General features: G+C 70.4%; 56 protein-coding genes, 2 tRNA genes and 4 pseudogenes (1 of these 62 running past the window's edge). 19 read left to right on the forward strand and 43 right to left on the reverse strand.

Annotation, left to right across the window (positions count from 1 at the left end; genetic code table 11):
• Together ACRDSK_RS02600 and ACRDSK_RS02605 are read left to right on the forward strand one after the other, a co-directional pair.
• Positions 1 to 547 (forward strand): GMC family oxidoreductase (locus tag ACRDSK_RS02600; protein WP_431438236.1); only part of this gene is annotated, 547 nt, incomplete at its 5' end.
• Positions 544 to 2,052 carry a patatin-like phospholipase family protein gene (locus ACRDSK_RS02605; protein ID WP_431438237.1) on the forward strand — a complete coding sequence of 503 codons (1,509 nt, stop codon included), beginning with the start codon at positions 544 to 546 and terminating at the stop codon, positions 2,050 to 2,052. The genes ACRDSK_RS02600 and ACRDSK_RS02605, both read left to right, overlap by 4 nt.
• Here the strand turns inward: ACRDSK_RS02605 and ACRDSK_RS02610 are convergent.
• The 5 genes and pseudogenes from ACRDSK_RS02610 to ACRDSK_RS02630 all read right to left on the reverse strand — a co-directional run bounded on the left by ACRDSK_RS02610 (position 2,020) and on the right by ACRDSK_RS02630 (position 6,786).
• Complete coding sequence (locus ACRDSK_RS02610; RefSeq protein WP_431438238.1) at positions 2,020 to 4,830, reverse strand: helix-turn-helix transcriptional regulator; 2,811 nt, start codon at positions 4,828 to 4,830, stop codon at positions 2,020 to 2,022. The two genes, ACRDSK_RS02605 and ACRDSK_RS02610, sit on opposite strands and share 33 nt — an antisense overlap.
• Before the next feature lie 46 nt (positions 4,831 to 4,876).
• Complete coding sequence (locus tag ACRDSK_RS02615; RefSeq protein ID WP_431438239.1) at positions 4,877 to 5,512, reverse strand: RNA polymerase sigma factor; 636 nt, start codon at positions 5,510 to 5,512, stop codon at positions 4,877 to 4,879.
• Positions 5,513 to 5,643: 131 nt separating this feature from the next.
• A pseudogene (locus ACRDSK_RS02620) lies at positions 5,644 to 6,279 on the reverse strand (sodium:proton exchanger); the annotation flags it as partial.
• 123 nt (positions 6,280 to 6,402) lie between these two features.
• Positions 6,403 to 6,476, reverse strand: a tRNA-Ile gene (locus tag ACRDSK_RS02625).
• A 70-nt stretch (positions 6,477 to 6,546) separates the two neighbouring features.
• Complete coding sequence (locus ACRDSK_RS02630) at positions 6,547 to 6,786, reverse strand: hypothetical protein (RefSeq protein WP_431438240.1); 240 nt, start codon at positions 6,784 to 6,786, stop codon at positions 6,547 to 6,549.
• A gap of 146 nt (positions 6,787 to 6,932) precedes the next feature.
• Between ACRDSK_RS02630 and ACRDSK_RS02635 the strand changes: the two genes are divergently transcribed.
• On the forward strand, positions 6,933 to 7,415 hold the full coding sequence (locus ACRDSK_RS02635; RefSeq protein ID WP_431438241.1) for a hypothetical protein: 483 nt from the start codon (positions 6,933 to 6,935) through the stop codon (positions 7,413 to 7,415).
• Between the two features lie 202 nt (positions 7,416 to 7,617).
• On the opposite strand, the gene ACRDSK_RS02640 is transcribed toward ACRDSK_RS02635, so the two are convergent.
• Positions 7,618 to 7,690, reverse strand: a tRNA-Asn gene (locus ACRDSK_RS02640).
• A gap of 135 nt (positions 7,691 to 7,825) precedes the next feature.
• On the opposite strand from ACRDSK_RS02640, the gene ACRDSK_RS02645 reads away from it, so the two are divergent.
• Complete coding sequence (locus tag ACRDSK_RS02645) at positions 7,826 to 8,071, forward strand: hypothetical protein (RefSeq protein WP_431438242.1); 246 nt, start codon at positions 7,826 to 7,828, stop codon at positions 8,069 to 8,071.
• Positions 8,072 to 8,096: 25 nt separating this feature from the next.
• Entirely contained in the window at positions 8,097 to 9,101 is a 1,005-nt protein-coding gene (add, locus tag ACRDSK_RS02650) for an adenosine deaminase (RefSeq protein ID WP_431438243.1), read from the forward strand.
• On the opposite strand, the gene ACRDSK_RS02655 is transcribed toward add, so the two are convergent.
• Positions 9,046 to 9,951, reverse strand: coding sequence for a superoxide dismutase (locus ACRDSK_RS02655; RefSeq protein ID WP_431438244.1), 906 nt, complete (start codon positions 9,949 to 9,951; stop codon positions 9,046 to 9,048). The two genes, add and ACRDSK_RS02655, sit on opposite strands and share 56 nt — an antisense overlap.
• A 142-nt stretch (positions 9,952 to 10,093) precedes the next feature.
• On the opposite strand from ACRDSK_RS02655, the gene ACRDSK_RS02660 reads away from it, so the two are divergent.
• A complete protein-coding gene (locus ACRDSK_RS02660) occupies positions 10,094 to 12,256 on the forward strand; it encodes an MMPL family transporter (RefSeq protein WP_431438245.1) in 2,163 nt (720 codons plus the stop codon).
• Here ACRDSK_RS02660 and ACRDSK_RS02665 read toward each other — a convergent pair.
• The 3 genes from ACRDSK_RS02665 to dnaG are packed head-to-tail and all read right to left on the reverse strand — an operon-like array spanning position 12,253 to position 15,476.
• Positions 12,253 to 13,020 carry a trans-aconitate 2-methyltransferase gene (locus ACRDSK_RS02665; RefSeq protein WP_431438246.1) on the reverse strand — a complete coding sequence of 256 codons (768 nt, stop codon included), beginning with the start codon at positions 13,018 to 13,020 and terminating at the stop codon, positions 12,253 to 12,255. The genes ACRDSK_RS02660 and ACRDSK_RS02665 overlap by 4 nt on opposite strands.
• A 33-nt stretch (positions 13,021 to 13,053) precedes the next feature.
• Positions 13,054 to 13,578, reverse strand: coding sequence for a hypothetical protein (locus ACRDSK_RS02670; protein ID WP_431438247.1), 525 nt, complete (start codon positions 13,576 to 13,578; stop codon positions 13,054 to 13,056).
• Entirely contained in the window at positions 13,575 to 15,476 is a 1,902-nt protein-coding gene (gene dnaG / locus ACRDSK_RS02675; protein ID WP_431438248.1) for a DNA primase, read from the reverse strand. The genes ACRDSK_RS02670 and dnaG overlap by 4 nt, the downstream gene beginning before the upstream one ends.
• A 72-nt stretch (positions 15,477 to 15,548) precedes the next feature.
• Here dnaG and sigJ point away from each other — a divergent pair, with 72 nt between their 5' ends.
• Positions 15,549 to 16,475 (forward strand): RNA polymerase sigma factor SigJ, encoded by a 927-nt coding sequence (gene sigJ / locus ACRDSK_RS02680; protein ID WP_431438249.1) that lies wholly within the window; start codon positions 15,549 to 15,551, stop codon positions 16,473 to 16,475.
• Here sigJ and ACRDSK_RS02685 read toward each other — a convergent pair.
• From ACRDSK_RS02685 to ACRDSK_RS02710, 6 genes are read right to left on the reverse strand one after another with little or no spacing between them, the layout of a single operon-like run.
• A complete protein-coding gene (locus ACRDSK_RS02685) occupies positions 16,456 to 17,055 on the reverse strand; it encodes a carboxymuconolactone decarboxylase family protein (protein WP_431438250.1) in 600 nt (199 codons plus the stop codon). The two genes, sigJ and ACRDSK_RS02685, sit on opposite strands and share 20 nt — an antisense overlap.
• 56 nt (positions 17,056 to 17,111) lie before the next feature.
• Positions 17,112 to 18,356: a cytochrome P450 gene (locus ACRDSK_RS02690; protein WP_431438251.1), complete on the reverse strand. Its 1,245-nt coding sequence runs from the start codon at positions 18,354 to 18,356 to the stop codon at positions 17,112 to 17,114.
• Positions 18,353 to 19,459 (reverse strand): serpin family protein, encoded by a 1,107-nt coding sequence (locus tag ACRDSK_RS02695; RefSeq protein WP_431438252.1) that lies wholly within the window; start codon positions 19,457 to 19,459, stop codon positions 18,353 to 18,355. Before ACRDSK_RS02695 ends, ACRDSK_RS02690 begins: the two co-directional genes overlap by 4 nt.
• Before the next feature lie 11 nt (positions 19,460 to 19,470).
• Positions 19,471 to 19,725 (reverse strand): hypothetical protein, encoded by a 255-nt coding sequence (locus ACRDSK_RS02700; RefSeq protein ID WP_431438253.1) that lies wholly within the window; start codon positions 19,723 to 19,725, stop codon positions 19,471 to 19,473.
• A gap of 18 nt (positions 19,726 to 19,743) precedes the next feature.
• Positions 19,744 to 21,024 carry a deoxyguanosinetriphosphate triphosphohydrolase gene (locus ACRDSK_RS02705; RefSeq protein ID WP_431438254.1) on the reverse strand — a complete coding sequence of 427 codons (1,281 nt, stop codon included), beginning with the start codon at positions 21,022 to 21,024 and terminating at the stop codon, positions 19,744 to 19,746.
• 10 nt (positions 21,025 to 21,034) lie between these two features.
• Entirely contained in the window at positions 21,035 to 21,700 is a 666-nt protein-coding gene (locus tag ACRDSK_RS02710; RefSeq protein WP_431438255.1) for a YdcF family protein, read from the reverse strand.
• A gap of 151 nt (positions 21,701 to 21,851) precedes the next feature.
• On the opposite strand from ACRDSK_RS02710, the gene ACRDSK_RS02715 reads away from it, so the two are divergent.
• Positions 21,852 to 22,799 (forward strand): hypothetical protein, encoded by a 948-nt coding sequence (locus ACRDSK_RS02715; protein ID WP_431438256.1) that lies wholly within the window; start codon positions 21,852 to 21,854, stop codon positions 22,797 to 22,799.
• A gap of 494 nt (positions 22,800 to 23,293) precedes the next feature.
• Here the strand turns inward: ACRDSK_RS02715 and ACRDSK_RS02720 are convergent, their stop codons facing one another.
• A complete protein-coding gene (locus ACRDSK_RS02720) occupies positions 23,294 to 24,673 on the reverse strand; it encodes a glycine--tRNA ligase (protein ID WP_431438257.1) in 1,380 nt (459 codons plus the stop codon).
• Between the two features lie 160 nt (positions 24,674 to 24,833).
• On the opposite strand from ACRDSK_RS02720, the gene ACRDSK_RS02725 reads away from it, so the two are divergent.
• The 3 genes from ACRDSK_RS02725 to ACRDSK_RS02735 are packed head-to-tail and all read left to right on the forward strand — an operon-like array spanning position 24,834 to position 25,947.
• The gene (locus tag ACRDSK_RS02725) at positions 24,834 to 25,097 is read left to right on the forward strand and encodes a DUF6703 family protein (protein WP_431438258.1); all 264 of its coding nucleotides are present in this window, start codon (positions 24,834 to 24,836) and stop codon (positions 25,095 to 25,097) included.
• Positions 25,098 to 25,144: 47 nt separating this feature from the next.
• Positions 25,145 to 25,531, forward strand: a complete 387-nt coding sequence (locus ACRDSK_RS02730) for an ArsR/SmtB family transcription factor (protein ID WP_431438297.1) — start codon at positions 25,145 to 25,147, stop codon at positions 25,529 to 25,531.
• Positions 25,528 to 25,947 (forward strand): Fur family transcriptional regulator, encoded by a 420-nt coding sequence (locus ACRDSK_RS02735; protein ID WP_431438259.1) that lies wholly within the window; start codon positions 25,528 to 25,530, stop codon positions 25,945 to 25,947. The genes ACRDSK_RS02730 and ACRDSK_RS02735 overlap by 4 nt, the downstream gene beginning before the upstream one ends.
• Positions 25,948 to 26,011: 64 nt before the next feature.
• On the opposite strand, the gene ACRDSK_RS02740 is transcribed toward ACRDSK_RS02735, so the two are convergent.
• Genes ACRDSK_RS02740 through ACRDSK_RS02755 form a run of 4 tightly spaced genes read right to left on the reverse strand, consistent with a single transcriptional unit; the run spans position 26,012 to position 30,583 of the window.
• Positions 26,012 to 27,418, reverse strand: a complete 1,407-nt coding sequence (locus ACRDSK_RS02740) for a GH1 family beta-glucosidase (RefSeq protein WP_431438260.1) — start codon at positions 27,416 to 27,418, stop codon at positions 26,012 to 26,014.
• A complete protein-coding gene (locus tag ACRDSK_RS02745) occupies positions 27,415 to 28,281 on the reverse strand; it encodes a carbohydrate ABC transporter permease (RefSeq protein WP_431438261.1) in 867 nt (288 codons plus the stop codon). The genes ACRDSK_RS02740 and ACRDSK_RS02745 overlap by 4 nt, the downstream gene beginning before the upstream one ends.
• The gene (locus tag ACRDSK_RS02750) at positions 28,278 to 29,288 is read right to left on the reverse strand and encodes a carbohydrate ABC transporter permease (RefSeq protein ID WP_431438262.1); all 1,011 of its coding nucleotides are present in this window, start codon (positions 29,286 to 29,288) and stop codon (positions 28,278 to 28,280) included. Before ACRDSK_RS02750 ends, ACRDSK_RS02745 begins: the two co-directional genes overlap by 4 nt.
• Positions 29,288 to 30,583 (reverse strand): ABC transporter substrate-binding protein, encoded by a 1,296-nt coding sequence (locus ACRDSK_RS02755; protein ID WP_431438263.1) that lies wholly within the window; start codon positions 30,581 to 30,583, stop codon positions 29,288 to 29,290. The genes ACRDSK_RS02750 and ACRDSK_RS02755 overlap by 1 nt, the downstream gene beginning before the upstream one ends.
• 156 nt (positions 30,584 to 30,739) lie before the next feature.
• Between ACRDSK_RS02755 and ACRDSK_RS02760 the strand changes: the two genes are divergently transcribed.
• On the forward strand, positions 30,740 to 31,771 hold the full coding sequence (locus ACRDSK_RS02760; protein WP_431438264.1) for a LacI family DNA-binding transcriptional regulator: 1,032 nt from the start codon (positions 30,740 to 30,742) through the stop codon (positions 31,769 to 31,771).
• Here ACRDSK_RS02760 and ACRDSK_RS02765 read toward each other — a convergent pair.
• The 6 genes from ACRDSK_RS02765 to recO form a co-directional block, all read right to left on the reverse strand.
• Positions 31,768 to 32,259: a polyketide cyclase gene (locus ACRDSK_RS02765; RefSeq protein WP_431438265.1), complete on the reverse strand. Its 492-nt coding sequence runs from the start codon at positions 32,257 to 32,259 to the stop codon at positions 31,768 to 31,770. The two genes, ACRDSK_RS02760 and ACRDSK_RS02765, sit on opposite strands and share 4 nt — an antisense overlap.
• Positions 32,260 to 32,351: 92 nt before the next feature.
• The gene (locus ACRDSK_RS02770; protein ID WP_431438266.1) at positions 32,352 to 33,068 is read right to left on the reverse strand and encodes a TIGR03943 family putative permease subunit; all 717 of its coding nucleotides are present in this window, start codon (positions 33,066 to 33,068) and stop codon (positions 32,352 to 32,354) included.
• A complete protein-coding gene (locus tag ACRDSK_RS02775) occupies positions 33,065 to 34,045 on the reverse strand; it encodes a permease (RefSeq protein WP_431438267.1) in 981 nt (326 codons plus the stop codon). The genes ACRDSK_RS02770 and ACRDSK_RS02775 overlap by 4 nt, the downstream gene beginning before the upstream one ends.
• A complete protein-coding gene (locus tag ACRDSK_RS02780) occupies positions 34,042 to 34,473 on the reverse strand; it encodes a YbjN domain-containing protein (protein WP_431438268.1) in 432 nt (143 codons plus the stop codon). Before ACRDSK_RS02780 ends, ACRDSK_RS02775 begins: the two co-directional genes overlap by 4 nt.
• A complete protein-coding gene (locus ACRDSK_RS02785) occupies positions 34,470 to 35,285 on the reverse strand; it encodes an isoprenyl transferase (RefSeq protein ID WP_431438269.1) in 816 nt (271 codons plus the stop codon). The genes ACRDSK_RS02780 and ACRDSK_RS02785 overlap by 4 nt, the downstream gene beginning before the upstream one ends.
• 125 nt (positions 35,286 to 35,410) lie before the next feature.
• Entirely contained in the window at positions 35,411 to 36,172 is a 762-nt protein-coding gene (gene recO, locus ACRDSK_RS02790; protein WP_431438270.1) for a DNA repair protein RecO, read from the reverse strand.
• A gap of 141 nt (positions 36,173 to 36,313) precedes the next feature.
• Here recO and ACRDSK_RS02795 point away from each other — a divergent pair, with 141 nt between their 5' ends.
• Positions 36,314 to 37,024 carry a hypothetical protein gene (locus tag ACRDSK_RS02795; RefSeq protein WP_431438271.1) on the forward strand — a complete coding sequence of 237 codons (711 nt, stop codon included), beginning with the start codon at positions 36,314 to 36,316 and terminating at the stop codon, positions 37,022 to 37,024.
• On the opposite strand, the gene era is transcribed toward ACRDSK_RS02795, so the two are convergent.
• From era to ACRDSK_RS02865, 14 genes and pseudogenes are all read right to left on the reverse strand, one after another.
• Positions 37,004 to 37,912: a GTPase Era gene (gene era, locus ACRDSK_RS02800; RefSeq protein ID WP_431438272.1), complete on the reverse strand. Its 909-nt coding sequence runs from the start codon at positions 37,910 to 37,912 to the stop codon at positions 37,004 to 37,006. The two genes, ACRDSK_RS02795 and era, sit on opposite strands and share 21 nt — an antisense overlap.
• A gap of 20 nt (positions 37,913 to 37,932) precedes the next feature.
• Positions 37,933 to 38,256: a cytidine deaminase gene (locus ACRDSK_RS02805; RefSeq protein WP_431438273.1), complete on the reverse strand. Its 324-nt coding sequence runs from the start codon at positions 38,254 to 38,256 to the stop codon at positions 37,933 to 37,935.
• Positions 38,249 to 39,571: a hemolysin family protein gene (locus tag ACRDSK_RS02810; RefSeq protein ID WP_431438274.1), complete on the reverse strand. Its 1,323-nt coding sequence runs from the start codon at positions 39,569 to 39,571 to the stop codon at positions 38,249 to 38,251. The genes ACRDSK_RS02805 and ACRDSK_RS02810 overlap by 8 nt, the downstream gene beginning before the upstream one ends.
• A gap of 153 nt (positions 39,572 to 39,724) precedes the next feature.
• A pseudogene (ybeY, locus tag ACRDSK_RS02815) lies at positions 39,725 to 40,258 on the reverse strand (rRNA maturation RNase YbeY); the annotation flags it as partial.
• A gap of 150 nt (positions 40,259 to 40,408) precedes the next feature.
• The gene (locus ACRDSK_RS02820) at positions 40,409 to 41,434 is read right to left on the reverse strand and encodes a PhoH family protein (RefSeq protein WP_431438275.1); all 1,026 of its coding nucleotides are present in this window, start codon (positions 41,432 to 41,434) and stop codon (positions 40,409 to 40,411) included.
• A gap of 278 nt (positions 41,435 to 41,712) precedes the next feature.
• A complete protein-coding gene (locus ACRDSK_RS02825) occupies positions 41,713 to 42,066 on the reverse strand; it encodes a histidine triad nucleotide-binding protein (protein ID WP_431438276.1) in 354 nt (117 codons plus the stop codon).
• 9 nt (positions 42,067 to 42,075) lie between these two features.
• A complete protein-coding gene (locus ACRDSK_RS02830) occupies positions 42,076 to 43,035 on the reverse strand; it encodes a DNA polymerase domain-containing protein (protein ID WP_431438277.1) in 960 nt (319 codons plus the stop codon).
• 536 nt (positions 43,036 to 43,571) lie between these two features.
• Positions 43,572 to 44,306 carry a 16S rRNA (uracil(1498)-N(3))-methyltransferase gene (locus ACRDSK_RS02835; protein WP_431438278.1) on the reverse strand — a complete coding sequence of 245 codons (735 nt, stop codon included), beginning with the start codon at positions 44,304 to 44,306 and terminating at the stop codon, positions 43,572 to 43,574.
• Positions 44,307 to 44,311: 5 nt separating this feature from the next.
• Positions 44,312 to 45,460 (reverse strand): molecular chaperone DnaJ, encoded by a 1,149-nt coding sequence (gene dnaJ, locus ACRDSK_RS02840; RefSeq protein WP_431438279.1) that lies wholly within the window; start codon positions 45,458 to 45,460, stop codon positions 44,312 to 44,314.
• 30 nt (positions 45,461 to 45,490) lie between these two features.
• Positions 45,491 to 46,516, reverse strand: a complete 1,026-nt coding sequence (gene hrcA / locus ACRDSK_RS02845; RefSeq protein ID WP_431438280.1) for a heat-inducible transcriptional repressor HrcA — start codon at positions 46,514 to 46,516, stop codon at positions 45,491 to 45,493.
• Between the two features lie 64 nt (positions 46,517 to 46,580).
• Positions 46,581 to 46,751, reverse strand: coding sequence for a DUF397 domain-containing protein (locus ACRDSK_RS02850; protein WP_431438281.1), 171 nt, complete (start codon positions 46,749 to 46,751; stop codon positions 46,581 to 46,583).
• Between the two features lie 17 nt (positions 46,752 to 46,768).
• The gene (locus tag ACRDSK_RS02855; RefSeq protein WP_431438282.1) at positions 46,769 to 47,605 is read right to left on the reverse strand and encodes a helix-turn-helix domain-containing protein; all 837 of its coding nucleotides are present in this window, start codon (positions 47,603 to 47,605) and stop codon (positions 46,769 to 46,771) included.
• Between the two features lie 67 nt (positions 47,606 to 47,672).
• Positions 47,673 to 48,551, reverse strand: coding sequence for an RNA polymerase sigma-70 factor (locus ACRDSK_RS02860; protein WP_431438283.1), 879 nt, complete (start codon positions 48,549 to 48,551; stop codon positions 47,673 to 47,675).
• Positions 48,548 to 49,117, reverse strand: a complete 570-nt coding sequence (locus ACRDSK_RS02865) for a carboxymuconolactone decarboxylase family protein (protein ID WP_431438284.1) — start codon at positions 49,115 to 49,117, stop codon at positions 48,548 to 48,550. The genes ACRDSK_RS02860 and ACRDSK_RS02865 overlap by 4 nt, the downstream gene beginning before the upstream one ends.
• A 106-nt stretch (positions 49,118 to 49,223) precedes the next feature.
• Between ACRDSK_RS02865 and ACRDSK_RS02870 the strand changes: the two genes are divergently transcribed.
• The 3 genes from ACRDSK_RS02870 to ACRDSK_RS02880 are packed head-to-tail and all read left to right on the forward strand — an operon-like array spanning position 49,224 to position 51,632.
• Positions 49,224 to 50,012 (forward strand): ABC transporter ATP-binding protein, encoded by a 789-nt coding sequence (locus ACRDSK_RS02870; protein ID WP_431438285.1) that lies wholly within the window; start codon positions 49,224 to 49,226, stop codon positions 50,010 to 50,012.
• A gap of 8 nt (positions 50,013 to 50,020) precedes the next feature.
• On the forward strand, positions 50,021 to 50,782 hold the full coding sequence (locus ACRDSK_RS02875; protein ID WP_431438286.1) for an ABC transporter permease: 762 nt from the start codon (positions 50,021 to 50,023) through the stop codon (positions 50,780 to 50,782).
• A gap of 19 nt (positions 50,783 to 50,801) precedes the next feature.
• Positions 50,802 to 51,632, forward strand: a complete 831-nt coding sequence (locus ACRDSK_RS02880) for a MerR family DNA-binding transcriptional regulator (protein WP_431438287.1) — start codon at positions 50,802 to 50,804, stop codon at positions 51,630 to 51,632.
• 58 nt (positions 51,633 to 51,690) lie between these two features.
• On the opposite strand, the pseudogene ACRDSK_RS02885 reads toward ACRDSK_RS02880, so the two are convergent.
• Positions 51,691 to 51,975, reverse strand: a pseudogene (locus ACRDSK_RS02885) (hypothetical protein); the annotation flags it as partial.
• Positions 51,891 to 52,370 (reverse strand): annotated as a pseudogene (locus ACRDSK_RS02890) (TauD/TfdA family dioxygenase); the annotation flags it as partial. The pseudogenes ACRDSK_RS02885 and ACRDSK_RS02890, both read right to left, overlap by 85 nt.
• A gap of 105 nt (positions 52,371 to 52,475) precedes the next feature.
• Between ACRDSK_RS02890 and ACRDSK_RS02895 the strand changes: the two are divergent.
• The 3 genes from ACRDSK_RS02895 to ACRDSK_RS02905 form a co-directional block, all read left to right on the forward strand.
• On the forward strand, positions 52,476 to 52,922 hold the full coding sequence (locus ACRDSK_RS02895) for an NUDIX hydrolase (protein ID WP_431438288.1): 447 nt from the start codon (positions 52,476 to 52,478) through the stop codon (positions 52,920 to 52,922).
• The gene (locus tag ACRDSK_RS02900) at positions 52,919 to 54,097 is read left to right on the forward strand and encodes a helix-turn-helix domain-containing protein (protein WP_431438289.1); all 1,179 of its coding nucleotides are present in this window, start codon (positions 52,919 to 52,921) and stop codon (positions 54,095 to 54,097) included. The genes ACRDSK_RS02895 and ACRDSK_RS02900 overlap by 4 nt, the downstream gene beginning before the upstream one ends.
• Positions 54,098 to 54,307: 210 nt before the next feature.
• A protein-coding gene (locus tag ACRDSK_RS02905) for an oxidoreductase (RefSeq protein WP_431438290.1) crosses the window boundary here: on the forward strand, positions 54,308 to 55,199 show its 5' portion. The gene runs 17 nt beyond the window's last position; 892 of the gene's 909 nt are visible here — the first part of the coding sequence; the start codon lies at positions 54,308 to 54,310; its stop codon lies off the right edge, out of view.

A 55,199-nucleotide genomic window follows, 5' to 3' on the forward strand; every position in this document is an offset into this window, starting at 1 on the left:
CGTCCGGGCGGCCGCCGCGCGCGTGGCCGACCGGCTGGCCAGCACGCCGCGCAGCCAGATCGCGGCGGAGGTGAACGCGGTCCTGAGCGACCAGAACCGGTCCGCGGGAGTGCTGCCGCTGCTGGGCATGGGACGCGACGTGCCGGACGGCAGCCTTCGGCTCCGCGACGGGTGGCTCGACGTCGACTGGGAGGAGACGACGTCACGGCCCTACCTGGAGCGGCTCACCTCGACGATGTCCGCGGTCGCCGAGGAGCTCGGCGGCAGGCTGACCCTGAACCCAACCCGGCTGCTGCGCCGGCTGATCACCGTCCATCCGCTCGGTGGTTGCCCGATGGCCACCGACAGGCGCCGCGGGGTCGTGGACGACCACGGGGAGAGCTTCGGACACCCCGGGCTGTTCGTCGTCGACGGGTCCGCGCTGCCGGGACCGGTCGGCGCCAACCCGTCGCTGACCATCGCGGCGCTGGCCGAGCGGTTCTCCACCCGGGTGATCGACCGGCTGGGCGCGGCCCGCCGCGCTGACCGGCAGGCGGTCGGCGCGTGAGCGCCCCGGCTCGGCGCGCGTTGGTACTGGCCGGCGGCGGCATCAAGGTCGCCTACCAGGCCGGCGTCCTGCAGGTGTGGCTGGACGAGGCCGGCATCGACATGCACGCGGCGACCGGCGCCAGCGGCGGCACGCTCAACCTCGCCATGTGGAGCCAGGGATACACGGGCAAGCAGATCGCCGACGCGTGGCGCGCGTACCGGCCACTCGACGCCGCGAGCCTCAACCCCAGGATGCTGCTCCACGGTCCCTTCTGCCCGTCCATGATGACCCAGCGCGGGTTGCGCAAGCGGGTGTTCCCGGGGTTCGGCCTGAACTGGCATGCCATCCGGCACTCCACACGGCAGGCCTCGTTCGACACGTACAACTTCACCGCTCACGAGCACCGGCCCGTGCCGGCGGCCGAGATGACCGAGGACCTGCTCGCCTCGGCCGTGGCACTGCCGTGGTGGTTCGACCCGGTCCGGATCGGCTCCGAGACCTACATCGACGCGGTGTTCGCCACCGATGCCAACCTGGACGAGGCGATCCGGCTCGGCGCCACGGAGCTGTGGGTGGTGTGGACGGTCAGCACGCGGGGCATCTGGCGCGGCGGCTTCGTCAACGGCTACTTCCAGATGATCGAGGCGATGGCCAACGCGGGGCTGCGGGCCGCGCTGCGCCGCATCGAGGACAGCAACGCCGCCATCGCCGCCGGCCGCAAGGGGCAGTACCCGCACCCGGTGACCGTTCGCCTGCTGGCGGCGGAGGTGCCGCTGCACTACCTCGTCGTCCTGCGGCGCAGCCAGGTCCGCCGCGCTGTCGAGCTGGGTGTGCGAGACGCCAGGAAATGGTGCGCGGCCCACGGGATTCCCGTGACCGGGACCGCCACCGCGCCGCGCAACGGAAACGGCAGCGGTCCACCACCCGGGAAACCGGCCGGCATCTCCTTCCACGAGCGCATGTCCGGGCAGCTGCGCGTCGCCGACCTGCCGCCCGAGAAGTCACCCATCGAGCTTCGACTCGACGTGACGATCACCGACGTCGACCGGTTCATGGCCGACCCGGCACACCCCGCGCACGTGGGCGGCGACGTGACCTGCCCCGCCCTGGGTGAGCGACTCCCGATCCGGTCGGGCACCGTGAACCTGCTCGTCGAGAAGGCCGTCGGGGACCTGCGCATGAGCTACGACCTGACCGTCACGGACGGGCGGGGCCGGACCCTGCGGATCCTCGGGACCAAGCTCGTCCACCGCGACACCCGGCTGGACCTGTGGCGGGACACGACGACGCTGTACACGACCGTGCACGACCTCGCCGACGACACCGAGATCGCCGCCGGAGTACTGCGGCTGTCACCGGCCGGACTGTTGCGCCAGCTCGCCACCATGCGCGGCAGCGGCCGGCGTCCGGTCGGCGCGCTCGTCCGGTTCCTGAGCTTCTTCCTCGGCCGGCTCGCCGACACGTACCTGACCTCGCCGGCGCGCCGGGCACTACCGGTCTGGCTGCGCCATGTGGGGAAGTAAGGACGGCGCGTCGACATCGTCGGCCGCCATCATCCGGGCCAGCTCGCTGCGCGACCGGATCGTCAGCTTCCGGTAGATGCTCGACAGGTGGTACTCGATCGTCTTCGACGACAGGAACAGCTGGGCCGCCGCCTCGGCGTTGGTCGAGCCGGCGGCCACCAGCAGCGCGACCTGGGTCTCCTGTGGGGTGAGCCCGGCGGTGGTGGCGTGCGGGCGGTGATCGGCGGCCCGGGCCGCACCGCCGACGGCGCGCAGCTCGGTGAGGGCACGTTCGGCGTAGGCCGCGGCACCCAGCCGTTCGAAGAGATTGGCCGCGCGTTCCAGGGCCGCCCGCGCGTGCGCCCGCTGGCGATCGCGGCGCAGCAGCTCGCCGTAGGTCAGCCAGGTCCGCGCCTCCTCGAACGGACTCTCGGCCCGGGCATGGTGGTCGAGCGCCTCGTTGACGGCCGACACGACGTCCCTCGGACTCGTGGCGAGCAACGCCCGGCCGCGCGCCGCCCGAGCCATCGCGATGGGCCGCCCGGAGCGCCCGGCCTCGGCCTGGAGCACGGCTTGGGCCGACTCGGCCAGCTCCCGCCTGCCGCACCGCACGCCGGCCTCCACCGCCTCCGCGGCCCAGCCGAGCAGCAGCGGATCGCCCAGCTGGTTCGCCGCGGCGAAGGCGGCGACGCGCGCCAGATGGTGGGCCGCGACCTCCGGGCGCCCGGAGCCGAGCTCCAGGAGCGCCAGCGCGATGTCCGCGCGCACCTCGACGATCCGGGCACCCGTACCGGCGGCGATCTCCACCGCGCGGGCCGCGTGCTCGCGACAGTCCGCCTCCCGGCCGAGACCGGCCTCGACCGTCGCCAGCGCCACCATGCTGTTCGGCAGCTCCGTCCGCCAGCCCGTCTCGTCCGCCAGCCGGGTCGCCTCGCCGGCCGTGGACAGCGCGGCCGACCAGGCGCCCTCCCGCCAGTGCGACAGGGCCTGCGCGCTGAGCTGGAAGGGAAGCAGTCCCACGGCCCCGGCGTCGCGGGCCGACTCCACCGCCCGCCGGTAGCAGCGCCGCGCCTCGGCCGGCTCCTCGACGCTCTCGAACGCGAGGGCCGCGATCAACAGCGCCTGGTCGGCCGCGAGCGGGTCGTAGTCGTGCAGGTGCGGCACACACCGGTCGAGCAGCTCGCGGGCGGCCGCCCGCCGGCCGAGCGACCCGACGGCGAGCGCGTGGACGAGCAGCGCCGGCATGATCAGGTCGTCCGGCAGACCGTCGAGCAGCTCAAGCGCCTCCGCGGACGTCGCGGCCGCGGACGCCAACTCGCCGAGCATCACCGTGAGCATCGACGCGTGGCTCAACATCACCGCGGCCCAGATCGGCTCACTGCCGGCCAGCCGGTGACCTTCCTCGACCAACCGGTCTCGTGCCACGACCGGCCTGCCGCTCCACATCTCGATCCGGCACCGAATGTGCACAGCCTGACGCAACAGGTCGGGCGCGGACGTCTCGGCGCTCAGCCGGTCCAGGATCGCCAGCCCGGCCTCGATCCGGCCGGCCTGCTGGCTCACCTCGGCCGCGATGAGCATGCGGCGGGCCCGGTTGTCGCCGGCCGGGCTCAGCCGCGCGGCGACGTCGTACATCTCCATGGCGGTGGCGTAGCCGCGCCGCGCCGCGGCGGAGTCCGCGGCCTCCTGCAGCTGGGTGGCCACGCTCTCGTCGGGCACGGTGGTCGCCGCGGCCAGATGCCACACCTCGCGTTCGGCGGCCCGCGGAGTGCCCTGCCGCGCCATGATCAACGCCGCGGTGCGGTGCGCCTCGCGCCGGTCGCCCGGCGAGGCCAGCTGGTAGACGGCGGAGCGCACCAGAGGATGGCGGAAGCCGGCGGTGCCGGCTTCGATGCGGACCAGTCCGGCGATCTCCGCCGGTTCCAGCGCGACCATCGACAGTCCTTGTGCCTCCAGCAGCGGCTGCAGCGTCTCGGTCTCCCCGCCGCAGATCGCGAGCAGGAGGAGGGCCTTACGGGTCGACATCGGGCAGCGCCGCAGGCGCTGGTCGAACGCCTGCTCCAGCCGCCGACCGATGGTCAGTGGCGTGATGGGCGAGGCGGCGCTCGCCTGCTCGGTCAGCTCGAGCAGGGCGAGCGGGTTTCCCATGGTGTCGGTCACCAGCCGGTGCAACACGGCCGGATCCAGTGCGTGGGCGTGGCGCTCGAGCAGCCGGCCGGCGTCCGCCTCGCTCAGCCCCGTGATCGCCATGTTGGGCAGGGAGTCGAGCCTGGTGGCCACGTCCGGATCGGTGTCGACGGCCGGCCGCGCGGCGATGACGACCGCGGCCCGCTCGGCGTGCAGGCGACGGCTGGCGAACACGATCGCCTCCAGCGACGGCAGGTCCAGCCAGTGTGCGTCATCGACCGCCAGGAGCACCGGCCCACGCTCCGCCGCGGCCGCGACCAGCCCGAGGGTGGCGGCGCCGACGCCGAGCCGGTCGCCACCCGAGGCGTGTTGGAGGCGCAGCGCGCCCGCCAGGGCCGCGCTCTGCGCCTCGGGCAGCTCGGGCATGAGATCGAGAACCGGCTCGAGAAGGCTGCTGAGCCCGCCGAAGGACACCTGGGACTCGACCTCGTGCCCCTGTGCGCGCAGCACCGTGAACGAGTCGGCGACCGCCTGGCCGACGACCGAGGTGAGAATGGCGGTCTTGCCGATCCCGGCATCGCCACGAATGACGAGCACCCCGGCCTTTTCCTGTCGAGCCCCCGCGGTCAGGTCGGCAAGAATCGCTGTCTCGTGGGTTCGCCCGACGAGCATGGCGGCAGTCTAGGCCCGAACCGCGAGCAGCACATCTCGAATGTTCTCAAGCCGCGGACCATCGCGTGTGCACACCTAGTGTGTCGAGTTCGCCACGCAACCGAGCCAAACACCGTGCCCTGGTCGGGCCGATGCTGCCGACCGGCAATCCCAAACTCCGGGAAATACGTGAATACGAGGGTCGGGGCTCGGCCATCAGCTGGTTGAGGAGTACCTGATCTCGCATCGAGAGTTTCCGCCACGCGGCCGTCAGCAACGTCTGCTGTTCGGCGCGCAGCGTCTCGTCCTCCGGGCCAGGTACCTCGGCGCACAGCGGTGCCACGACGTCCGGCTGGTCCGCGTCGGACTGGAAGTCCCGCGGCTCCGTCGCCTCACGGTTGCGGAGTTCGATGTGCCGCAGGGATTCGCGGCGCGCGATGCTGCGCAACCAGGCACCGAAGGCTTCCGGGTCGCGCAGCGCGTCGAGATGGGAGACCGCCGACAGCCAGGTCTGCTGCACCACGTCGGCACAGCTCTGAATGTGCAGCCCGTGTGCTCTCGCGATGCGCCACAACGACCTGTCGTAGCGGTGGAAGATCTCCCGCCAGGCGGCGGAATCTCTCGCGCGGGCACCTGCGACGAGCTCGGCGATCGCGGCGCCTTCCCCAACCGCGGACGCGGCAGAATCGTGGACGAATGTCATATCTTCCGGCCTCCCCCAAGAGTGCTGGGGAGAGCCTATGGAAGATTGGTTCCGTCCGTATCCGGGAAATCCCTAGGCGACCCCCTAACCGAACCCCAGTCGGTATCAGACGCGTAGTTCCACCCTCGCTGTCAGTCCGCTGTGGACGAACGCGATTCCGCTCGGTTCAGCTCGGTGAACGGGGTGACGGTGCCGTCTCTGGCGACCCGGGCCACGGCGTGCCGGTGGCGTGCCAGTTGGGCGACGGCGAGCACGGCGTACACCGCCGACAGCACGACGATCACCACTCGGTTCGCTTCCGGGGTGAGCAGGATGCTGGCCGCGAACTGGACGGCGAACAGGGTGAACAGGGCCGTCGCGCCGACGTAGGTCAGGCCGAGGTCCATCAGGATGCTCACGGCGAACAGCGACTGCGCGGCGGTGATCAGCAGCTCGAACCGCTGGTGGGTGTCCAGCGGCAGTCCGTGGGAGCTCATCGAGGACAGCGCGAACACCACCGGAATCGTGCCGACCAGCAGGGTCCACTGGTTGACCTTGCTGGACAGCAGGGTGCCCAGCGAGTGCGATGCCTTGAGCCGCACCGCGTACAGGCAGGCGACGATCAGTTCCGGCGACTCACTGGCCAGCGGGGCCACCCACTGGACGAGCAGGAACTGGTCGACGCCGAGCTCGGTGCCGGAGTCGACGAGGTTCGTCGCGAAGTGCTCGGCGGTCGCCAGGATCGCCCGCGTCAGGGTCGTCAGCGCTACCCAGCTCGTCCCGGTCTTCCGGGTTCACCACGGGCCACACCAGCGCCCAGGAACCCACTGACGACGACCCCGACCCCGCAGCAACCCCACCCCACCGCGCTGATCAGGCGCATGACTCGGTTCGCGCAATGGGCGGGGCAGTGGGGCGGGTGGGGCTCGAACCCACGGCCAAAGGATTATGAGTCCTCTGCTCTAACCGACTGAGCTACCGCCCCAGAGAGGTCGCCACGATGTGGCCGGGCTTGTCCTCGGGGCAAACCTACACGGCGCGATGGTGCTCGTGGGTCACGACCCGTCGGCCACCAGTTGGGCGTACGGGATGCCGTCGCCGTACTTGGCGGTCACTTTGCAGATCACGCGGATCCTGCCCGCGCGCATGGGGTCGATGCCGTTCACCGCGTTGCGCAGGGTGCCCTCGGGAAACGAGTCCTCCCCCAGCGCGCTGCACTCCGCGGCCAGGCGCGCGACGGACCAGTTGTGCTCCTCGAGCCACTCCCGGATCCGGTCCCGGTTGAGCTTCGGCATATCACAAGTCTGCGGTACTCTGCGGAGCTTGTCAAATCGATCTACCAGGTATAACAGCGATACTGCGGAACTCTGCGGACTCAGATTGCGGAGACGAGCGGAACTGAGGACTGGACATCTGCGGAACTCTGCGGCATTCTGCTGCCATGCCGAACCTGAGAACCGCTGACTACTCCGAGGCCGCACGCAAGCGACTGGGGGACGCCGTCGCCCAAGCCCGCCGCGCGGCGGGACACACGTGGCGGACCACCTTCCGCAAGGAGGCCGCCATCGGGATTCGGAGCCTCGAAGCCGTCGAGCGCTACGAGCCCAAGGTCGGGGTCGACATCCTCGAGCGGATCGGCCGCGCGCTCGGCCGGCACTTCCGCGACTGGAACGCCGACACCCCGCGCGTGATCCTCGAGGGCGGCCCCATCCCGTCACACGAACCCGCGCCCCGCGCGGTCATCGACATCCGCTGGGCCGCCAAGGAAGAGCTCGCCACACTGCTGGTGTCCGGAGTGGACGCGATGGCCTTCTCCCGCAAGGTGCGCCACTGGCAGCGCCGCTTCGCCGAGGAGGGCTTCGCGGAGGAGGACCTGCACGAGGTGATCAAGCAGGCGGAAGACGAGGCGGAGGCGCCCACGTAGAGATCCTCCAGTTGGAGCTACCTGCGCGTCGGTCGAGTGGCTTACGTCTGGCCGGGGTCCGCACGCTGTCCGTTGTTGTTGTCCGACAAGGGAGAGACAACTTCGGTGATCCGGTCACCTGTAGGTGTGGCAGGTGGACGACCACGCTCGCCACGGACATCCGGACCGATGAGCTGGCCGCGTGCCTCTGACGAGGTCTGTGCTCCTCCAGTTGGACTCGAACCAACAACCCTTCGGTTAACAGCCGAATGCTCTGCCAATTGAGCTATGGAGGATCGTCCGCCGGCCCCGGCCGGCGGACACCAACTCTAGCGTATGGCCGCGACCGGGTTCCGAACCACCCGGCACGCCACCCCGATCTGCGGGAAGATGGCAACGCACAGCAGGTCGAGCCGTTGGAGGCGATGAGGATGAAGGCGTTCGTACTGGGCGCCGCGGTCGGGTACGTGTTGGGGGCCAAGGCGGGCCGCGGGCGCTACGACCAGATCATGCGCACCTACCGCAGGATCGCCGACCACCCCGCGATCCAGGGCGCCGCGGGCGTCGCGCGGGCCAAGATCGGCGAGAAGACCGGGCTCGGCCGGCGGCACAAGTCCGCGCCGCAGCAGAGCAACGGCCGGCGGAACGTGAGTGAACCCGCCTACCCAACCCCCTGACCCGGAGGCCCCCGCGCGCCGCGACGTGCGGGGGCTTCCCAAGGCTCAACTGCACCTCCACCTCACCGGCGCCATGCGTCCCGCCACCCTCCGCGACCTCGCCGGTCGCCACGGCCTGGCCATCCCTCCCCCGCTGCCGCCCGCAGCCGGCACCTGGGCCGACTTCCAGGACCGCTACGACGCCGCCCGCCAGGCCATCCGCACGCCGGCGGACGTCGCCCGGGTGATCGCCGAGGCCGCCGACGACGACGCGGCCGACGGCTGCGGCTGGCTCGAGCTCCAGGTCGACCCCACCTCCTACGCCGCCGCACTCGGCGGGCTCGCGCCGGCGCTGGAGGCCGTCCTCGCCGGCGCGCACGCCGCGGCGATCCCGGCCGGCGTGGTCGTCGCCTCCAGCTGGACCCGCTCCCCCGAGCACGCCACGACCCTCGCCCGCCTCGCCGCCACCTACGCCGGCCACGGCGTCGTCGGGTTCGGCCTGTCCAACGACGAGCGGCACGGCAACGTCGCCGACTTCGCGCCCGCGTTCGCGATCGCCGCCGAGGCCGGGCTGCTCGGCGTCCCGCACTCCGGCTTCTACACCGGCGCCGAGCACGTCCGCGCCTGCGTCGAGCACCTGCACGCCGCCCGCCTCGGGCACGGCACCGCCGCGGCGAACGACCCGGCCACCCGCGACCTGCTGGCCGAGCGGCAGGTGGCGCTCGAGATCTGTCCGACCTCCTACCCGCCCTTCGGTGTACACGAGCTCACCGACATCCCGCTCCGCACGCTGCTCGACGCCGGCGTGCCGGTGGCCGTCGCCACCGACGACCCGCTGCTGTTCGGCGTCGGCCTGGCAGGTCAGTACTCGATCTGCCGCGACGTCCTCGGCCTGACCGACGCCGAGCTGGCCGGCCTCGCCGCCGCGAGCATCCGGCACTCGGCCGCGCCGCAGCCGCTCAAGGCCGAGCTGCTGCGGCGCGCCGAGCGCTGGCTCACGGACGAATCGCCACGACCTGGTACGGCACCGTCGGCCCCGGCTCGGTGTTGAACCGCGCGTTCGGCAGGTACAGCCGGCCGGCGAACGCCCCGACGGTGGTCGGCACGTCGAACCGCTCGTCGGTCAGCACCTGAACCTGACGCGCGCTTGTCGCCGAGCGGTTCAGCCGCAGCTCCACCACCGCGTTCGCCTGGTTGCGCACGACGTAGAGGGTCCGGCCGCGCAGCAGCATGCCGTCGCCGTTGGCCAGCGGCTCGGCCAGCTCGACCGCCCGCGACACGCCGGAGGTCGACACGCGGAACAGCCCACCGGTGTTCGACTGGACGACCAGCAGCCCCGTGCCATCCGGTGTGCGGGTGATCCCGTTGACGTTGAAGCCCTGCTGGTACACGAGATCGCCGGTGATCGGCACGACCTCGGCCCGCGCCGGCAGCTTGCCGTGGCGCAGCGGCAGTTTGTACAGCACCGGGTTGAGCGAGTCGGTGAACCATGCGGCAGACGGGGTCAGCACGACGTCGTTGACGAAGGCGGCACCGGAAGCCAGCTGGTAGCTCCGCAGGATCTCGCCGGTGCGCGTGTCGACCACCCGCGCGTCGCCGGCGGCGCCGCCCGAGACGAACAGCCGGCCGCGGGCGTCGGTCTTCAGCCCGACCGACGGGGTTCCCGGGCCCTTGCTCACGATCTTGCCGCGCCCGGTGACCAGGTCAGCTCGGTAGATCGAACCGTCGGCGAGCGAGCCGAGGTAGGCGACCGGGCCGGGGCCGATGGCGATGCCCTCCGGCTGGAAGCCGTTGGGCAGCGCGATGGTGGTCGGGAAGTGTCGGCTCGCCGATGCGCTCGGCGCGACCAGCGTGCCGGCGAGAGCGACGATCACGAGCGGAAGTCCTACGCGTCGCAACATCTCGAGTGTCCTTCGGTTGTTGAAGCGACAACTGACATCGGGTCTACGCCTGCCGCCCCGGAAGGGTTCAGAAACCTCAGTGCTTTCTCAGTACCTCCCCGATAGCGTCTCGCCCGACTCGTACATCGCTTGGGGAGGCTTGATGTTCGAACGGTTGGGCAGATTCGTCGTACAAAATCCATGGAAGGTGATCGCCGGCTGGCTGCTCGTCACCGTGGCGATCGTGACGTTCGCGCCCGCGTTGGGGGACGTGGTGACGCGCGACCAGTCCAACTTCCTGCCGACCGACTACGAGTCGGTCCAGGCGGGTGAGCTGGCCGAGCAGGCGTTCGGCCAGCAGACCGCGGGCAGCGCCACGATCGTGGTCCGGCGCGCGGACGGCCAGGCACTCACCGAGGCCGACCAGGGTCGAATCGGCGAGCTCGCCGAGCAGCTCGACGCGGAGGGCATCGACCGGGTGGCCGACGTCCAGACCAACCCGCGGGCGGTGTCGCCGAACGGCGAGGTCCAGCTGGTCAACGCCATCTTCGACGGGCCCGCCAGCGACGACCCGGCGCTGCTGGACGCGATCGCGTCGATCCGCGAGACGACCGACACCTCGCTGGACGGAGCCGGGCTCGAGCACGCGGTCACCGGCGACATCGCGATGTTCGCCGACAACGCCGACGCGTTCGACACGGCGTTCCTGATCGTCGGCGCGGTCACGATAGTGCTGATCATCGGGTTGCTGCTGCTGATCTACCGCAGCCCGGTCGCCGCGCTGCTGCCGATCGTCACGGTCGGCCTGGTCAGCACGATCTCGCCGGGGCTGATCGCGTGGTGCGCGCAGGCGTTCGGCTTCCAGGTCGACCAGTCCCTGCAGATCCTGATGACGATCGTGCTGTACGGCGTCGGCACGGACTACATCGTGTTCCTCCTGTTCCGCTACCGCGAACGGCTGCGGGCCGGCGACGCCCCGAAGGACGCGCTGGTGGCCGCGGTGGCACGGGTCGGCGAGGTCATCGCGTCCGCGGCGGCCGCGATCGTCATCGCGTTCAGCGCGTTGCTGCTCGCCGTGTTCGGCGGCTTCCGCAGCTTCGGCCCCGGCCTGTCGATAGCCGTCGTGGTGATGGCGCTGGCCGCGGTGACGCTGATCCCCGCGGTCATCTCGCTCGTCGGCACGAAGGTGTTCTGGCCGTCCAAGTCCTGGCAGCGCACGCCGAAGGGCACGACGTTCCAACGGCTCGGCAGGTTCACCGGCCGGCGGCCCGCCGTGGTGGCGGTCGCGTCCGGCGGTGTGCTGGTCGCGCTCGCGCTGGGCATGTTCGGCTTCGACACCGACTACGACCAGTCCGGCCAGCTGCCGAGCGGCACGGAGTCCGCGCGCGGCCTGGAGTACATGGAGGGCGGGTTCCCGTCCGGCGCGCTGAACCCGACGTCGGTGTACGTGCGAGCGGACGAGGGCCGGCTCGACCCGAACGCGCTCGCGGCCTACACGCAACGGCTCGACGACGTGCCGGGCATCGGCGGCGTGATGCCCGGCACGGCCGGGCCGGCGACCCTGTCGCAGGACGGCACGGTCGCGAAGATCGACCTGCTGCTCGACACGAGCCCGTACGAGAACGCCTCGCTCGACCTCGTCGAGGGCGAGCTGCGCGAGGTCGCCCACGCCGAGGCGCCGGCCGGGTCCACCGCCTATGTCGGCGGCCTGACCTCGGCGTTCGCCGACATCCGGGACGCGAACAACCGGGACCTGTGGGTGATCTTCCCGGTGGCCGGCCTGTTCATCGCGATCGTGCTGGGCCTGCTGCTGCGCAGCGTCGTGGCGCCGGTCTACCTGATGCTGGCCGTGGTGCTCGGCTTCTTCAGCACGATGGGCGCCACCGTGCTCGCGTTCCAGGGCATCGGCGACCGGGCCGGCGTGACGTTCATGCTGCCGATGCTGGTGTACCTGTTCGTGGTCGCGATCGGCACGGACTACAACATCCTGATGATCGCCCGGCTGCGCGAGGAGGCGAAGCTCGGCAACGACCCGCGCACCGCGGCGGACCTGGCGGTGGAGCACGGCGGCCCGTCGGTCGGCGCGGCCGGGCTGATCCTGGCCGGCACGTTCGCGTCGATGATGCTCGGCGGCATCTCCTTCCTGGTGGAGATGGGCTTCGCCGTGTCGCTGGGCATCCTGATCGCGGCGTTCGTGATGTCGATGTTCCTGGTGCCGAGCGTGACCGCGCTGCTGGGCCGGGCCGCGTGGTGGCCGGGCCACGCCGACCAACCGACAAAGGTCCCGCCGGCCGAGCCGCGCGAGCCCGCGCAGGTCGGCTCCTAGTCGGGGACGCGGGCGACGACGAAGACCCGGCGGAACGGGAACCACGTGGTGCCGTCGGCGCGGGCCGGGTAGTCGGCCCGCAGCCGCGGCGCGAGCTCGGCGCGGAACTGCGCCCACTCCGGTTCGTCCAATGTGGACCGGATGGGGCGCAGGGCCGTGCCGGTCACCCACCTCGGCACGGGGTCCTCGCCGGTGAGCGCGTGCAGGTAGGTCGTCTCCCAGGCGTCGACCGAGCAGCCGGCGTCGGCGAGCAGGTCGGCGTACTCGACGGGGTCACGCACCGCGTCGTCCTCGCGCAGCACGACCGGGGCGAGCCGGTCGTGCCACCGCGGGTCGGCGGCCAGCTCGCGCACGCGGACATGCGACGCCGCGGCGAAGTTGCCGGGTACCTGGACGGCCAGCCACGCGCCCGGCGCCAGCTGCTTCACCCAGCGCACCAGGAGCTGCTCGTGGGCGGGCACCCACTGCAGCACGGCGTTGGACACGACGACGTCGGTGTCCGCGCTCGGGTTCCACTCCCGCACGTCGCCGACCTCCGCCGCGATCCCCCGGTCCCGCGCGGCGGCCACCATCTCCGGCGATGAGTCCAGCGCCTCGACCACCGCGCCGGGCCAGCGGGCGGCGAGGGTCTCGGTGAGGTTGCCCGGTCCGCAGCCCAGGTCGGCGACCCGGCGCGGCGCGTCGGCCGGCACGCGGGCGAGCAGGTCGAAGAACGGCCGGGACCGGTGGTCGGCGAAGGCGAGGTAGGTGCTCGGATCCCACATGCGCGCCTCCAGTAAACCGTACGTCCGTACTGTTTACTCTAGCGTCTGCCGGATCATCGACGCCACCTCCGTGGCGATCCGGCGCACAGCGTCCTCGTCGGCGCCTGGGTCGGGGCGGACCTGCAGCACGATGCCGTCCCGGCCGGGGACCTTGCGCTGCACGAACCACGCGCCGCCGCCGGGCAGCTCGCGACGATGGCGCGAGCGGATCGAGCCGTTGACGCGGATGTGCACCACGTCCGGCAGCTTGCCCGCGGTCTCCAGCACGTACCGGGCCGGCGGCCGGTCCGCGAGCAGCACCGCCTCGCCCGCGGTGCCGGTCTCGCGCGCCTCGATGAGTTCCAGCACGCCGTTGCCCCAGGTCACCTTGCTGATCAGGTGCCAGCCCACCCGCCGGGGCCCGTCCTCCGCCGGCACCCACAGGCCGAGGGACGTGGCGAACAGGAACCCGCCGCCACGCAACACCGACGACGCCACGACGTGCTCGTCACGCTCGAGCGAACCGGCCAGCGCCTCCGGCACCCCGCCGCCGAACAGCCGCCGCCACCAACCGGTCACGACATACTCCCGGCGGCCTTCTCCCCGAGCGCCTTGTAGAACTGCTCGAGTGCCACCAGGTCACCCCACAGCACCCGCCACTCGTCCTCGTTCTCGACCGGGGACAGCCGGTGCAGGCGTGCCTTGAGGTCGGCGATCTGCCCGGACAGGAGCTGGCGTTGCAGCGCCGCGAGCACGCCCGCCGCATACCTGTTGATCTCGCTCGGCCGCGCGGGGATGGGCTCCACGGCCAGCTCGGTGACCAGCGACCGCACTGTCTGCGCGGTGCACGCCTTGGCCACCATGTCCAGCAGCTCCGCGCCGGCCAACCCGCTCGCCGAGCCGCCGACGTCGAGGATCGCCTGGTGCAGCGCGGCGTACGCGGGGTGGGTGAACACGTCCAGCGGCAGCGAGTCGTAGACGGGCCCCGCGTGCACCGGTTCCTGGAGGGCGAGCTTGACGGCCTCCCGCTGGACGTGCAGCTGGGGGTCGCGCGGGTTCGGCCGCTTCGGCCCGTCGACGTCCACGGCGAGCGCCGCCTGGCTCGGGTCGACCCGCGGCTGGCGGCCCCGCCGCACCTCGACCGGCGCGCCGGCGGTCTCCCGCACCCGGCGCACGACCGTGGCGGTGTCCTCCCAGCCGACCCAGCCGGCGAGCTGGCGGGCGTACTCGTCGCGCAGCGACGCATCCTTGATGCGCGCCACCATCGGCACGGTCCGGCGCAGCGCGTCGACCCGGCCCTCGGCGTTGTCCAGGTTGAGCTCGGCGAGCTCGGCGCGGATGGCGAAGGCGAACAGCGGCTTGCGCCGGGCGACCAGGTCCTTGACCGCGACCTCGCCCTTCTCCTGGCGCAGCTCGCACGGGTCCAGCCCGTCCGGCGCGACCGCGATGAACGTCTGCGCCGCGAACTTCTGGTCGTCGTCGAACGCCTTGAGCGCGGCCTTGCGCCCGGCCTCGTCGCCGTCGAAGGTGAAGATCACCTCGCCGCGGAAGGCGTCGTCGTCGATGAGCAGCCGGCGCAGCACGGTGATGTGCTCGGTGCCGAACGCGGTGCCGCACGAGGCGACCGCGGTCGGCACGCCCGAGGCGTGCATCGCCATCACGTCGGTGTAGCCCTCGACCACGACGACCTGGTGCCGCCGGGCGATCTCCCGCTTGGCGAGGTCGAGCCCGAACAGCACCTGGGACTTCTTGTAGATCGGGCTTTCGCTGGTGTTCAGGTACTTGGCCTGGATCTGGTCGTCGTCGTAGAGCCGGCGCGCGCCGAAACCGACCACGTCGCCGCCCAGGTCCTTGATCGGCCACAGCAGCCGCCGGTGGAAGCGGTCGATCGGCCCCCGCTGGCCCTCCCGGGACAACCCGCCCTTGATCAGCTCCGCCAGCTCGAAGCCGCGGCCCAGCAGGTGTTTGGACAGCTTGTCCCAGCCGCTGGGCGCGTACCCGCAGCCGAACGTCGCCCAGGCCGTGGTGTCGAAGCCGCGCTCCTCCAGGAACTCCCGGGCCTTGGCCGCCTCCGGCGTGCGCAGCTGCTCGGTGTAGAACTCGGCCGCCGCGCGGTGTGCGTCGAGGAGCCGGGTGCGGGTGCCCTTGTCCCGCTGCCGGCTCGGCGTGCCGCCCTCGTAGGTGAGCTGGATGCCGGCCCGGTCGGCGAGCCGCTCGACCGACTCGACGAAGCTCAGGTGGTCGATCTTCATCAGGAAGGCGATGACGTCGCCGCCCTCGCCGCAGCCGAAGCAGTGGAACGTGCCGTGCGTCGACCGGACGTTGAACGACGGCGTCTTCTCGTCGTGGAAGGGACAAAGGCCCTTCAGCGCGCCGCCGCCCGCGTGGCGCAGCGAGACGTACTCGCCGACGAGGTCGTCGATCCGGGTCCGGTCGCGCACCTGCGCGATGTCGCTCTCCCGGATCCGTCCCGCCACGGTGTCCGAGTCTAGGCGCGCGGTCCGACAATCCGTCGGCAGGTCGCGCCCGGCAGGTCATACGATGGAGGTGTGACGGTCAGCGATGACGTTCTCGCCGAGCAGTTCGCCGAGCACCGGACCCACCTGGTCGGGGTGGCCTACCGGCTCACGAGCACGCTGAGCGACGCGGAGGACGCGGTGCAGGAGGCGTGGCTGCGACTGTCCGGAATGGACGAACAGCGGCGGGCCGAGATCCGCGAGCTGCGGGCGTGGCTCACCACCGTCGTCGGTCGGATCTGCCTGGACCGGCTGCGGTCGGCCGCCGCGCAGCGCGAACGCTACGTCGGGCCGTGGCTGCCCGAGCCGATCGTCACCGCGTACGGCGCCCCGACGAGTGACGATCCACTTGACACCGTCGTGCGCGCGGACGAGGTGCGCATGGCGGCCATGGTCGTGCTCGACGCGCTGACCCCGGAGCAGCGGGTCGCGTTCGTGCTGCACGACGCGTTCTCCGTGCCGTTCGCGGAGATCGGCGAGATCCTGGGCGTCCCCGAGTCGACCGCGCGCCAGCACGCCTCGCGGGGCCGCCGGGCCGCCGCCGACGCGGACGCGCCGCCCCGGATCCCCCTCGACGAGCAGCGCGAGCTGGTCGAGCAGCTGATGGGCGCGATCATCGCGGGCGACCTGCCGAGCGTGGTCAAGCTGCTGCACCCGGACGCGGTGCTCATCGGCGACAGCAACGGCAAGGCGCGCACCGCGCGGCGGCGCGTGGTCGGCGCGGAGAAGATCGCCCGGTTCCTGTTCGGCCTGCTGGAGTCCTACGGCACGGAGCAGATCACCGGCGGCGAGCTGTCGCTGGTCAACGGCGACCTCGGGATGACCATGCCGGACATGCCGGCGGACGGTCACCGTTGGGGGATCTCGCACCGTGCCATCGTGTTCGCGGCCCGCGACGGCCAGGTCACCGCCATCTACGACATGGTCAACCCGGACAAGCTCACCCACCTGAGCCGCTGACCTCCGGGGCGTCGGCCGGCACCGGGATCCGGCACGCGTCGCCGGAGGTGAAGCCCTGGTCGCGGAGGTCGAGCGCGCTGTACATCCGGGCGCGCATGTTCTCCAGCGCGATCTGGTAGGTCAGCTCGAGCACGCCCTCCTGGCCGAACTCCGCGACCAGCTCGGCGACCTGCTCGTCGGTGGCCCGCGTCGGGGTGGCCGACATGGCGTCCGCGTAGGCGATCGCGATCCGCTCCTGGCGGTCGTAGGCCGGCGAGGTCTCGTAGTCGTCGATCTGCTGGAGCCGCTCGATGTCCAGCCCTTCGTGCTTCTGCAGCATCGTGCCGAAGTCGACGCACCAGGAGCAGCCGAGCTGCTGGGCGACCCGGTACACGGCGATCTCCCGGACGTTGTTGGGCAGCACCTTGCTCGCCTTCTCGGCGGCCAGCTCGTGGCGCGCGGAAGCCATGAACAGCTTGCGGTGGCGGGCGAGCACGGTGAACGGCTCGGGCACCGCGCCGAGCCGGCGCTTGGCGTAGAAGTACACGACCCGCAGCAGCGGGCTGGCTTCCTTGGTCGGGACGCCGGGAATCCTGGGCATGATCTCCTCCTCGGTGGTTCACGATTCGGACGAGCACGCCGGCGCGGACGTGACAGCTAGGCGGCGGTGACCCGGGCCACCCCGACCCGCAGACCGTGCTTCGGACGCATGGCCGCGAAGCCGGTCGCCCGGATCCGCTGCGCGACCGGGGACAGCTCGGTGCGCTCGAGTAGTCGGCCCAGCATCACGGTCAGCTCGGTCGTGGCCATGGTCGCACCGACGCACCGGTGCGGCCCGCCACCGAACGGGACGAACTCGTGCGGGCCGACCTTGCGGTACGCCGGCTCGCCGGGCAACCACCGCTCCGGCCGGAACGTCAGCGGGTCCTCGTAGACGGCCGCGCTGCGGTGGGTCACGTACGGGCTGTAGAGCAGGGTCGTCCCGGCGGACACCCTGCGGCCGGCGAACTCGAAGGCCTTGGCGACGTGCCGCGCCGAGACCACGGCCGGCGGGTAGAGCCGCAACGTCTCCGTCACGAACGCGCGCCTGTACCGCTCGTCCGCGGCGGCTCGTTGCCGTGCCTCGGGATGGGTGACGAGCAGGTGGACCGCCCACGCCATCGCCGCGCTGGTGGTCTCGTAGCCGGCCGCGATCAGCGTCACCGCCTGGTCGCGAACCTCCTGGTCGGACAGGCCGCCGCCGTCCTCGTCGCGGCCGTTGACGAGCATCGCGAGCACCCGGTCGCCGGCGTCGGCGCCCTCCTCGCGCACCCGGGCGATCTCCGCGTGGATCCGTTCGTCGACCAGCGCCCGGGCTCGCATCGCCCGCCGCCACAAGGGAGTCCGCCACCTCCGGTGCAGCCGGACCACGTCCGGCGAGCGGTCGACCAGGTCGAGCAGCGCCTGCAGGTGCTCGCCGAGGAAGTCGGCGTCGTCCGCGAGCCGGGCGCCGAACAGCGACCGCAGCGTGCTCCGCCGGATCGCCGCGCGGAACGCCTGGTAGGCGTCCACGACATCGCCCGGACGCCAGCGGTCGATCACCTCGTCCGCGCTCTCGGTCATGATCGCGAGGTACTGGTCGACCTGCCGGTGGTGCATCGACGGCTGGACGAGCCGCCGCCGGCGGCGGTGGTCGGTGCCGTCGGAGACGATCAGCGAGGTCTCGCCATCGACCGGGACGAGGCCCTCGAACGCCTCGCGCATCGTGAACAGGTCGTCGTTGGCGAACACGAAGCGGTTGGCCTCGGCGCCGAGCAGGTAGGCGAAGCGGCGGCGGCCCGCGCCGAACCGCAGCAGCGGACCGCGACGTCGGTGCAGCAACCTCAGGAGCTCGCCCGGCGGGTAGGTGACCGCCGCCGTCATGGCGAGCTGACGCGCGCCACGAAGTACACCACCCCCGTCGCCGCATGCCGGACCAGGAGCAGGAACGGGCGGTCCACGGTCAGCTCGACACCGGGCGACGGAAGCGAGGCCAGCCGCATCATCACCGCGGTCGCCGCGGCACCCTCGAGACCCTTCTCGTCGATCTCGAGGACCGACTCGTGCAGCACGGCCTCGACCGCGAGCGGGACCGTGCTGATCCCGCTGAGATCCGCGTCGTTGCCGAACACGGTCCGCACACCCAGCTTGTTCAGCGGCGGGGTGAGCTCGGCCTGGGTGCCGACCTTGAACTTCGGCAGTGCCAGGTCGACCTGGGTCGGCTTCGGCGCCTCGAGCAGGTCGGCGAGCGTCGCCTCGTCGAGGTCGGGTTCGGCGTCGGCGAGATCGCCGTCGGGCAGCAGCACGACCGCCTCGACGCCGCCGATCGCGCGCAGGGTCGCGACCTGCCAACCGTCGCGGGCCGCGTAGCCGATGCGCTCGGACAGCGACATCGTCGGCACCTCGACCGTGCCGCCCGGCGCGTGGAAGGGTTTCGGGCGGGTGGCGCCCTCGGTGAACGGGAACCGCCAGCCGCACTTCAGGTAGAGCGCGTTGACCAGGGCCGACCGAGTGTCGGCGGTGATCGCGTCCGCGGGGATCAGCTCCGGGATGAGGTCCCGGGTGGTCTTCGCGACGTCGACGTTGATCCGGTCGCGCGCCTCACCGGGCGCCTCGCGGAACGGCGCCTCGCGGACCTTGCCGCTCGACCACCGGCCCAGCTCCTCGACGAACGGCACGAGGACCTCGATCGACTCGTCGGTCCACAGCGTGTTGGACACCGCGATGATCGGCTCGTCCTCGTTGTCCCGCGGCGGTTCCAGCACGCCGGCCCGGGTCAGCAGCTCGCCGAGCTGGACGAGGTCGCCGGACTTGTCGCCGAGCAACAGCACGGTGAGCTCGTCGCGGGTCATCCCGCGGGCCCCGTGGGCGACGAGCCCGAGCGCGCTGGCGACCGAGAACGGCGACCAGCACACGTTCCTCGCCGGATCGGGCGCGACCGCCTTGTGCAGGGCAAGCGTGTACGCGAGGTGCGCGCGATCCGTCACGAAGTCTCCTTCTACCGGCGTGGGTCGGGCAGAGTGATCAACTGGGTCGGTTCGGGCAGCGGTAAGGCGCCCGCGTCGGACATCGGGCCGAAGGGCTTCGGGTGGCGCGGTTCGCGGACGCCCGCGGAGCCGTCGAAGCCATCGAAGCCGTCGTCTTCGTCGAAGTCGCCGCGATCGCCGTCCGCTGGCACCGACTTGCGCGGTGCGCGGCGCGACACCCCTCGGCGGCCGCGGCCGCCGGGTGGGCGATCGAACATCTCATCCATGCCAACGAGTGTGCCACGTCACACCGACAAGCCTTCGACCTGCACGTATGTCTTGTGCCATCGGTTGGCCTGCGCGTCGGTGAGCGCCGCGACCTGGTCCACGACGACCCGCAGCCGGGCACAGTCGTCGCCGGCCGCGGCCCAGGCCGGCACGAACGCCGGCTCCAGCGCGCCGTCCCCGCGCGCGGCCAGCGCGGGCACGAGCTCGGCCAGCCGTTGCCGCTGGGTGGCCTGGAGGGCAAGCCGGTCCGGGTCGCTCATCACATACCGCAGCGCGACGGCCTTGAGCAGCGCGACCTCGCAGGCCACCCGGGCCGGGATCACGAGGTCGGCGGCGTAGCGGGTGAGGTTCCCGTCGCCGTGCTCCTGCCTGGTCGCGGCGACCGCGGCCGCAGCGAACCGGCCGACGAGCTCGCTGGTCAGCCGCTTGATCGCGACCTGAGCGGCGAGCGTGCCGTCGTACTCCTTCGCGGTCAGCGCGGCGACGACCGGCAGCCGCACGAGGTCCGCGGCCACGTCCTCCAGCCCGGACACCGGTTCGCCGCTGAAGTGCTTGGCGGCGAGCTCGGCCACCTCGGCCCGCTCCTCGCGGTCGGTCAACGCGGGCAGGTTGACGCGCTTGGCCCGGACACCGTCCTCGACGTCGTGCACGGAGTAGGCCACGTCGTCGGCCCAGTCCATCACCTGCGCCTCGAGGCACTGCCGGCGCTGCGGCGCGCCGTCCCGGATCCAGTCGAACACCTCGCGGTCGTCGTCGTAGACGCCGAACTTGCGGGTGCCGGCGGTGCGCGGCCAGGGGTACTTCGTCGCCGCGTCCAGCGAGGCGCGGGTGAGGTTGAGGCCGTGCTCGCGCTCCCCCAGCACCTTCGGCTCGAGCCGGGTGAGGATGCGCAGCGTCTGGGCGTTGCCCTCGAACCCGCCGCACACCTGGGAGACCTCATCGAGCGCGCGCTCGCCGTTGTGCCCGAACGGCGGGTGGCCGATGTCGTGCGCGAGGCCGGCGGTGTCCACGACGTCGGGGTCGCAGCCGAGCTCCTCGGCGATGCCGCGGCCGATCTGCGCGACCTCGAGTGAGTGGGTCAGCCGGGTCCGCGGCACGCCGCTGACCTCGGAGCCTTCGTGCGGGCCGACGACCTGGGTCTTTCCCGCGAGCCGGCGCAGCGCCGCCGAGTGCAGCACCCTCGCGCGGTCGCGGCCGAAGGGGCTGCGGCGGGTCGGCCACGAACCGGGCAGGACGGAGTCCTTCGCCGGCTCGGCGGACATCCGAGAGGCGTCGTGCTCGGTGTAGCCCGGGGTCATGGTGCGGAGGTTACTTGTCCGCGGCGACATCCTCGGTGATGCCGATCCCGTCGGCGGAGGCCTTCGTTGTGCGGTAGTACAGCAGCGCGGCGGTCTCGTAGAGGATGTAGCGGATCTGCGTCTGCCGGGTCTGCACGATTGGGCCGGAGTGGGTGGGCGAGGTCCAGGCGTCCAGCCCTACGTCGCTGGCCATGGTCCGGGCGCGCAACGTGTGCCAGGGGTCGCTCACGATCACGGCGGTGTGCCAGCCGCGGTCGGCGGCCGCCTCGGCGGCGGCGCGGAGGCTGCCGAGGGTGTCACTGCCCTGCGGGACGTCGACGACCGCGTCCTCGGGGACCCCGTGGTCCTCCAGCCAGATGGCGCTCGCCTCGGCCTCGGTGTACTCGTCGCCGGGCCGGCTGCCGCCGGTGGTGAGGATGTGCTTCGCGACGCCCTCGTCGTAGAGGTCCTTGGCGTGTTCGAGCCGGGCCTCGAGCACCTTGGAGGGCGTGCCGCCGTACTGCGCGGCGCCCAGGACCAGGACGACGTCGGCCGGGCTGCGGTCGTCGTCGCGGGCCACCTGCCACACCCGGAAGCCGGTGCCGCCGACGACCAGCGCGCCGACGAGCAGCACACCGACCACGAGGCGACGCACGAACCGGCGGACCGGTCGTGACCTGGACTCCACGGGACTCACTCCGCCGATCCTTCCAGAACCGGATGCGTCACCACCGTCAGCCACCCCCTCCTTCGGCCGGTTGTTGTGGAGTTGTCCACAACCCGCGCACTTATCCACAGACGACGCATCACCGCCACCCCGCGTTGCCCACTTCCGCTTTCCTGGACTCATGACCACGAACCGCGCCCTGCTCGACCTCGACGCCATCCCCGGCATGTTCAGCCACCACGTCGCCACGTCGGCCGACCTGATCGCGCTGGGCCTGTCCGGGTCCACCATCGAGGAACGATGTCGCGACGGCGGACCTTGGCGGCGCCTGCAGTCCGGCATCGTGCTGCTGGGCGACACGCCACCGAGCCGTGCCCAACGGATTCAGGCAGCGCTCACGGTCGCCGGCCCCGAGGCCGTGCTGACGGGGGTCGACGCGTTGGCGCTGCATGGTCTGTCGGGTGCGCGCCTGGACGGCCCGGTGCATGTGCTGGTGTCGCCGCGCCGCCAGTCCCGCCTGGTCGACGGCGTGTTCTTCGACCGCACGAACACGCCGCCGGTGGCCCAGCTGCGCTCGGGCTTCCCGGTGGCACCCCTGCCCAGGGCGACGATCGACACGTGCCGCCGGGCCCCGTCCGCCGAGCATGTCCGGGCCTTGCTGACGTCGGTGATCCGCGAGGCGCGAGTCAGCCCGGCCACCCTGCGCGAGGAACTGACCCGAGCCACGTCCCGAGGCACCGCCCTTCCCAGACGAATCCTGGCCGAGCTCGACGACGGCGTCCGCTCGCTGGCCCAGGGCTGGGCGAGACGCCTGGTGTTGCGAGCCGGCCTCCCGACACCACGCTGGCGAGTCCCGATCAGCGGTCCCTCGGGCGCGCACCTGGCCACTCCGGACGCGTGGTGGGACGTCGGACTGGCGTGGGAGGTCGATTCCTACGCGTTCGACCTGACCCCGGCCGACTACGCCGCCGCCCTGACCCGAGCCACACACCTGACGGCTGCCGGCATCCTCGTGGTCCACACCCGCCCAGCCCAACTCCGCGACGAGCCGGCCGCCGTGGCCGACCTCCTGACGTCCGCCTACACCCAGGCAAGCACCCGCCCCCGCCCAGACGTGGAGGCGGCCTAGACCTCGCGGGACACCCGACACCCGCGAGCCCCAGTCCCCACCGGCCCACCGAAAGCGCAATCCCATGAGCGACACAGGACCCGAACTCGCCGAGGCTGCAGACACCGCACGCCGACAAGGTCGCCGGGCACCGCCAGCTCCGCCCCGAACCCGCTCCGCGCGGAAGCAGCCCGCGCTCGGGACCCGAACAGGGCCCGCACGGCAAATCCGATGTGGACAGTCGACCCCCCAGGCCGGCCACGATCCAGACCTCAGACTTCCCCCCGAACCAAATGCGCCGCAGCGAATTCATCCGACGGGCGGCAGTGCACCGGCGGGGCTGGGTCGGAGGGTTGAACATGACCCAAGGCCGACGAGAGGTGGGAGAGCCGACACCTCCTCAGCGAACCCGATGTGGACGGTCGACTCCGGGCCCGCCGCGCCCACCACGATCCAGGCCTCAGACAACCGCGAACCGCGGCGAATCCGTCGACGAGCGGCACTGCACCGGCAGGTCAGCAGCCGATCAGTTGGCCGGCGAGGAAGCGCTCCAGCTTGTCCACCGCCACGCGTTCCTGGGTCATGCTGTCCCGCTCCCGGACGGTGACGGCGTGGTCGTGCAGCGAGTCGAAGTCGACGGTCACGCAGAACGGGGTGCCGATCTCGTCCTGGCGGCGGTAGCGGCGGCCGATGGCGCCGGCGTCGTCGAAGTCGGTGTTCCAGTGATGGCGCAACACGGCGGCGATGTCGCGTGCCTTCGGCGTGAGGTCGGGGTTGCGGGACAACGGAAGCACGGCCACCTTCACCGGGGCGAGCCGTCGGTCCAGGCTCAGCACGGCCCGCTTGTCGACCCCGCCCTTGGCGTTCGGCGCCTGGTCCTCGCGATAGGCGTCGAGCAGGAAGGCCATCAGCGGACGACCGACGCCCGCCGCGGGCTCGATCACGTACGGCCGGTACCGCGAGCTCGTCGCCTGGTCGAAATAGGACAGATCGACACCGGAGTGGTTGGCGTGCGTGTTCAGGTCGAAGTCCGTGCGGTTGGCGACGCCCTCCAGCTCGCCCCATTCCATGCCACCGAACTGAAACCGATACTCGATGTCCACCGTTCGCTTGGCGTAGTGCGCGAGCTTCTCCTGCGGGTGCTCGTAGAGGCGCAGGTTCTCCCGCTTGATGCCGAGATCGGTGTACCAGCGCAAACGCTCGTCGATCCAGTACTGATGCCATTCCTCGTCAGTGCCCGGCTCGACGAAATACTCCATCTCCATCTGCTCGAACTCTCGCGTGCGGAAGATGAAGTTGCCCGGCGTGATCTCGTTGCGGAACGACTTCCCGATCTGGCCGATGCCGAACGGCGGCTTGCGCCGCGCGGTGGTCAGCACGTTGAGGAAGTTCACGAAGATGCCCTGCGCCGTCTCCGGCCGCAGGTAGTGCATGCCCTCGTCGGACTCGACCGGGCCGAGGTGGGTCTTCAGCATCATGTTGAACTCACGCGGCGGCGTGAACTCGCCGACCACGCCACAGTCCGGGCAGGACACGGCGGACAGCTCGGCCGCCGACTCACCGGTGCGCGTCTCGAACTGCTCCGCGAGCTCGTCGGCGCGAAACCGATGGTGGCAGGCGGTGCACTCGACGAGCGGGTCGTGGAACGCCGTCACGTGACCCGACGCCTCCCACACCTGTTTCGGCAGGACCACAGAGGAGTCAAGACCGACGACGTCCTCGCGGCGGTGCACCATCGTGCGCCACCACTCGCGCTTGATGTTGGCCTTCAGCTCGACGCCGAGGGGACCGTAGTCCCATGCCGACCGCGTGCCACCGTAGATTTCTCCGGACGGGTAGACGAACCCACGGCGCTTGCACAGGCTGACGACGGTCTCGACACGATCAGCGGGCATCTGCACTCCAACTGCTGCACGCTCGTGGCAGCCGCCAAAGCCTATCCGGGGCCCGCCGCCACCAAATGGGTGATTAATCGGCGGCCGAATCGCGGGCTAGCGTTGCTGCCTGTAGTCGACGTTACGTCCATAAGGAGGACAGGTGCGAGGAAAGCGCTCGATGAGGGCACAGCTGCTTGCCGGGGACGGCCCGCTGGCGCGGGTGCCACCCCTCGTCGCCTTCCTGGCGGTCGCCGCGATCTTCGCGGTCGGCGTGCTCGTCGGCGGCGGGACGGGTGCACTGTTGCTCGGCCTGCTCGCGGCGGGCGTGGCCGTGCTCCTCGCGGCGACGTGGCCAGTGCTCGCGCCCGGGCAGCGAGTCGGCCGCGTGCTGGTGCTTTTCGTGCTCGTGGCCGTGGCCATCTCGGTCCTCCCGGCGAAATAGCACCGCGCCGTAGGATGTTGACAACGGTAACCACTATCGGCGGGAGGATCTGCGCTGTGACCTCGGACGCCGCACCACCGGTAGCCGCAGAGCGTGACCGGCACTCGCCCGACCGTCCCGCCGTCTCGGCCGGCGCGGCGCGGCCCGTCGGGTCGATGGCCGCCGCCGGTGACCTGCTGCGGGCGCTGGCCGCACCCGTCCGGATCGCGATCGTGCTCGAGCTGCGGGAGGCGGAGCGCTGCGTGCATGAGCTCGTGGAGTCCCTCGGCGTGGCACAACCACTGATCAGCCAGCACCTGCGGGTACTGAAGTCCGCCGGCGTCGTGCACGGTGAGCGGCACGGGCGCGAGGTCGTCTACCGCCTCGTCGACGAGCACCTGGCGCACATCGTGGTCGACGCCGTCGCGCACGTCGAGGAAGGGGTCGCCCGGTGACCGAGCGCTCCTCCCCCACGGTGCCCGGCCGCCGATCCACCAAGCAGCGCGCGGCCGTCGCGAGTCTGCTCGAGCAGCTCGACGAGTTCCGCTCGGCCCAGGAGTTACACGAGGAGCTGCGCACCCGCGGCGAGGGCATCGGCCTGACCACCGTCTACCGCACCCTCCAGTCCCTCGTCGACGCGGGCGAGGTCGACGTCCTGCGCATCCGCGGCGGCGAGGCCGTGTACCGGCGCTGCTCGAGCCACCACCATCACCACCTGGTGTGCCGGGCCTGCGGACGCACGGTCGAAGTCGAGGGCCCCGCGGTGGAGAAGTGGGCGGAGCGAGTGGCTGCCGAGAACGGCTTCTCGGAGATCAGCCACACGGTCGAGGTCTTCGGCAGGTGCGCCGGCTGCACCGAGAACTGCGCCTGAGAGCGGAAGGGCGCCCGGCCGGCGGGTGCGGTCGCGGCCGGGCGCCGCATCTCCCACCCCCGGGCTACTCCACCAGCCCGTTGCGCGCGACCACCCCGGAGTACCAGCGCGCGCTCTCCTTGACCGTCCGCCGCTGCGTCTCGAAGTCCACGTGCACCAGGCCGAACCGCTTCGCGTACCCCTCCGCCCACTCCAGGTTGTCCAGCAGCGACCAGCAGAAGTACCCGCGCAGGTCCACGCCCGCCGCGACCGCCGCGTGGGCCGCCCGCAGGTGTCCTTCCAGGAACGCCTGCCGGCTCGGGTCGCGGACCTTGCCGTCCGGGCCAACCGAGTCCGGGTACGCCGCCCCGTTCTCCGTGACGTACAGCGGCAGCCTCGGGTACTCCGCGTCCAGGCGCAGCAACAGCTCCGTCAACCCCTCCGGCTGCACCTCCCAGCCCATCTCCGTCCGCGGCCGCCCGCTCGGCAGGAACCGCACGTCCTCCGCGCCGACCCATTCGCTGGGCGCGGCCGACCTCAGCACCGGCGCCGCCACGAGCAGCGCCCGGTAGTAGTTCACCCCGAGCAGGTCGACGGGTGTCGCGATCACCGCCAGGTCGCCCTCGCGCACCAGTGCCGGCAGGCCGTACGGCGCGAGGTCGGTCAGCACGTCGGCCGGATAACCACCGCGCAGCACGGGATCCAGGAACACCCGGTTCTGCAGGCCGTCCACCCGCCGCGCGGCCTCGACGTCCGCGGCGGCCGTGGACGCGGCCGACACCGGGAACAGGTTCAGCGTTATGCCCGCCGGCGCACCGGGCGCCTCCGCACGCAGCCGCTCCATCGCGAGCCCGTGGCCGAGCAGCAGGTGGTGCACGGCCGCGACCGCCGCGGCGGGCGAGGTCACTCCCGGCGCGTGCCGGCCCGACCCGTACCCCACGAACGCCGAGCACCACGGCTCGTTCAGCGTGTTCCAGCCCGCCACCCGGTCCCCGAGCCGGCCGGCGACCGACGAGGCGTAGTCGGCGAACCGGAACGCGGTGTCCCGGTAGGTCCACCCGCCGGCCTCCTCGAGCGCCTGCGGCAGGTCCCAGTGGTACAGCGTCACCCACGGCGCGATGCCAGCCGCGAGCAGCCGGTCCACGAGCCGGTCGTAGAAGTCCAGGCCGGCCTCGTTCACCGCGCCGCCGTCGGGCCGTACCCGGGGCCAGGCCACCGAGAACCGGTAGGCGCCCAGCCCGAGCGACGCCATGAGCTCGACGTCCTCGGCGTACCGGTGGTAGTGGTCGGCCGCCGGCTCGCCGGTGTCGCCGTTCGCCACCGCGCCCGGACGCCGGCAGAACTCGTCCCAGATCGAGTCGGTTCGACCGTCCACAGTGGTCGCGCCCTCGATCTGGAAGGACGCGGTGGCCGCGCCCCACACGAACCCGGTCGGAAACTCCAGCGACACCGCGGGCGGGGATGCGGAGGATGGCAGTACTGACATGGTCACCCCTTCACGGCGCCTTGCATGATTCCGGCCACGATCTGGCGGCCGAGCACGATGAACACGATCAGGATCGGAATGGTCGCCAGCGTGGTGCCGGCCAGCACGAGCGAGTAGTCGACGTAGAACCCGCTCTGCAGCCGCTCCAGCGCCAGCTGGACGGTCGGGTTCTCGGCGTTCAGCACGACCAACGGCCACAGGAAGTCGTTCCAGGACGTCATGAACGTGAACATGCCGAGGAACGCCGCCGCCGGCCGGACCGCCGGCAGGACCACGTGCCAGTACACCCGGATCATCGAGCAACCGTCCACTCTGGCCGCTTCGATGAGCTCGTAGGGCACCACCTGCATCGTGTACTGCCGCATCCAGAACACCCCGATCGCTGTGACCAGGTTCGGCACGATCACCGCCTGCAGGTCGCCGGCCCAGCCGAACTCCGCCATCGCCATGTACAGCGGGATGATGCCGAGCTGTGTGGGCACCGCGAGCGTCGCGACGACGAACACGAACAACGCGTTGCGGCCGCGGAAGCGCAGCTTGGCGAAGGCGAACCCGGCCAGCGTGGAGAACAGCACCGTCGTGAAGGTGACCGTGGCGCCCACGACCACGCTGTTGCCCAACGACTTCCAGAACGGCACCGAGTCGAACACCCGCGCCGCGTTGGACAGGAAGTTCCCGCCCGGCAGCAGCGGCGGCACCTGCTCGCCGAGCATCGACGTGTCCCGGCTCGCCACCAGGAACGACCAGTAGAACGGGAAGATCGAGCCGACCATGAACGCGATCAGCAGGCCGTACACCCAGAACCGGGCCCGCCGCGACCCGGTCGAGTCGACGGTGCGACGGCGGACGGCCGTCGGCAGTGCGATCATCGGGCACCGTCCTCTTCGACCCCCGTCGAAGCGATCCGGCGGACGAGCAGGAAGTTGATGACCGCGATCACGCTGATCAGCAGGAACAGCGCCCACGCGATGGCCGACGCGTAGCCGAGCTCCTGGGTCTGGAACCCGGTTTGGTACATGTACAGCGTGATCGTCTGGAACTGGTTGGTCGCCCCGCCGTTGTTCGATCCCGGCATCGCGTCGAACAGCTTGGGCTCGGTGAAGATCTGCATCCCGCCGATGGTCGACGTGATCACGACGAAGATCAGCGTCGGGCGCAGCAGCGGCAGCGTCACGGAGAAGAACCGCCGGACGGCACCCGCACCGTCGATCATCGCCGCCTCGGTGAGGTCGCGCGGGATCGCCTTCATGGCGGCCAGCACGATCAGCGCGTTGTAGCCGGTCCACCGCCAGTTCACCATGATCGCGATGGCCACGTGTGAGGCGAACCTGTTGGCCTGCCAGTCGATCCGGTCCAGCCCGACCAGCTCCAGCATGCCGTTGACGAGGCCGTAGTTGGGCCCGAACAGGTTGGCGAAGATGATGCCGAGCGCGACGAGACTGACCACGAACGGCAGCAGCACGCCGACCCGCCACGAGGTCGGCATCCGCAGCCGGGAGTTCAGCAGCGCCGCCAACAGAACCGCGATGACGAGCTGCGGACCGGTGGACAGCAGGAAGATGCTGATCGTGTTGACGAGTGCGTTCCAGAACTGCTCGTCGCCGAGCAGCGTCGCGTAGTTCTCGAACCCGACGAACGTGCTCTCCTGGTCCAGCAGCTCCCGGTCGAACAGCGACAGGAACGACGTGTACAGCAGCGGGAACAGCCCCACCACACCGAAGATGATGAAGAACGGCGCGACGTACAGGTACGGCGACCACTTCACGTCCGCGATGCTGAGCCGCTGCCGCCAGGTCAGACTCGGCCGGCGCGGAGGCGGGGCGGGCGCCGCCTTGCTCGGCGCCCGCCCCGTGTCCGTGACTACCGGTCCGGCCATCAGCCGACGATCTTCTTTGCCGCGTCGACCGCCTGCTGCCAGCCCTCGTCCGCGGACTTGCCCTGCTCGACGGCTTGCAGCGCCGGGCTCGTCGCGTTCTCCTGGATCTGGCCGTCACCCGCGCCCTTGTACTGAGGCTCGCCGACCTTCTCCGCCATCGCGGCGAACAGCTCGCCGGTCTTGACGTCGCCGAAGTAGTCGTTGGTCGACTCCAGCAGCTCCGGCGAGGACAGCGCCTCCACCTGGCTCGGGAAGTTGCCGGTCTTCTGGAACGCCTTGATCTGCTGCTCCGGCGCGGTCAGCCACGCGGCGAGCTCCGCGGCCTCCTTCGGGTGCTGGCTCTGCTTCGGCACGGCGAGGAACGAGCCGCCCCAGTTGCCGCCGCCACCCGGGAACGCGTCGGTGACCGCCCACTTGCCTGCGTTGGCCGGGCCGGCCTGCTCCTTGACGACGCCGAGCATCCACGACGGGCAGGTCTTCGTGGCGAACGCACCCTGCTTGAACCCGGTGTTCCATTCCGGGCTGAACGCCACCAGCCCCGCGGTCTGGCCGCGCTTTCCGGCCGCGGTCACCTGGTCCCAGTTCTCCCTGATGTCCTGGTTGGACTCGATGGCGAGCTCGTCGTCCTCGTTCAGGTAACCCTCGTCGAGCTGGTTCTGCATGGCGTTGAAGATCTGCGAGTTCGAGTCGAACCACGCCTTCTTCGTAGCCTTGACGTACTTGTCGCCGGCCGCGAAGTAGGAGTCCCAGGACTCGAACAGCGGCTTGACCGCCTCCGGGTCGGACGGCAGTCCGGCCGCCTCGAACAGGTCCTTGCGGTAGCACATGGCCAGCGGACCGATGTCGGTGCCGTAGCCGATCCAGGTGCCGTCCTTCGCCGTGCCCGCCTTGTACTTCCAGTCCAGCCAGCGGTCCGGCTTGGCGTCCTTGGGGCCGATGTCCGCGAGGTCGTTGAACAGCTGCGGCTTGTCCGCGATGTCCGGGAAGTGGCCCTCCTCGATCGCGACCACGTCCTCCAGGCCGGAGTTGGCCGCGAGCTTGGTGAGCAGTTGCTCGTGGTACGGGCCACCCTCACCTGTCTTGTGATGCGTGATCTTGACGTTCGGGTTCAGGCGCTCGTACTCGGTGAGCAGGTCCTCGTAGCCGAACTCGGTGAACGTGCCGATCGTGAGCTCGACCTGGCCCCCGTCGCCACTGGAGCCACCACTGGATCCCTCGTCGCCACAGGCCGACAGGCCGGCCACCGCGACAAGGGCGAACGCGCCGGCTAACACCCTTGTTTGCTGTCGTCGCACGTCAGTTGTCCCTTGCTGACAGATTGCGGATTCTGGGAGCGCTCCCAGATTTGGAATTCTGAGTGTGTCCCCGGTCACGAGCGCTGTCAAGGAGAACGCGTCGGCCGTTCATCCGATTGTTAGGGAGCGCTCCCAGAATCCGGCTACACTCTCGGCGTGCCACCACGCTCCCCCTCCGACGAGCGGCCGACGCTCGAGGACGTCGCCGCCTACGCCGGCGTGTCCCGCTCCACCGCGTCGCGCGCGCTCAACGACGACGCCTACGTCAGCCCGCGCTCCCGGGCGAAGGTGCTCGACGCGGCCCGCGACCTGGGCTACTCCCCCAACCACGCGGCACGCTCGCTCGTCACCCGGCGGACCGGCGCGGTGGCGGTCGTGCTGTCCGAGCCCGAAGCCAAGGTCCTCGACGACCCGTACTTCGCGACGGTCATGCACTCGGCGTACCGGGAGCTCGCCGCGACCGGCGTGCAGATGCTGCTGATGTTCGTCGACAGCCGCGAAGACGTGCCGCGCACGATCCACTTCCTCGAGGGCGGGCACGTCGACGGGGCGCTGGTCTTCGCGCCGCACCAAGGGGACCCGCTGCCGACGGCGCTGCGGCTGCTGCGGCTGCCGGTCGTGTTCGGCGGCCGGCCGGGCAACGGGCGGCGCGGCGTGCACGCGGTGGACTTCGACAACAAGGCCGGTGCGCGGCTCGCGGTGCGCCACCTGCTCGCCACCGGCCGGCGGCGCATCGGGACGGTCACCGGCATGCTCGACCACCCCGCCGCCGCCGACCGGCTCGCCGGTTGGCAGGAGGCGCTGGCGGAGGCCGGCCTGAACCCCGACGGCCTGTCCGAGGCGGGCGACTTCACGCTGGCGAGCGGCGACCGGGCCACCGCCGCGCTGCTGGCTCGGGCGCCCGACCTGGACGGCGTGTTCGCGGCGAGCGACCTGATGGCGGCGGGCGCGCTGCGGGCCCTGCGCGCCGCGGGCCGCACGGTGCCCGAGGACGTGGGCGTGGTCGGCTTCGACGACAACCCGTCCCTGGCGCCGGTGATGAGCCCGCCGCTGACCTCGGTGCACCAGGACCCGCGCGAGCAGATCCGGCAGATGGTCAAGTGCCTGATGTCCCTGCTGGCCGGCGAGCAGCTCCGGCCGAACATCACCATGCTCCCGGTGAGCCTGGCGGTGCGGGACTCGGCCTAATGCTCGGCGAGCAGCTTCAGGTTGAGCAACTGCCGTCGAGCCATGATCAGATCGCCGACGGACAACCCGCGCGCCACCCAGCGGTTGGTTTGCATGACAAGTTTGAACAGCAGGCGCGTCGTGTCGTGATCCTGCGCCACGAGGACGTAGGACATCACGGCGCCCATGATGGTGCCGGTCAACTGTTTCCCCGGGTCGACCGAAACGATCCGGCCCAGCCTGCGCCCGCCGACGGCGGTGAACTTCTCACCGACGTACGGCTCGGGAAGATCGACCAGCTCGCGAGGTGAGCGGCGCCCCAGGTTGTCGATCCAGTCGTACGAGTAGGGCGCAAGCCGCACCTGCGCGACCCAGGGCCACACCGCTTCGGCAGGCGCCTGGACACCCACGCCCCGCCATACCTCCAGCGCGGGTGAGGTGACGAAGTCATCGCATGGGTAGGAGCGCATGATCTCACTGTCGCTGACACCCCACCGGTCACCGACCATGCATCGATATTCACCCGCGCCGGGCCGGTGTTCAAGCTCGCGAACAGCCGGTCGCCGGTGATGGTCCGGCTCCGGGCTGGATCTGACGTGTGCTAATGCTCGTACGGGTCGGCGGGCTCGCGAACCGGGCGGACGGTGCGGACCGTGGCCGAGGGGACGTGCAGGTTCGCCTCCGTGGCGCTGCCCGGCTCCAGCTCCACGACCGTCTCGATCCAGCTGTCGTCCTTGAACCTGGAGATGTCGGCGCCCAGCAGCTTGACCTTCACCGGGTAGGCGTCGGCCGCGCAGCAGGCGATCGCGATCCGGGCGACGTAGCTGGTCGAGCCCTCGTGCACGACGAACCCGGTGAGCTTCACCGCGCGGCCGTTCAGCGTGTCGGCCGAGTCCCACGCCGCGCGCTCGGAGAAGTCCGACAGCGTCATCGGCACGACATCGGCCTTCGGCAGCGCTGGGAACTGCTCCATGCCGTCCTCGGCGACAGCCGCCCGCCGGGGCGGCGAGTCCGCGGCCCGCTGCACCGAGTCCGAGCCCAGCGCGGGCGGCGCGATCAGGAAGACGGCGAGCACCGGCAGCACGAGCAGCCATGCGCTGCGCGCCGAGTGGTCGTGCTCGTGGCCGTCGGTGATGCGCTGGCCGCGGACCTCCCGGACGATCGACACGCCGGCGAGCACCAACATCACCACGCCGGCGAGGATCAGCAGCCACTGGTGCTCCGGGCGGACGTAGCGCAGGTAGACGTCGGTGAACGCGATCTTCAGCAGCGCGCCGCCGAGCATCACCAAAAGCATGTTCTGCGTTTCACGTCTCACAGGAACACCACCCCCGCCAGCACCGCGCAGCCGATCGCCACAACGAAGGTCAGCGGGGCGAACCGCATCGCGAACCGGCGGCCGAGGGTGCCGGCCTGCAGCGAGATGAGCTTGACGTCGACCGCCGGCCCGACGACGAGGAACACCAGCCGCGGCAGCAGCGGTATCGCGGAGAGCGACGCGACGACGAACGCGTCCGCCTCGCTGCACAGCGCGAGCAGCACGGCGAGCACGGCCATCACCATGATACCGAGCACGACCTGGTCGCCGAGCGTGTCGAGCCACGACCGCGGCACGACGACGTTCAGCGCCGCCGCGGTCAGGCCGCCGAGCACGAGGAAGCCGCCGGCGTCGACGAGGTCCTGCCGCGCGGTCTCGGCGAACATCGCCCAGCGGGAGCCGGTGCGCTCGGGTGCTCGCCGCATCGCCCGCTCGGCGAACCACTCCAGCCGGCCGAACCGCGCCCACAGGAAGCCCATCACGATCGCGGTGCCCATCGAGCCGGCGAACCGGGCCAGCACCATCGCCGGCTCGCCGGGGAACGCGACGGCGGTGGCGACCAGCACGATCGGGTTAACCGCGGGCGCGGCGAGCAGGAACGTCACCGCCACCGACGCCGGCACGTCCTGCTGGATGAGCCGCTTGGTGACCGGCACCGCGGCGCACTCGCAGTTCGGCAGCGCGACCCCGGCGAGGCCCGCGACCGGCACCGCGAGCGCCGGATTGCGCGGCAGCACGCGGCGCAGCGCGTCGGCCGACACGAACGCGGCGATCGCGCCGCTGACCAGCACGCCGAGCACGAGGAACGGCAGTGCCTGCATGCACACCGCGACGAACACGGTCGCTCCGGTCCGCAGCGCGGGCACGTCGAGGGCGCCGGCGAGCCAGTTCTGCCCGACGAGCGCGAGCAGCAGCACCACGCATAGCACCTCGAGCGAGGTGATGCGCCGGCGCGGCCTGGCCTCCGTCGTCGTCATTCGGTCTGGCTCCCCACCTCGCCCAGCAGCTCGGTGCGCAGCTGGGAGGCCGTGGAGACTACGAGCATCAGCAGCGTGCCGAGGGCGGCCGACTCGACGCCGTCGGCCGGGAAGGCATAGCGCAGCGTGACGTCCATGCCGGCGTCGGTGTGCACGACGCCGAGCGTGCCGAACAGCCCCTGCCCCGCGCGCTCGGCGGCGGAGGCGGCGAGCTTCGGTTCGTCGGGCAGGTCCCAGGCGACGACGCAGGTCAGGCTGAGCACGGTGAGGCCCTCGGCCAGCTGCATCGCCTGCACCGCGCACGGCACGTCGACGTGCCGGAAGCTCAGCGCGCCGTCGTCGTCCACGTGCACGTCGTGGAACTGCTCAAGCGCCTGGCGTGCCTTGGTGAGCAGATCACCGGTGGACAACGCCTCCTGCTCGGTCATGCCTCTCCTTGCTGCTGGGCCGCGTCGATCGCGCCGCCGAAGCGCCGGTCGCGTCGCGCGTACTGCTCGCAGGCCCGCCACAGGTCTCGCCGGTCGAAGTCGGGCCACAGAATGTCCTGGAAGACCAGCTCAGCGTAGGCCGACTGCCAGAGCATGAAGTTGGAGGTCCGCTGCTCGCCGGACGGGCGGATGAACAGGTCGACGTCGGGCATCTCCGGCTGGTAAAGGAAGCGCTGGATGGTCCGGTGGTCGACCTTCTCCGGGTTGATCTTGCCCAGTCGTGCCAGGCGGGCGATCTCCCGGGCGGCGTCGCCGATCTCGGCGCGGCCGCCGTAGTTGATGCACATGGCGAGGTTGAGGACGTCGTTGTGCTTGGTCCGCTCGGCGGCGTCCTCCAGCTCGGTGATCACGCTGCGCCACAGTTTCGGCCGGCGCCCGGCCCAGCGAACGCGCACACCCATCGCGTCGAGCTCGTCGGTGCGACGGTGGATGACGTCGCGGGAGAAGCCCATGAGGAAGCGGACCTCCTCGGGGCTGCGCCGCCAGTTCTCGGTGGAGAACGCGTAGAGCGAGAGCCATTTGACGCCGATTTCGATGCACCCGCGAGCGGCCTCGACGACGACCGCCTCGCCTCGCTTGTGCCCCTCGATGCGGGGCAGGCCTTGCTGGTTGGCCCACCGCCCGTTCCCATCCATGACGATGGCGACGTGCCGGGGCACGAGGTCCGCGGGAATCGCGGGCGGCCGCGCGCCGGACGAATGCGGCGCGGGCGGCTCGACGGCCTTCCTGCTGCTGGCGCGTCGCCGGAGCAAGTGCGTCCTCCAGGGGTCGGGTGTCACGACCCTACTGACCGAGCCGAGGTTACGTTCGGCATCCTCTCGAACAGGTCGGAGTTGCGGGAGTTCCCGGCCGGCCGCTCACCCGAGCAGTCGGAGTGTCAGGCCTCTGTGGGTGTTGGGGCCGGGGTGGGTTTGCGTTCTACCAGGGGTAGTGAGCGGAGTTGGCGTTCCAGGTGCCACTGGAGCAACGCCGCGATCAGGCCGCTGCCCTCTCGGCGCGCGGCCTGGGTCGCGGACTCCGCCACCTCCCACGTGCCGGTGGCCAGGGCGTCCATCAACCGCAAGGTGTCCTGTGCCGGGACCGCCGAGCCGGGCGGGCGACAGCGGGGGCACACCGCTCCCCCCGCCTGCACCGAGAACGACTTGTGTGGGCCCGGCTCGTTGCAGCGGGCGCACTCGCGGACGGCCGGGGCCCAGCCGGCGAAGGCCATCGCTCGCAGCAAGAACGCGTCCAGTACCAGGGACGGGTCTCGGGTGCCGTCGGCCAGAGCCCGTAACGCGCCGGCGACCAGCAGGTACAACCGCAGCACCGGCTCGCCCTCCTCCGGGCACAGGCGGTCGGCGGTCTCCAAAACCGCGCAGCCCGCGGTGTAGCGCTGGTAGTCGGACATGATGCCGGCGCCGAAGGCATCGAGGGTCTGTACCTGGGTGATGATGTCTAGCGTGCGCCCGGTGTAGAACTGCACGTCGATGTGCGCGAACGGCTCCACCCGCGCGCCGAAGCGCGACGTGGTGCGCCGAACCCCCTTGGCCACCGCGCGGACCTTGCCGTTCTTGCGGGTGACCAGGGTGATGATGCGGTCCGCCTCGCCGAGCTTCTGCACGCGCAGCACCACTCCGATGTCGCGGTACAGACTCACGACCTCGCCTCACAGGCTCGGCCAGGCCGCTCGCGGTCGCCCTGTGTCGATTGGTTCGCTCCGCAAGCTCCGCTCACGTCTCCATCGTCTCATTCCGTGCCGACAGTTTCGTGGCGGACACGATGTGCTGTGATCGTGGGCGTGACACGAAGTTCGGTACCGGCGCTCGGCAAGCTGATCGTGGCGCCCCGGCCGCTGTTCGACTACCGCAACATGTTCCTGCTGACCGACGAGGACCTGCTCGCCGGTCCGATCCTCGACTGCCCCGGCGGCGGCTCCCCGTTCGCGGCGCAGGTGCGGGCGCGCGGTGGCAAGGCGGTCAGCGTGGACCCGCTCTACGGTCCCCGCGCCGTCGTGGAGGCGCGCATCGCGAAGGAGCTCGCCCGCGTGCACGAGTGGCTGACCTCGGGCCCCATCGGGCTCGACTGGGACTACCACGGCTCGGCGGACGCGATGCTGCGGGCGTTCGAGGTGTCGGCCGACCTCTTCCTCGCCGACTACGCCGAGGGCAGCCCGCACTACGTTCCCGCGGCACTACCGACGCTGCCCTTCGCCGACGGCGAGTTCCGGCTGACCCTGAGCAGCCACCTGCTGTTCACCTATCCCCAGTTCGTCTCCTTCGACCAGCACGTCGACTACCTGCTTGAGATGGTCCGCGTGACGTCTGGCGAGGTGCGGGTCTGCCCGATCGCGGACCCCGCCGGGGTGCCGTACCCGCGACTCCAGGACGTGCGCACGGCACTCGCGGAGCACGGTGTCGCCACCGAGCTGCGGGAGGCGAAGTCGGCCTACAGCAAGGGCGGCGACGACATGCTCGCCTGCCGTCGGGACTCAGAAACCCAGGCGCCGTAGCTGTTTCGGGTCGCGCTGCCAGTCCTTGGCCACCTTGATGTGCAGGTGCAGGTAGATCTTGCTACCCAGCAGCGCCGCGATCTGCCGCCGCGCGGTCTGGCCGACCGTGCGCAGTCGCTCTCCCTTGTGGCCCAACACGATGCCCTTCTGGCTGTCGCGCTCCACGTACAGGTTCGCGTAGATGTCCAGCAGGTCGTCGCGGTCCTCCCGCGGCACGATCTCCTCCACCAGCACGGCGATCGAGTGCGGCAGCTCGTCCCGCACGCCCTCGAGCGCCGCCTCGCGGATCAGCTCCGCGATCAGCACCGCCTCCGGCTCGTCGGTCAGCTCGCCGTCCGGGTACAGCTGCGGCCCCTCCGGCAGGCGGGCCACCAGCAGGTCGGCGAGGGTCGACATCTGGAATTCGTCCACTGCGGACACCGGGACGAGGTCGGCGAACTCCATCACGTCCTGCAGCGTCATGAGCTGGTCCGCGATCTGTTGGCGCGACGCGAGATCCGTCTTCGTCACGACGCCGATCACCGGTGTGTGCCGAGACAGCTTCACCAGCTCCGAGGCGATGAACCGGTCCCCCGGGCCGATCTTCTCGTCGGCCGGCACGCAGAAGCCCACGACGTCCACTTCGGACCAGGTGGCGCGGACGACGTCGTTCAACCGCTGGCCGAGCAGCGTGCGGGGGCGGTGCAGGCCCGGCGTGTCCACGATGATCAGCTGTGCGTCGTCGCGCTGGACGATGCCCCGGATCGCGTGCCGGGTCGTCTGCGGCTTGCTCGACGTGATCGCGACCTTCGTCCCGACGAGCGCGTTCGTCAGCGTCGACTTCCCGGTGTTGGGCCGGCCGACGAAGCAGGCGAACCCCGATCGGTGCGCGCTGTCCGGAGTGGTCATCCGACCATTCTCGCTCGTGGTCAGCGCAGCGCCCCGGACGGGTCCGCCAGCAGCACCGGCGCGTCGGCTCCGAGGTCGGCGACCGCCGCGCGGGAGTCGGCGTCGACCGAGGGCGACTCGCTGACCACGACGGCGGCCTCCAGGCCCGAGGCACCCGACGACACGGCCGCCGCGACCGCCGCCTGCAGCGCCGTCAACGACAACGACGGCAGCGCCACGGTGCCCGCGAGGTAGGTCCGGCCGTCGAGGTCGCGGACCGCCGCACCCTCGGCGGCGCCGGTCCGCACGCGCGCCGACTTCGCCAGGGTGATCAACTTCGCGTCCTCGGGGTCCAGCTCAGGCACGCTCGGCGCTCCTCTCCTGCTCGTTCTCCACCGCGTCGGCCGGGGCCGCGCCGCGGACCACGACCGACGTGATGCGCATCCGCCCGCGGCCGTCCTTGCCACCCTCCGCGCGCAGCCGCAGCCCGGCGATCTCGGCCTCGGTGCCGGGCAGCGGCACCCGGCCGAGCCGCTGCGCGAGCAGGCCGCCGACGGTCTCCACGTCCGAGTCGTCGAGCTCGAGGCCGAACAGCTCGCCGAGGTCCTCGACCGGCAGCCGCGAGCTGACCCGGAACCCGCCGTCGGTGAGGTGCTCGATCGGCGGCCGGTCCTCGGTGTCGGACTCGTCGGTGATCTCGCCGACGATCTCCTCCAGGATGTCCTCGATCGTCAGCAGGCCCGCGGTGCCGCCGTACTCGTCGACCGCGATCGCCATGTGGTTGCGGGACAGCTGCATCTCGCGCAGCAGGCCGTCGAGTCGCTTCGTGTCCGGCACGAACGTGGCATCGCCCATCAGGTCGCCGACCGTGGACGGTCGGTCGCCGTTGCCGGTCGCCTCCATCGCCGAGCGCACCAAGTCCTTCAGGTTCACCACGCCGACGATCTCGTCGACGCTCTCCCCGATCACCGGCAGCCGCGTGTACCCGGTGCGCAACGACAGCGCGAGCGCCTGGCGCACCGACTTCGTCTGCTCGATCCACACCATCTCGGTGCGCGGCACCATCACCTCGCGGGCGATCGTGCCGCGCAGCTCGAACACCGAGTGGATCATCTCCCGCTCGTCGGCGTCCACCACGCCGCTCTCCTGCGCCATGTCCACCAGCTCGCGCAGCTCGACCTCGGAGGAGAACGGGCCCTCGCGGAAGCCGCGGCCGGGCGTGATGGCGTTACCGATGACGATCAGCAGCCGCGACAGCGGGCCGAGAACCGTGCCGAGCGCGCGCACCGGACCGGCCGCGATGAGCCCGACCGCGTACGGGTGCTGCCGGCCGAGCGTGCGCGGCCCGACGCCGACCAGCACGTACGACACGACGATCATGCTGAGCGCGGCGATCAGGCCGGCGGGCCAGTCGGAGTCGGTGAGCTTGAGGCACGCGACGGTGACCAGCACGGTCGCGATGAGCTCGCAGCCCAACCGCAGCAGTAGCAACAGGTTGATGTGCCGCGGCCGGTCCGACACGATCGCGAGCAGCTGGCGCGACCCGGCCCGGCGGCCGCGAACCAGGCCTTCGACACGGGCGCGGGACACCGCCGACAGGGCCGCGTCCGCGCAGGCGAACATCCCGGCGGCGATCACGAGAATCACCGCGATGACGAGCAGGCCGACCGTGTCAGGCAACGCGTCCCCCCAAGGGACCTATTCGACGGGATCGCCCGGTCGCGGGTCGGCCGGGCGATGTTCGTGTTGTCGCGCCGCGTCCGCGTCGGCCGGCTGGGACTCGGCCGGCCCGGCTTCGGTCGGCTTGGTATCGGCTGGCTTGGCATCGGCCGGCTCGGCTTCGGCGAGGCCGACGGCGCCGAGCAGCTTGTCGTCCTCGCGTCGCTGCGCCGCGCGACGCCGGGCCGCGGCGCGCTCGGTCTTGAAGTCGGCGAGGATCCGCTTCTGCAGCGTGAACATCTCGCGTTCCTCGGCCTGCTCGGCGTGGTCGTAGCCGAGCAGGTGTAGCACGCCGTGGACGGTGAGCAGGTGCAGCTCGTCCATCAGGCCGTGGCCGGCCTTTTTGGCCTGGTCGTGGGCGAAGCGGGGGCAGAGGACGAGGTCGCCGAGCAGCGCCGGCCCCGGCTCGGGCGCGTCGGGGCGGCGGGCCGAGTCGAGCTCGTCCATGGGGAAGGCCATCACGTCGGTGGGGCCGGGCAGGTCGAGGTAGCGCTCGTGCAGCTCGGCCATCACATCGAGGCCGACCAGGGCCACCGACAGCTCGGCGAGCCGGCTGACCTGCATGCGGTCCAGTGCGAACCGAGCCGCGGCGACGATCGACGGTTCGTCCACCGCAACCCCGGACTCGTTGGCGATCTCGATACTCACGACACCCCCTCGCAGGCTCGGTGCCGCCGCTCGCGGTCGCCCTGTGTCAATGGTTCGCTCGCAAGCTCGCTCACGACACCCCCTCGCAGGCTCGGTGGTGCCGCTCGCGGTCGCCCTGTATCAACGGTTCGCTCGCAAGCTCGCTCACGACTACCGACCTCGCCGCGTGCCCGAGTGCCGGACCTCCGGCTCGTTGTCCTGGACCGCGTGCCACCGGTCGTAGGCGTCGACGATGTCCCCGACCAGCTTGTGCCGCACCACGTCGTGGCTGTTCAGGACCGAGAAGTGCACGTCGTCGACGTTGTTCAGGATGCCCTGCACGACGCGCAGCCCGCTCTGCGTGCCACCCGGTAGGTCGACCTGCGTGATGTCGCCGGTGACGACGATCTTCGAGCCGAAACCCAGCCGGGTGAGGAACATCTTCATCTGTTCCGGTGAAGTGTTCTGCGCCTCGTCGAGGATGATGAACGCGTCGTTGAGCGTGCGCCCCCGCATGTACGCCAGCGGGGCGACCTCGATCGTGCCGGCCTGCATGAGGCGCGGGATCGAATCGGGGTCGACCATGTCGTGCAGCGCGTCGTAGAGCGGGCGCAGGTAGGGGTCGATCTTCTCGTAGAGCGTGCCGGGCAGGAAGCCGAGGCGCTCGCCGGCCTCGACGGCCGGGCGGGTGAGGATGATGCGGTTGACCTGCTTGGCCTGCAGCGACTGGACGGCCTTGGCCATGGCGAGGTAGGTCTTGCCGGTGCCGGCGGGGCCGATGCAGAAGACGACGGTGTGCTTGTCGATGGCGTCGACGTACTTCTTCTGGTTCAGCGTCTTGGGGCGGATCGTGCGGCCGCGGCGGGAGATGATGTCGAGGCTCAGCACCTCGGCCGGCGACTCGGCGGCGCCGGCCGAGAGCATGGCGACCGTGCGGCGGACGGCGTCGGGCCCGAGCTGCTGGCCGCGGCTTGCGAGCGTGACGAGCTCGGCGAACACCCGCTCGGCGAACGCCACGTCGGCGGGCTCGCCGGAGAGGGTGACCTCGTTGCCGCGGACGTGGATGTCGGCGTCGAGCAGCTCCTCGGCGACGCGGAGGTTCTCGTCGCGGGAGCCGAGCAGCGCGAGCACCGCTTCGTCGGGAACGACGAAGCGTGACTGGGCGGTGGTGGCGATCGCCTTGGTCGTTGGTTGCACAGAAGTCTGGGGCTCGCTGCCCCGTGCGGTACCGGTCACGTGCGTTCGGTCCTGCCTTCTGCGCTCGGTGCGCCAGTTCGTCGATTATTGACGCCTTGATGCTAGCCGCCCACACCGACGGCGCGCACCGACGTTGTCTTTGTCGGTCGGCGAGCGGCGTGTGGAGGGTGGGGCGCTGAGCAGGCCAGATGTCGTCGGCTTGGCCTCCGGCCCCCGATTTCCAGCCTACTCGGAAGGTCTGACGGGAACGGGGTGAGTGGTGCAGCGGTGTGGACAGGTCAGCCGGTGGGGCGGCCGAACATGCCGAGCAGCTCGCCGCCCAGGAGGTGCAGGTGGGCATGGAACACGGTGCGCCCGGCGTCCTCGCCGGTGTTGAACACGAACCGGTAGCCCGACACGTCGATGCCCTCCGCCTTGGCGACCGCGGCGCCGGTGGCGAGCACGTCGGCCAGCAACTGCGGGTCGGCGGCGGCGAGCTCGACGGCGTCCTCGTGGTGGGTCTTCGGCACGACCAGGATGTGCACCCTCGCCTGCGGGTTGATGTCCCGGAAGGCCATCGTCGTCTCGGTCTCGTGCACCTTGGTGGACGGGACTTCCCCGGCGACGATCTTGCAGAACAGGCAGTCGGACATGCGAGCAGGCTAGTCGTCCTCGTCGGGGGGCGGCTCGCCTTCACGCTCGTCGCGGGCGGCCCAGTCGAGCAGCTCGTCGAGCGAGTAGGCGGTGTCGTCGATGCCGGCATGCAGGTCGCCGAGCGACGCGTACCGGGCGGGGACGGTGGCGATGGTGAACTCCCGCGGGTCGACGTCGGCCAGCTCGTCCCAGCGGATCGGGGTCGACACGCGCGCCTCGGGGACGCCGATGACGGAGTACGCGCTGCGGATCGTGTGGTCGCGGGTGTTCTGGTTGTAGTCGACGAAAACCGTGGCCGGGTCGCGCTCCTTGCGCCACCACGTGAGGTCGACGAGGTCGCCGGCGCGCCGCTCGACCTCGCGGGCGAACGCGTGCGCGGCGCGCCGCACGTCGCGGAAGCCCCACCGCGGCTCGATGCGGACGTAGACGTGCATGCCCTTGCCGCCGGAGGTCTTGGGCCAGCCGACGGCGCCGAGCTCGTCGAGCAGCTCCTTGGTGACCTCGGCGACCCGCCGAACCTTGTCGAAGGACGCCTCCGGCATCGGATCGAGGTCGATGCGCCACTCGTCGGGCTTCTCTGTGTCGGCGCGGCGCGAGTTCCACGGATGAAACTCCACACAGGACATTTGCACGGCCCAGATGACGCTGGCGAGCTCAGTGACGCACAGTTCGTAGGCGTGGCGCCCGAAGCGCGGAAAGTCGACCCGCACGGTCTCCACCCAGGGCGGCGCCCCGCGCGGCAGCCGCTTCTGGTGAACCTTCTCGCCGGCGACGCCGTCGGGGAAGCGGTGCATCATGCAGGGCCGCTCGCGCAGCCCACGCACGATCCCGTCGCCGACGGAGAGGTAGTACCGAACGAGGTCGAGCTTGGTCTCCCCCCGAGCGGGGAAGTACACGCGCCCGGGATTGGTGACCCGCACGACCCGATGCCCGACCTCGAGCTCCTCAACCGGAGTAGATCCCGCCACGCCCCGAAAGGTAGCGCCCCAACAGCCAAGTTGCCCAATACAACGCGAAACCGAACCAAGAAAAGAAGACAAGAGAGCAAAGCCCCGAAAGTTTCGTCGGAGAACGGAACCGAAGAACAACCAGATCCGAGAAGACGAGATGAAATCGGCGAGCCGATGCGAAGCGAGACAACTGGCCGAAGCGAAGCGACTGGCCGAGCCGATGCGAAGCGAGGCGACTGGCCGATGCGAAGCGAGGCCAGTCGAACGCTGGTCAATACAACAAAGAAACCAAGCTGGGTCAGCAGGAGCTCGCACCGTGGGGGGTTTCGGGGGGCTCGGCCCCCCGGCCAACACACCGATGGGGCCAAACCGCGAAGCGCAAAGCGCGAGTAGGCGAACCGAAGCCCCGAGGATGCCGCGTCGCGGTGAAGCCTGGGGGTCGCTCCACCGCGACGCGGCGCCGCCGGACCGAGGGGGGAGGTGTCCGGCGGTAGTCCAAAACGCATGGCGCCCACCAGTCGCCTGCAATGCAAAGAGTAGACCGTTGGACACGCTCAGCGCCAGCGTGTCGTCAGTACTCCTAGGGCCGCGATGGCGGCCGCCGGTGCCGTGGACGCCCTCAGCACGGTCGGGCCGAGCCTCGCGACCTGCGCACCTGCCTCTCGCAGGGCGATCAACTCGCCATCGGAAATACCTCCCTCGGGCCCTACGACGACTAGCAGATCGCCGTCGGCCGGAAGGTCCAAGTCGGTAAGTCCACTTGGGGCAGCGGCGTCGAGCACCACGGTCAGCGCCGATTCCCGGACCAGCACGGCCAACCCGGCCGTCGACACCGGCTCCGCGACCGACGGCACCCACGCGCGCCGCGACTGCTTGGCCGCCTCGCGCGCCGTGCTTCGCCAGCGTGCCAACGCTTTCGCGCCTCGCGGGCCGTCGTCCCAGCGGGCGACACAGCGCGACGCACGCCAGGGGACGACCGAGTCGACGCCGGTTTCGGTGGCCAGTTCGACGGCCAGCTCGCCGCGGTCCCCCTTGATCAGGGCAAGCCCGAGGACGATGCGCAAAGCAGGCGCCGGCACGTGCCAGCGCCGCGAAATCCGTAGCGCCAACGAGTCCTTGCCCACCGTCGACTCCACGACACACGCCGCCGAACCGCCGACACCGTCGGACACGACCAACTCCGAACCGGGACCAAGCCGGCGCACGGCAGCGGCGTGTCGACCCTCCGGTCCGTCGAGTACAAACGTTTCAGAGAACGGCAACTCCGCAACCAGGAAGACGGGCGCCATGTCGCTCAACGGTGCCGGGCGCGCAGCCGCGAGAACAGCCCGCCGCCGCGACCGTTCGCGGACGCCACCACGTGTCCCTCTTCGCCGCGCAGGTTCGCCAGCTCGCGCAGCAGCTCGGTCTGCCGAGCGTCCAACTTCGACGGTATGTCGACCTCCACATGCACGTGCAGATCACCGCGCCCGTCGACCCGGCCGGTCGAGCGCAGCCGCGGCAGGCCGTGCCCCGCGAGCACCAGCTCGGTGTTCGGCTGCGTGCCCGGCTCCAGCGTCAGCTCGACCGTGTCGTCCAACGTGTCCAGCGGGACCACCGACCCCAGCGCGGCGGTCGTCATCGGGATCCGCACCGTGCAGTGCAGGTCCGCCCCGTTGCGCTCGAACGTGCGGTGCGGCAGCTCGACGACCTCGACGTACAGGTCGCCGGCCGGCCCGCCGCCCGGGCCGACCTCGCCCTGGCCGGACAGCCGCACCCGCATGCCGTCGGCGACACCCGGCGGGACCTTCGCGGTGATCGTCCGCCGCGCGCGCACCCGACCGTCTCCGGCGCACTGCCGGCACGGGTCGGGAATGACCTCGCCGATCCCCCGGCACACCGGGCACGGCCGGGCCGTGACGACCTGGCCGAGGAACGACCGCTGCACCGACTGGATCTCGCCGCGCCCGGCGCACGTGTCGCACACCTGCGGCGACGAGCCCTCCGCGCACCCGGACCCGCGGCACTCGTCGCACAGCACGGCCGTGTCGACGGTCAGCTCGCGGCTCACCCCGGTGTTGCACTCCTCCAGCGACAGCTCGATACGGATCAGCGCGTCCGCGCCGGGCTGCACGCGGCTGCGCGGCCCCCGCCCGCCGCCGGCGCCGCCACCGCCGAAGAACGCGTCCATGATGTCGCCGAGCCCGAACCCGGCGAACGGGTCGCGGCCTCCCCCGCCGCCACCGTTGCCGAGCGGGTCGCCGCCCATGTCCACGATCTTGCGCTTCTGCGGGTCCGACAGGACCTCGTAGGCCGCCGTCACCTCGCTGAACCGCTCCTTCGCGGACTCGTCCGGGTTGACGTCCGGATGCAGCTCGCGCGCGAGCTTGCGGTAGGCACGCTTGATCTCCTCGGAGGTCGCGTCCTGCCGCACGCCGAGTGCGCCGTAGTAGTCCCTCGCCACCGTGTTCCTGTCCTCCTGTCCCAGCCGGCGTCAGTGCCCGGCCAGGATGTCTCCCACGTAGTTGGCGACCGCGCGCACTGCCGCGATCGTCCCCGGGTAGTCCATTCGCGTCGGGCCCACCACGCCCATCCCACCCAGCAGGGTGTGGTGCGCCCCGTAGCCGATCGAGACGACAGACGTGCTGCGCATCTCCTCGGCCTCGTTCTCCTCGCCGATCCGGACGGTGACCATGCCCGGCGAGCCCGCGGCGGCGAACAGCTTGAGCACCACCACCTGCTCCTCGAGCGCCTCGAGAACCTGCCGCAGCGACCCGGGAAAGTCCGCCGCGTTGCGAGTGAGGTTGGCCGTGCCGCCCAGGACCAGCCGGTCCTCCGGATGCTCGACGAGCGACTCCACCAGTATGGTCGCGATCCGCGTCATCGCGTCTCGCAGCTCGGTGGGGGCCTCCTCGAGCAGCTCGCTGACCTTGGCCGCGGCGTCGGTGACGCGGTGGTCGACGAGCGCCGAGTTGAGCATCGTGCGCAGCCGGCCCACCGTTTCCTCGGTGATCACGTCGCCCAGGTCGATCATCCGCTGGTCGACCCGGCCGTTGTCGGTGATCAGGACCAGCATGACACGCGCCGGCGTGAGCTGGACCAGCTCGATGTGCCGGACCAGCGAGTGCGTCAGCGTCGGGTACTGGATGACCGCGACCTGCCTGGTCAGCTGGGCGAGCATCCGCACGCTGCGGCGCAGCACGTCGTCCAGGTCGATGGCGCCGTCCAGGAACGAGCGGATCGCACGTCGCTCGGCCCCCGACAGCGGCTTGACCTCGGACAACCGGTCGACGAACAGGCGGTAGCCCTTGTCCGTCGGGACCCGGCCGGCGCTGGTGTGCGGCTGCGCGATGTAGCCGTCCTCCTCGAGCGAGGCCATGTCGTTGCGCACGGTGGCGCTGGAGACGCCCAGGTTGTGCCGGTCGACGATCGCCTTGGACGCCACCGGCTCCTGGTTGGAGACGTAGTCCGCGACGATCGCCCGGAGCACCGCGAACCGGCGCTCGTCCGAGCTCGCCACCCTGCACCTCCCTCGGTTTCACCCACGAGTTTACGGAGCGCCTGGCACTCCCTCTCGACGCGTGCTAGCGGAGCGAGCCGAGCAGGCGGATCCAGCTCTCGCGCGGCACCGTCAGGACGGGGCCGGACCGGTGCTTCGAGTCCCGGAGTGCGGCAGCCTCGGGCGGCAGGGCAACCTCGACGCACTCGGTGCCCTCACCACTGCTGAGACTGCTCTTCCGCCAGACCAAGTCCACCGTCGATCCCTTCCCACCTACAGCTCGGCGTGCCGCCGAAGCAGCTCGACCGAGTCCTCCGGACCCAGTGCCTCCGACCACAGCTCCCGGAACAGCTGATGGAACCTGCTGATCTGCTCTGGGCTGTCGAGGAACTGCTCGTTGAAAGGGTACTGGTGATAAATGACGTCGGGCTCCTCCATATCGCGCGGGAACCGCATGATGCTGAAGGCGCCCTGCAGGCCCGGATGCGCTTGCGCCAACGGCAGCACTCGAATGTCGATGTTCGGCCGCTCGGCTGCCTCGGCCAGGTGAGCGAGCTGGCCGGCCTGCACGTCCTGCCCGCCCACCGGGCGCATCAGGACGGGCTCGTCCAAGATCACCTTGAGTCGCAGCGGTTGCTCGCCGTCGAGCCGTTCTTGCCGAGCCCTGCCCAAGGCGATGTTGCGAGCGATCAGATCATCGATGTCCCGGCGGCCCCGGTGGATGCGCCCCAGCCAGGCTCGGGTGTGGTCGGGCGTCTGCAGCAGGCCGTGCACTGTGGCCACGCCGAGGGAGAGGATCTCAGCAGCCTCGGTCTCGTAGTCGACGTACATCCCGGCGACTCCAGGCCCGAACTCGTGCCACCAGCCCTTCTCTCTGGCATGGAGGGCCATCTCGATGAGGCCGGGCCAGCGGTCGCCGCCGATCTCGTAGAGGTCGAGCACGTGCACGTTGATCTTGGTGCCGCCGGTCTCCAGCCGGTTCAGACCGGAGCGGCTGAGGTAGAGCAGCTGTGCGGCGTCGTCGAGGGTGAGGTGTGCCTCCTTCCGGAAGCGGACCAGCAGCCGGCCGAGTCTCCGCTTGTTGAGGCCAGGGCTGTAGCGGTCGTTCATTGGATTCCCCCTTCGCGACACAGAGATCAGCCCACCATCTCCGTGCGATGTGCGAAGTGGGATCCCGTCACTCGATCGGTTGTTTAGTCAGGTGCACGGTCTCGCCGAGCCGGGCGAGCTTGTCCGGGTTGGCCACCGTGTAGATGCGGCTGATCCGACCGGCCTCGAAGACGAAACTGACCGCGGCGTTGAGCACGCCGTCGAGGTCGATGCGTAGCGCCGGGGCACCGTTGAGCCACATGGTCCCCATTCGGGCGCCCGCCCCGTACCTGGGGAAGCCGGAAAGGATCTTGGCCACGCGCTCGGCGCCCTCGACCGGGTGGCGGAACGCTGGCACCAGGCCGCCGCCGTCGGCGACCAGGACCACGTCGGGCGCGAGGACGTCGAAGAGGCTTTGCAGGTCACCGGTGACGATCGCGGTGCGGAACCGTTCCACGACCGCCTGCTGCTCGGCCCGGCTGACCGCCATGCGGGGCCGCCGGGCCGCCACGTGCTCGCGGGCGCGGTGGGCGATCTGCCGGACGGCGGCCGGGGACTTGTCGAGCGCGCCGGCGATCTCCTCGTACGGTGCCTCGAACACCTCGCGCAGCACGAACACCGCCCGCTCGGTCGGGCCGAGCGTCTCCAGCACGGTGAGCATCGCATAGGAGACGCTCTCGGCGAGCTCGACGTCCTCGGCGACGTCGGGACTGGTCAGCAGCGGTTCGGGCAGCCACTCGCCGACGTAGTCCTCGCGCCGACGGGCCATGGTGCGCAGCCGGTTGAGCGCCTGGCGGGTCACGGTCCGCACCAGGTAGGCCCGCGGGTCACGCACCTCGGCCCGGTCGACGTCCGCCCAGCGCAGCCAGGTCTCCTGCACGACGTCCTCGGCGTCGGCGGCGGAGCCGAGCATCTCGTAGGCGACCGTGAAGAGCAGGCTGCGGTGGGTGAGGAAGGGGTCGGTCATGCCGTGGCTCTCTCGGCCAGTGGGCGCATCTCGCAGGCGGCGGCGAACCCCTGGGCCTCGATCCCGAGCGCGACGTTGCCGCGGGCGGCCATGTTGCCGAACGCGATGAAGGTCGTCAGCTCGATCATCCCCGGGGCGCCCAGTTCCTCGAGCAGCGCGGCGGACATCTCGTCGGTGACGGTGGGCGGGGTCTGGCTCATGGCCTCGGCGTACTCCATGACCTGGCGCTCGAGCGGGGTGAAGACGTCGGACTCGCGCCAGCGGGGCACCTCGCGGGCCTTGGCCTCGTCGAGGCCCTCGTTGTGGGTGGCGAAGTAGGCGTAGTCGAGGCACCAGCTACACCCGATGAGCGAGACGGCGGCCATGTGGGCGAACGACTTCAGGTTCGCGTCCACGCCGTGCAGCTTGCTGACCTTGCGGCCGAAGCTGCTCGAAGCCATGACGATCTTGGGGTGGTGCCACATCACCGCGAGCGGCTCGGGCACGACGCCGAGCATCCGACGAGCGACGATCTTGATGAAGCGGCCGGTCACTCCGGTGAACTCGGTGGCGGGGATGCGGGCCATGTCTCCTCCTGTTGTCGATGTTCGCGCATGGAGACACCGCTCGCGACCACGTTGTGACACCTCGGGCTTGACCCTGACGCAGCGTCAACCCTCCATGCTGTTCGTCATGAGCACGCCACCGACAACCGATCAAGTCCACCCGCCCGCGATCCACGTGCGGGGCCTGGAGAAGTCGTACAAGGAGCTGCACGTGCTGCGCGGCGTGGACCTCGACGTGGCACGGGGCAACATCCTCGCCCTGCTCGGCTCGAACGGGGCGGGCAAGACCACGATGGTGAAGATCCTGTGCACGCTGCTCAAGGCCGACGCGGGGACTGTCCGGGTCAACGGCTTCGATGTCGCGACGCAGGCCGCCGACGTACGCGAGGCCATCAGCCTCACCGGGCAGTTCGCGGCGGTCGACGAGATCCTCAGCGGGCGGGAGAACCTCGTCCTGATCGCCAAGCTGAGGCACCTCGAGAACCCGGGCGCGATCGCGGATGACCTGCTGAAGCGCTTCTCGCTGACCGAGGCGGGCGCCCGGAGGGTTGCCACCTACTCCGGTGGCATGCGCCGCCGCCTGGACATCTCGATGAGTCTCATCGGGAACCCGCCGATCATCTTCCTCGACGAGCCGACGGCCGGGCTGGACCCGGAGGCGCGCATCGAGGTGTGGCGGGCCGTCAAGGAGCTCGCCGATGGCGGCACGACCGTGCTGCTCACCACCCAGTACCTGGAAGAGGCCGAACAGCTGGCCGACCGGATCGCGATCCTCCACGAGGGTCGGATCATCGTCGACGGCACCCTGGCCGAGCTCAAGAAGCTGCTGCCGCCCGCCAAGGTCGAGTACGTCGAGAAGCAGCCCTCCCTCGAAGACGTCTTCTTCGCGGTGGTCGGCCACGCGGAAAAGAGCTGAGGAACAACATGGCCACGCATTTCCTGGGCGACACCGTCGTCCTCACAGGACGGACCCTGCGTCACGTCACCCGCAGCCTGGACACGATCATCACGACCGCGATCACGCCGATCGCCCTGATGCTGATCTTCGTCTACGTGTTCGGCGGGGCGATCGACACCGGGACGGCCTCGTATGTGAACTACATGCTGCCCGGCATCCTGCTGATCACCATCGCGTCGGGCATCGCCTACACCGCGTTCCGGCTCTTCATGGACATGCAGGGCGGGATCTTCGAGCGGTTCCAGTCGATGCCGATCGCGCGGTCGTCGGTGCTGTGGGCGCACGTGCTGACCTCGGTGGTCGCCAACGTGATCTCGCTCGTGGTCGTCATCGGCGTCGCGCTGCTGATGGGCTTCCGCTCGGGCGCCGGAGTGCTGACCTGGCTCGCGGTGGCCGGCATCCTCGTCCTGTTCACTCTGGCGCTGACGTGGATCGCCGTCATCCCCGGCCTCACCGCGAAGAGCGTGGACGGCGCGAGCGCGTTCTCCTACCCGCTGCTGTTCCTGCCGTTCCTCAGCTCGGCCTTCGTGCCCACCGAGACGATGCCCGGCCCGGTGCGCGCCTTCGCCGAGAACCAGCCGGTGACCTCCATCGTCGAAACGATCCGCGACCTGTTCACCCAGCAACCGGTCGGCAGCGACATCTGGATCGCACTCGCCTGGTGCGTCGGCATCCTCGTCGTCGCCTACGTCTTCGCCAACATCGTCTACCGTCGCAAGATCTCCTGACTGGGTGCAGGATCAGGGCATGCTGACGATCGGTCAACTCGCGGCGTACGCGGGCGTCACGGTGCGGGCGGTGCGGCACTACCACCAGATCGGGCTGCTACCCGAGCCGTCGCGGGATGCGTCGGGTTACCGACGTTACGGCGCGATGGCGGTCGTGTCGCTGGTCAAGATCCGTACCCTCGCCAACGCCGGCGTGCCACTGTCGGAGATCGGTCACATGCTCGAAGCCGACGAGTCGACCTTCGCCGAAGCGGTGCAACGGATCGACGACCACCTACGCGACGAGATCGAACGGCTCGAGGCAAGCCGCAAGCAGATCACGCAGCTCGCTGCCGGGGACAGTCTGGCGCTCCCGCCGGAGGTGATCTCGTATCTGGATCGGCTGCGGGAGATCGGGGCGTCGGAGCGGGTGGTGCAGGGTGAGCGGGACGGGTGGATCCTGGTCGCGGCTCGCTGGCCCGATGGCGTCAGCGAGGTCATGGCCAGCAAACACGCGCAGCTCGATGACCCGCAACTCGTTCGGCTCTATCGGGTCCTGTCGGAGCTCGGCGACAGTGACGCAGGCGACGACGAGCTTCTGGAGCTTCTGGAGGAAGCCGCCGATCTCATGGCTGGCATGGCCGAGCAGGCATACGCCGCCGGCGAGCTCAACGGCGAGGTGGCGCACGACGATCTGGCGGTTGACGTGCTGGACGCAATCGTCGTCGAGTCCGACCCGCGGGCGCAGCGGCTGCTGGACCTGTTGCGCGACCGTGGCTGGGTCGGTTGGACCCGGCTGGAGCGACTGGCCGAGCCGACGCCGACCGGAAGCCAGACGCGAGCGCCAAGCAGGCCAGCGGATCGCCGTTGACTCGGTACATCACGCGCTCCCCCGTGAATGCGCGTCGGCCGTGCAGCCAACGATGGTTGTCGATGACGTAACCCGTGCCGGCATCAAGCTTGAACAGGATGGCGTGCCGATCAATCGCCGCGCGAAGAACGGGTAGCCAGCGCGTAGTTTCCGGCGAGAACCAGGCACGGTCGTCAGCCGAAGGCGAATGACGATCCTGTCGCCGATTCTCGAGAAGATCGACCCAAGGTGCCCGGCGGCGCCGCCAAACAAGACCGATCGAGGGCTGCTCAATGCTTCGATCGCCTCGGGGCTCGTTTCGGCGAGATCGTCGTAAATTAATTTCCCGTCGACGGCGACGCATTCACCGCCACTGCTCGCGGGCCGCCCGCAGGACATCATCAACAGAGCGGGCGGGTTGGCGATTCCCGACCGGTCGGTGTGGGGATCGAGCGCGCACGCGCTGAAGCCCGCGAAGCCACTGCGAAGTTCACCACCAACGTCGGCGATCGTGGTGATTCCGGCCGCGTCGCTGTCCCGATGGGGAACGACCGCAGCGATCGAGCGGGCCAGTTGCAGCAGTTCATCAGGATTGTTCACGCCGTCGAACAGGACTAGCCCGTGCTCGGCCAGCAGCGAAACGAGCTCGGTCGCCGCGCCCTTCTGAGGGCTCACTCGATACCACGTCCACAAATCAGGCATCCCGTCCGACCTCCTCCAGAGTTCACCACTTCTGCAACTCAGGAAAGGCGATGTCATCGCCAGTGTCCAGTGACAGACTGTCAACCCGCTCAATCCAGATAAATCGTTGTTAGTGCGCTACCTTGTTCAGGAAGCAAGCCAGACCGGAGAGCAGAGGCACCAGTGGATCAGCACGCGCACCAGCAGCAAACGTTCTCGGTCTCGATCAAGGGGGTCGTGGTGCGAGACGGCAAGGTGCTCCTGCTGCGCAACGAACGCGAGGAATGGGAGCTTCCAGGCGGTCGCATCGAGGTCGGCGAGACTCCGGAAGAGTGCGTTGCCAGGGAGATTCTCGAAGAAACGCGCTGGAAGGTTCGGACCGGCCCGATTCTCGACACGTGGATGTACTACATAAACGCTGCCGACAAGCACGTTTTCATCGTGACATATGGTTGCTACCCGAGAGAAAACACACAGCCAGTGCTTTCTCATGAGCACAAAGAGATCGGCCTGTTCACCGAAAAAGAGGTACCCAAACTCTTCATGCCGGATGGTTACAAGCACTCGATCGCAACCTGGTACGCGAGGCTACGCGAGCACGCCTCAAGACTTGGCGGATGTCGGCAATGAGCACGGTCCCAGCCCGCCGCCTCGTGCCAGCGTTGTGGATGTGGTCGACTCGGGAAGCTGCCGCCGCGCTGACCAGCCGCGACCTGGCCACGATTCTGCAGACCTACCGCCGCCTCAACGGTCTCAGTCAACAACGCCTGGCTGACATTCTCGGCTACGACAAGACGTATGTGTCCATGATCGAAACGGGTCGCCGCTCGATCAATGACATCGGTACCCGTCGGCACATCGCACGCAAACTTGGCCTCCCCACGCACGTGTTCGGTGTGACCGACGGAGGAGACGCGGACTTCGCCGCCATGGTCCAGTTCGGTGATTCCACGATCCGACTGGCGGAAATCGCCCGACAGGCCGGCCGCGCGGTGGACGCCGTCAACGAACTGTGGCCACTCACAGCCCGCCTGGAAGCACGCGCTGCCGAAGGACACATCGAGCAGGACACCCTCTTGCTACTCGGGCGGGCGCGAGTGGCACTCGGTGTGTCGCTGGGCACCGTCCTCCCCGAAGAACGTCTGGCCGCCGCTGCCCGGTGGACCGGCAAGGCGTTGATCATCGCCGAACACCTCGAAGACCCTGCCTTCCTGGCACACACGCTCAGGATGCACGGCAACGAACTCCGCAAGGCGACCCGAGCACCGGCAGCGATCAAGCGACTCAGCCGCGCGGTGAAGCTGTCAACCGGCCCGGAAGGACAAGGAACCGCGCTCGCGTTCCTCGCCCGCGCAGCCGGAGAACACGGTGAACCAGACATCTTCGACAGCGCGATCGCACGGTTCCGTGACCTGCTCGACCACGGACGAGCGCAGGGGATGCTGTTCAACCCCTTCACCTTCCGCGAGATCCTGTTGCGCGGACTCGTCTCGACGGACCGCGCGGCCAAGGCGGTCCAGATCATGCAGACCGATCACGCGGACGCAACGCCGGCCGCCCCGCAGTGGCACATCATCGAGCGTGTCACCGCCGGACGGGTCCACCTCGCGGCCGGCGACAGTGACGGCGCCAGTGAAGCCCTCCGCACCGCCTTGGCCGCTGCCGAAGCGCTCCGGCTGCCGCATCAGGTCCAACGCACCATCCGCACGGCACAGGACGGTGGCCTCACCGAAATCAGCGCAGCTGGACAAGAAGCGCTGCTGCGGTTGAACAGGCTCCTCGCTCCAGCCGAGTCGGATCTGTGAAGCGAACGACACCTCGTCGACGGAGTGCTGTGGTTGCACATGGTCATGCGACCAACTCCCGGCGGTCCTCCCCGCCGCGCCCGAAATTGTCGGTGCTCGCGGGTAGCGTTGAAATCAGGGGGACCCCCCGGCGATTGAACGGACCGTTCAATCGGTCGACCTGTCCACAGGCGCCGCGAAGGCGCGCCGGGCGCGTGCCAGACTCCGGCCATGGCTTCTGAGGCGATCGACGCGGCGGCTGCGGGAACCTGGACGCTCGGGGACATGAAGGTCAACCGAGTCGGCTTCGGTGCGATGCGCTTGCCTCAGCGCGGCCCGGCGTTCGCGGCCGAGGCCGTCCCGGGCGACCGTGACCAGGCGATCGCGGTGCTGCGCCGCGCGGTCGAGTTGGGTGTCAACCACATCGACACCGCGAGCTTCTACTTCTCCTCACTGCGCTCGGCCAACGAACTGATCAACACCGCGTTGTCGCCGTACCCGGAAGACCTGGTCATCGCCACCAAGGTCGGGCCGGGCCGGGACGCGTCCGGCGAGTGGCGGCCCGCGGCCACCCCGGCCCAGCTGCGTGGCCAGGTCGAGGAGAACCTGCGTCAACTCGGCCGCGACCGGCTGGACCTGGTGAACCTGCGCCTGTCCGGGCCGGACCCGATCACCGAGCACATCGGCGCGTTGGCCGAGTTGCGCGACGCCGGCCTGATCCGCCACCTCGGCGTGTCCAACGCCCGCCCGGAGCATCTGGCCCAGGCCCAGGCGATCGCGCCCGTGGTGTGCGTGCAGAACTCCTACGGCCTCGGCCATCGCCCCCAGCAGGACCAGGTTCTGCATGCCTGCGGCGAGCAGGGCGTGGCGTACGTCCCGTTCTTCTCCATCGCCGGCGCCGGTCGCGAAGACGGACCCCGCGGCACCGAGCACGACGAGATCCTCGCGATCGCCACCGCGCACCGCGCCGGCCCGGCGCAAGTCCGTCTGGCGTTCGCCCTGCACCGTGGACCGCACGTGCTGGTCATCCCGGGCACCGGCGACCTCGACCACCTCGCCGACAACGTCGCCGCCGCGACTCTGCGGCTGACCCCCGACGACCTGGCCCGGCTGGACGCGATCC

Source organism: Actinophytocola sp., assembly GCF_050699915.1.
Lineage (GTDB): Bacteria > Actinomycetota > Actinomycetes > Mycobacteriales > Pseudonocardiaceae > Actinophytocola.

Excerpts from the sequence above, each read along its gene's own strand:
- ACRDSK_RS02610 (WP_431438238.1), bottom strand. The coding sequence starts at position 4,830 with ATGCTCGTCGGGCGAACCCACGAGACAGCGATTCTTGCCGACCTGACC.
- ACRDSK_RS02615 (WP_431438239.1), bottom strand. The coding sequence starts at position 5,512 with ATGACATTCGTCCACGATTCTGCCGCGTCCGCGGTTGGGGAAGGCGCC.
- ACRDSK_RS02630 (WP_431438240.1), bottom strand. The coding sequence starts at position 6,786 with ATGCCGAAGCTCAACCGGGACCGGATCCGGGAGTGGCTCGAGGAGCAC.
- ACRDSK_RS02635 (WP_431438241.1), top strand. The coding sequence starts at position 6,933 with ATGCCGAACCTGAGAACCGCTGACTACTCCGAGGCCGCACGCAAGCGA.
- ACRDSK_RS02645 (WP_431438242.1), top strand. The coding sequence starts at position 7,826 with ATGAAGGCGTTCGTACTGGGCGCCGCGGTCGGGTACGTGTTGGGGGCC.
- ACRDSK_RS02655 (WP_431438244.1), bottom strand. The coding sequence starts at position 9,951 with ATGTTGCGACGCGTAGGACTTCCGCTCGTGATCGTCGCTCTCGCCGGC.
- ACRDSK_RS02660 (WP_431438245.1), top strand. The coding sequence starts at position 10,094 with ATGTTCGAACGGTTGGGCAGATTCGTCGTACAAAATCCATGGAAGGTG.
- ACRDSK_RS02665 (WP_431438246.1), bottom strand. The coding sequence starts at position 13,020 with ATGTGGGATCCGAGCACCTACCTCGCCTTCGCCGACCACCGGTCCCGG.
- ACRDSK_RS02685 (WP_431438250.1), bottom strand. The coding sequence starts at position 17,055 with ATGCCCAGGATTCCCGGCGTCCCGACCAAGGAAGCCAGCCCGCTGCTG.
- ACRDSK_RS02690 (WP_431438251.1), bottom strand. The coding sequence starts at position 18,356 with ATGACGGCGGCGGTCACCTACCCGCCGGGCGAGCTCCTGAGGTTGCTG.
- ACRDSK_RS02700 (WP_431438253.1), bottom strand. The coding sequence starts at position 19,725 with ATGGATGAGATGTTCGATCGCCCACCCGGCGGCCGCGGCCGCCGAGGG.
- ACRDSK_RS02705 (WP_431438254.1), bottom strand. The coding sequence starts at position 21,024 with ATGACCCCGGGCTACACCGAGCACGACGCCTCTCGGATGTCCGCCGAG.
- ACRDSK_RS02715 (WP_431438256.1), top strand. The coding sequence starts at position 21,852 with ATGACCACGAACCGCGCCCTGCTCGACCTCGACGCCATCCCCGGCATG.
- ACRDSK_RS02720 (WP_431438257.1), bottom strand. The coding sequence starts at position 24,673 with ATGCCCGCTGATCGTGTCGAGACCGTCGTCAGCCTGTGCAAGCGCCGT.
- ACRDSK_RS02725 (WP_431438258.1), top strand. The coding sequence starts at position 24,834 with ATGAGGGCACAGCTGCTTGCCGGGGACGGCCCGCTGGCGCGGGTGCCA.
- ACRDSK_RS02745 (WP_431438261.1), bottom strand. The coding sequence starts at position 28,281 with ATGATCGCACTGCCGACGGCCGTCCGCCGTCGCACCGTCGACTCGACC.
- ACRDSK_RS02750 (WP_431438262.1), bottom strand. The coding sequence starts at position 29,288 with ATGGCCGGACCGGTAGTCACGGACACGGGGCGGGCGCCGAGCAAGGCG.
- ACRDSK_RS02765 (WP_431438265.1), bottom strand. The coding sequence starts at position 32,259 with ATGGTCGGTGACCGGTGGGGTGTCAGCGACAGTGAGATCATGCGCTCC.
- ACRDSK_RS02775 (WP_431438267.1), bottom strand. The coding sequence starts at position 34,045 with ATGACGACGACGGAGGCCAGGCCGCGCCGGCGCATCACCTCGCTCGAG.
- ACRDSK_RS02780 (WP_431438268.1), bottom strand. The coding sequence starts at position 34,473 with ATGACCGAGCAGGAGGCGTTGTCCACCGGTGATCTGCTCACCAAGGCA.
- era (WP_431438272.1), bottom strand. The coding sequence starts at position 37,912 with ATGACCACTCCGGACAGCGCGCACCGATCGGGGTTCGCCTGCTTCGTC.
- ACRDSK_RS02825 (WP_431438276.1), bottom strand. The coding sequence starts at position 42,066 with ATGTCCGACTGCCTGTTCTGCAAGATCGTCGCCGGGGAAGTCCCGTCC.
- ACRDSK_RS02835 (WP_431438278.1), bottom strand. The coding sequence starts at position 44,306 with ATGGCGCCCGTCTTCCTGGTTGCGGAGTTGCCGTTCTCTGAAACGTTT.
- ACRDSK_RS02855 (WP_431438282.1), bottom strand. The coding sequence starts at position 47,605 with ATGAACGACCGCTACAGCCCTGGCCTCAACAAGCGGAGACTCGGCCGG.
- ACRDSK_RS02860 (WP_431438283.1), bottom strand. The coding sequence starts at position 48,551 with ATGACCGACCCCTTCCTCACCCACCGCAGCCTGCTCTTCACGGTCGCC.
- ACRDSK_RS02865 (WP_431438284.1), bottom strand. The coding sequence starts at position 49,117 with ATGGCCCGCATCCCCGCCACCGAGTTCACCGGAGTGACCGGCCGCTTC.
- ACRDSK_RS02870 (WP_431438285.1), top strand. The coding sequence starts at position 49,224 with ATGAGCACGCCACCGACAACCGATCAAGTCCACCCGCCCGCGATCCAC.
- ACRDSK_RS02875 (WP_431438286.1), top strand. The coding sequence starts at position 50,021 with ATGGCCACGCATTTCCTGGGCGACACCGTCGTCCTCACAGGACGGACC.
- ACRDSK_RS02880 (WP_431438287.1), top strand. The coding sequence starts at position 50,802 with ATGCTGACGATCGGTCAACTCGCGGCGTACGCGGGCGTCACGGTGCGG.
- ACRDSK_RS02900 (WP_431438289.1), top strand. The coding sequence starts at position 52,919 with ATGAGCACGGTCCCAGCCCGCCGCCTCGTGCCAGCGTTGTGGATGTGG.